The organism is Dyadobacter endophyticus, from assembly GCF_014641595.1.
Classification (GTDB): domain Bacteria; phylum Bacteroidota; class Bacteroidia; order Cytophagales; family Spirosomataceae; genus Dyadobacter; species Dyadobacter endophyticus.
Window position 1 is genome coordinate 1,384,117 of sequence record NZ_BMIA01000001.1, and the last position, 57,671, is coordinate 1,441,787.

Here is a 57,671-nt window from a genome sequence, read left to right on the forward strand (position 1 = left end):
CGAGAACGCACAGAAATCGGCAGACGCTAATAAGCAGGCCGCAGACAGACTCGGGGAACAATCCCAGGACCGCAAGCTCGCCCGCAGGGCCAACAACAGCGCTGGTTCAGCCAGGTCGGATGCTAAGAAAGCCCGCAAGGCCGGTTACAGTCTGGAAAAACTCGATAAGGATATTAACTCACTGAAAGCGAGCATCCAAGATGATGAACAGAAACTGGTCGATATGCGGCCCTCTATACACCCGGAACCGATGTATTGACATTAGAATATTGTACGACTTTATCGACCCAATAACATGAACGAACCCATATCAGATAGCAAATATTTTGACGGACAATTTGTCTATGCAAAGGTGAATCCCGGGCAAAAGCTGATTATCAGACGCTATTATAAGAGAATTTATTATTGCCGGGCGGTAGATGGTTCAGAAAAGGAATATGCCTTTTTTGAAAAGGAAATTTCACCCGATTCTTAAAAGAATGAACTTTTGAGCGGCCATAATACGCGCTGGATTATTTCATGCATGTTCGTGAATTTCGATCAACGTTTGTTTCCATTGACCAAAGAAGTAGTTCCGCCTGCAAGAAATTCTCTGGATAGCGCGTGCATCTCCGTCGAGGTGACTTTAAGAAAAGACAGGTAGTCTGCAAGTGAATAGAAGTTTTGATCCAAAGCCCTTTTTCGAGTTTTATGTGACAAGGTGTCAAATCTGCAACCCGAAAAATCAAATGCAGTGTTTTCTCGTATCACATCGAAAATCATCTCCATAGTTACTTTTTCGTTTTGATCCAGTAGAATTTTGCGGTTCTGTATCACATAATCTTCTATGATTTGTGGCATCAAACCGGGTTCTGCAATGAAATCAACACAATCGGCAGTGGGGGCCGGGTGAATAGTTTCTTGCTTTCGTGCAATTACAATTCCCCCAGCTTTCCGGATCGCCCTTATTCCGTCAAGACCATCTTCTCCAATTTCAAAAAGAACAACCCCGATCGCTTTTTCGCCCTGATCAGCCGCAAGGGAGCAAAAAAAATTGTCGGTGTTTTGATGCAGCCCAAGGTCTTGGGCTTTTTCGGTGATCCATAACCTTCCCTTCCGGATAGTCATGGATCTGTCATCGGGAATAATGTAGACATGGTCTGTTTCCACGAGCACCCCATTTTGTGCCTCATGAATAGCCAGATGCAAATGTTTGGCGAGTATTTCGGCCAGTCTTGTCCGGAAATCGGATGGCAATTGCTGAATAATGACATAGGCGACGCCAGCGAGCGGCTTCTCAACAAAGAAAGATGCAATTTCGTCGATGCTGGTTTCGGAAGCGCCGATTGAGATGATATGGTGGTGCGCGTTCATATGGCAGTAGTAGGGGCTAATCTTCTGATTCGTTTGGCGTAGTTAATCCACAGAATTTATTCTGCCATCAGCCCGCCACACTTTGGTTTCGTAGCAGATGGTAGCAACACAAGGGCTGGTTGTCCCAGTGACGGGCGCAGCATCTTGCGGACGGGGCGTTGCCGCCAGCGGGATATGGCCTTCACTGGTAAATAACCCTGAGGTGGTGTCCAGTCCTATCCAGCCGGCGCCGGGGATGAACACTTCTGCCCACGCGTGCAAATCCACGGAAACCGGAAGGCCATTTTCATTGGATTGTACCAGGTATCCGGAAACAAAACGGCTGGCCAATCCCAGGTGCCGCGTTACCTGCACCAGCAGCCAGGCGGAGTCCCGGCAAGATCCGCTACCGTATTCTAATGTCTGTTCAGATGTCCAAACGCCTTGCTGTTCCCTTTTCAGATAGGTAATGCAGGTGTAGATCCTGTTATTGAGTAATACAAGGAATCCAAGAATGTCACTGGCGGATAAATCCAGTTGCGCGATAAATCCCGTAAGGGTAGGTCCCTGGTCTGTAACTTCCAGGTAGGAGAGAAGGTCTTGTTGAAGTGTGGACGGATATTTGAATGGAAAGCTTTGCGCGTAGTCGTCAATGCGGACGTTAAATGGGTCATAGGGAGTCAGTAGCGCATTTATTCGGACTGTCAAAGCCATCGACTCCATGGGACCGTCAAAATCCACGCGCGCTATAAAGTTTCCGAACACATCCTGTTGCCAATGGGTGACGTTGTTATCCGGTTGGATCTGTAGTGAATAAGATTCGATTTTCGCTGAGGAATGGGCCGTCGGCTTAAGTCTTAATTGATGAGGCGAGAGAAAAACGCTTCTGTCGTAGGTGTATACAGTTTTATGGAGTATGCTTATTGATGTCATAGCAACCTATTAGTGAAGATCAGGAGTAGAGTGACTGCTGCGGCCCGCAGGTATTTCGCCTTAACAGAAATTGCTAGAAGGACGAGAACAAGAAGAGTGCATTGAAGTTAAACAATTCCTTCGTTAAAACGGGGCATTCCGAACTTTTTCAGGACAGCGATGTGGGACATGAACGCCTTCATAAAGGTCTTATGCTCCATGTAGTTCAGTCCGAATTCCTTGGCCGTTTTTTTGACGATAGGCGCGATCCCCGGGTAATGGATGTGGCATATTTTGGGAAAAAGATGATGCTCGATCTGAAAGTTCAAACCGCCTATATACCAGCTCAGCCATTTGTTTCGCGGTGAGAAATTGACAGTAGTCTCCATTTGGTGCACTGCCCAGTCTTTTTCTATAATGCCGTCTGGGTTGGGCAATGGATACTGGGTTCCTTCCACCGAGTGGGCCAGCTGAAAGATTACCGTCAGCATCAGGCCGGCAAAGAAATGCATGAGCAAAAAGCCGGCCAGGATAAAACTGAATGGAATGTTAAATGCGAGCGTGGGCAGAGCGAAGAATATGCCGAAGTAAACCAGCTTCATCACGATCATCCCGGCAAGCATTTGCCGGTTTTGGCGTTTTGTCTGACGGTTCAGCCCTGATTTAATAAAATGAACATACTGAATAAAATCTTTTAGCAACACCCAGTACAAGGTCAGAATCCCGTAAAAAAAGAATGCGTACACCCATTGGAACCGGTGAAAGGACTTTACCGTTTCGTGTGGCGATAACTTGATCACCCCCCGGTCCTTAATATCCTCGTCCAGATTGGCCACATTCGTGTAGGTATGGTGCAGCACATTGTGTTGCCATTTCCAATTGGATACTCCCGCGCCTGCGAGGCAAATCGTAAATCCCAGCCATTTATTTACCGCCGGATTTTTAGAAAATGCACCGTGGTTGGCGTCATGCATCACGCTCATACCAATTCCCGAAATTGCGCCACCCATCAGAAGCCAGAGGAGCATACTGATCCAAAAATCAGGTGCCAGCAACATTATTGCAACGAAAGGCAGCACATAGGAAGCCAATAAAATGGTGGTTTTCAAAGCCATCCTCTTGTTGGCATACCTCGATTTATGATTTTCTGTGAAATATTGCTCAACCCTCTTTTTAAGTGTGGGGAAGAAAAGGGTTTTGTCGATAGCGACAAACTTGATTTTTGTGTCTGCATTCATGGCCTTCCAGTTAAGTCCTTGTAGTAAAATGACTTTGGAAGATACAGGGACGCTAAATCTGCTCTGGCATAGGCCGTTTAATATAAAACGTTGAAAATCAATATTTATTGTAGAAAATAATCAAAGAAATTGGAGACCGTCATCAACGCTTTTCGAGATTTATTAATCGTTTTTATGTGTTGGTGAAAAGGTGATTGCTATGCTAATTGCAGCTACCTTTATCTATGAATATCCACCTGGCTCTTCGCCGTCCGACGTTTGCAATTTTTGATACCCACCCGGTAATGCGCATGGGCCTGGCGATTCTTCTCAGGGAAAATTTTGAGGAAGCACAGATTGTAGAATCAAAGGATATGCGGGATTACAATCAGCAAGCAGGGCGACCGGAGCCTGATCTGGTTATTTACGTGTTGCATGCCGATTTTGAAGAGGAGGGGTACCCATCAATTTCAGAAATCAGACAGAAGTATTCCGGTTCGCGCGTGATCGTGTATGGGCCTGAAATGCAACCGGAGGTAATCATCGATTACTTTAAGAAGGGGGTTAACGGTTACCTGTCCAAATATGCGGATATATCGGAAATGTTAGTTTGTATTAGGTCCGTCATGAGCGGGAAGCGATATCTGGGCGCTGAGCATATGGCGTTTATATTCGAATACCTGGTTGCGAGCCATACCCCGCAAAAAAGTTGGGACCTGCTGACTCGAAGGCAGAAGGAAGTTGCCGATTACCTGGTTCAAGGAATGTCGACATCGTCCATCGCTGAGAAAACAGGCCTGCATCTTTCTACGATCAGCACATTCAAAGCCGCCATTTTTGCGAAACTGGGTATCGACAATGTTCTGGCTCTTAAAGAGATTCTGGTAATGAACGAAAACTAAACAGCATGAAACTATCCCAGCAAATTGCCAATAAGGTTTATCCGATCATGGAAGGAAACAGGCATCTTAGTTCAGAGAGGCTTAATCTCGCATTGGTGCAGGAATTAGAAGCATTGACTGCCAAGCCAATTGATCTTCTGACGAAATTATTGGAATGCAGTGGGCCCAATAGTGGCAATAAGCACATTTTTGATGAAGTGAGGCGTTACCTCGATAGTCTGCGTTGAATAAGTTGTTGGAAAAATGTAAGAGAAATCTCGCCGCGAGACAGGCCAGCCAAGGCGATGCCAAAATGGAAGCCAGCTATGAGGGATCAAAAGATTCCAGTACGCGTGAAATATAATTTGCCGCTTATTTTTCGCCCTTAACCGGATATTCACGGGCTTCAATCGCCTTAGTTATTGCTGAATAAAGTTTCGGATGCTTTTCCGTCAAGTTGCAAAGTGTTTACCTTTTTCAGCCAATTTTTAACCTTCTCTTGCGTGATCGCCTCCCACAAAACGGAGGGCGCGCGCGAGCAGGGGCACTTAAATTAATAGTCTACACGGAATATCAATGGTTATGCCAAATAAGTCTATCTTAGCATATGAAAATCAAAATATTAGTAAAAACAGATCTCCCGCCGCCAAGCTCGACATTGAAATTCAGGATTAAAAATACAACCAACTGGCGCGTTGGCTTTACCGACGGCGAAACCGGCGATTTTGTTCAGGTAGTGGATGGAATCACTTACAGCTATTCCTGGAACCAGATCGATGAATATTATTTAACTGTGCCTGTGTTACCGTAGCAGTGCCCATCACTTGAAACCCATTCATTTGAGGCATCTCAATATCCAGAAAAACCAAGTCGGGCCGGTAGTCAAGTACAGTCTGTACACTATCACGGCTTTTGGTGTAAGTCGCCACGACTTTCACCTGTGGACAGTGTTGCGAGAGTATCTACTACCCTAATCTGGGTTTGAATATTGTATAGTTAATTCATAATCGAAATACGCTCGGCTGTGATTCTCACGCCATAAGCAGGCGAACCAACCCGTTGCTAAAAAAGGGGATGAATGGTTAGTTGCAGGCTGCCAGCCTGACTCCACAGGCCATCGTGATTGCTGCGCCGAATTCACAGCGTGTAGCTCCCAGGGGGGCCATTGGTGAAATTCGCCAATGGATCGTTTCCCACGTTAACCCATTTGTCGTTGAATCCTATTAATTGGTAGGCCTATTGGTTTCGTTCTGGCTTAGACGCGCCCTGTCTCGTCGACGGCTTTGGACCGAAATGAAATTGGTTTTCCGCCATCCCCGTTTTAGCTTCCGGTGTGTGTGTAGTGAAAGCAATATATTCTGAAGAATATATATAAATTATATTGTATTATTCAATGTATCCGATATTATATATTGCATTATGTGATTTTTTCAATATTTTCAACTCATTAGCCGCATATTTAATACAATGACGTCATGCAGACCCGGCAGGGGGGCTGTTGCTATCAGACTATGTACATACAATCTGATCATTTAAAATGAATATCCAACTAAAATCACTCCATTACTATGAAGAGAAACTTACAAAAATGCAAATTCGTAGCCAAGCCTGCGATGCTCCTTCTGCTCATTTTTGGGTTACCGTTTACAATGCAGGCCCAGAGTAAAAAGATTACCGGTAAAGTGTTTTCCGCGTCCACTTCGGAGGTCTTTCCCGGTGTTAACATTATTTTGAAAGGAAATACAAACAAAGGCACTATTACGGATAATCAGGGTATGTTCTCGATCGATGCTGTGCCGGGTGATGTCCTGGTGTTCAGCTTTATAGGCTTTAAGACCAAGGAAGTTAAGATAGGTTCTGAGGCAACGTTAAGTGTTCCGCTGGAAGATGGCGGCACAGAGTTAAATGAATTAATAGTGACCGGGTCCAGAAACACCGGGCGAACCATTCTGGAAACGCCCGTCCCTGTGGATGTCATTTCCATCAAGGATATCATGGCAGACCTTCCCCAGATCGATTTGGCCCAAATGCTGGCTTTCGTTGCACCAAGTTTTAACGCGGTCAGATCCCAGGGCGGTGACCTTGACTCCCATGTAGATCCTGTTCAGCTCCGCAACATGGCCCCCAACCAGATACTGGTCCTGGTGAATGGAAAACGAAGGCACACTTCTGCGCTGCTTATTACCGGAACGGCTGTCGGCAGCCCGTCCACGTCCGTTGATTTGATGACCATTCCGGCTTCCGCCATTGACCGGGTTGAAATTTTACGCGATGGCGCTGCTGCTCAATATGGTTCGGACGCAGTGGCCGGCGTAGTCAATATTATTCTCAAAAAAGGGACAGATAAGCTGACAGGCAGCTTTACCGGCGGAGGCTATGCCAATACCGGCGGTAAGGCAGGGGAACTGACAAAGGATGGTAAGCCAGACGGATTTAATTATCAGTTTGATGCCAATTACGGCTTCAAAATTGGTGATAAAGGTTACTTTAACCTGTCTGGGCAAATTACACAAAAACGCCCGACCCTAAGACCTTTTGTGAATGACTGGGGATTTTTTGATAATACCTACCTGAATAACCTGCGGACCGATAAAAACGGAAATCCGGTCATCACCAATCCTGAGCTCGTTGCTGCACAGACCTCGGGCAACACGGCGGCAATTGCTTCGCTGACCACAGAACCGGGATTAATGGCTGCACGGGGCCTGACCAAAGCTGATTTTGCGGTTTATGCGGGTATGCCCGCCATTACCCTCGGCAGTACTTTTTACAATGCAGGTTATCAATTGAATCCAAACACTACGCTGTACAGTTTTGGAGGGGCGTCTTACAAATACCTTAAGGGATTCTCATGCTATTTCCGCCGTCCCGCACAAACTGACCGTTTCAATTACCTGCTATATCCCAATGGCTTCCGTCCACAGATGACTTCCAATACTTCGGATCTTTCCAATACAACCGGTATTAAGAGTAAGTTGGGGGAATTCAATGTTGATTTTAGCAACACATTTGGCCGGAACCGGATGCGCATAGGAATGGTCAATACCATGAATGCTTCACTGGGTTCCAATTCACCGGTCAACATGTATTTGGGTACGCACCAGTTTACTCAAAATTCTACTAACCTTGATTTTTCGCGCTATTTCAAAGATATGCTGCGCGGTCTTAACATTGCCTTTGGCGTTGAAATGCGTATAGAAAACTACAAAATCATGAAAGGTCAGGAAGAGGCTTATACCTATGGAGATGCAGGTGTGCTTACCGTAGGTAAAGCTGGTTTGCTTGTCGGACCCGATGGTAAACCTTTGGAAGATGCCAGCAGCACCCCGATCGTAGACGCAAATGGAAATCCGATCAGTGTTAGTGCGGGCCAGCAGGTTACTGTTAAATCCTTGTCTTCAAACTGCCAGTGTTTTGCCGGATTCGGGCCGAAAAACGAAAGGGATGAGTACCGCACCACCATGGCCGCTTACCTTGATGCCGAACTTGAAGTGACTAAAAACCTGCTGATCGCCGGAGCTTTTCGTGTGGAAAATTATTCAGATTTTGGTGGCGTTACGATTGGCAAATTGGCTGCGAGGTATTCCATTGCCAAAACGCTTTCATTGCGGGCTTCGATTGCTTCCGGATTTCGCGCGCCATCCCTTCAAGAGTTGAATTATACCCATACTGCTACGGCATTTGTGCCGGACGCAAACGGTATTCCGCAACCGCTTGATGTGACAACCTACCCAACCAACAGCACTGCTGCCAGGGTTTTAGGAATTCAGGGCCTTAAGCAGGAAAAATCGAGAACCTATGGTTTCGGCCTTACCTATCAGCCGGCCCATGGATTTGAAGTAACCTTAGACGCTTATCAGATTGATGTAGATAACCGTATTTTCAGGACCAGCTACTTCAATGCTTCCGAGGTAGGCAATAATTACGACGAGGTCATCGGTGGGGGAGAAGCCCAGTTTTTTGTGAATGGTGCAGACGTACGTTCCAAGGGAATTGAAGCAGTCGGAAACTATACCCTGACCCTGGCCCGTGGGAAAAGCTTCATTTTTAGCCTTGCAGCTATTTTTAGCAAAAACACCATCCTGAACAGAAAAGTACTTGATCTGAATGTTGCTAACCTTACCGAAGACCAGATCGTGTCCAAATACCTGGACCGGGCCACCATTGGTCAGTTCGAAACCGGAACACCAAGAAAAAAACTAATCGGCTCGGTTACCTATCGCGTCAATAAATTTCATGCTATGGTGAGAGGAACATACTTTGGAACGGTTACCTCCCGGTCAACTACCTCCGATGCCGAAGGTAACTTTTATGATCAGAAGTTTTCTGCGCAATCTATTTTCGATGCCAGTGTTGGCTACGATCTGACCAAGAATCTGAAATTGTCCATCGGCGGCAGTAACGTTTTTAACAAATACCCTGATATTTTACGCCCTGAAAATCAAGGTTTTTACCTCTACGACAACAATCAGCAAGGTTCCAACGGATCTTACTACTACGGCCGTGTTTCTTTCAACTTTTAATGATCATCCAGACATGAAAACATATATCAGCAAAGTTACCCCGATGTTATCGCTGGTCATCACGATGACTCTATTTGCGTTACTTAGTTCATGTGAACAACAGGACTACCCGCCCAATTTAAGTACAGCACCGGGTGGCGGCACGGTGTCGACGTATAAGGCCTATACGTTAGCTGCCGCGAATACGGAGAATATTTATGGGCGCGTCGTCTTTTACAAGTACAACAAAACGATCACCTTAGTACAGATGGGTCTTTATAACGGAGTAAAAGGTAGCTCTTATACAGCCGCCATTTTTCCCGGAAAGGTGACGGCGGCGCCCGGCACGGCCCTTAAGGTGCTCGACACAGTCGCCGGTGCTACGGGGGCGTTCGCGACCAGTAAGTATTTTAGCATTAATGAGGAGGGATTTTTCGACAAACTTGACGCCTACAATGCTAACGTAACGGTTAAATTAGGTACGGTGGTCGTTGCCGCAGGTAATATAGGCGCTAACGCAGCACCGGTAGCGGAGTCCGAATAAAAATAAGTTTAGGTAAACAAAGTCCGGGAAGATGTTTAAACAGCTTCCCGGATACTACAATTAGTTTTTTTGTCGGGCGTGCGTTTTCCGGCGTGATTGTTACAAATCAATGGTTATTTGCCAAACTCGAACCGAGGGCTAATGCCACAGCAGGCTACCTTGCTGAGGCATTAGTTAAGTAATGTAGATCTTTCCTTTTGGAAATCCGGGCGATGAAACAAAAAAATCCCCGCACTGCAAAGCAGGCAGGGATTGGGTCAAGGGATGGGATAGTGTTAATAACCTGTCGGTGGGGAACCTGCTGAAAGAGGCCAGCCCGGATTCTGGTAAATCGGCGAGGTAGTGGCATCCGCTGCTGTACCAGTCACGATGAAGTGTTGGGCGGCAATCGGGCTGAGGTAATGCGCCATGGCCCAACGGGTACCTTTGTACGAGTCGGCATTGCTTCTGATCTCGTGCGGACGAAGGTAGTTGCTCAAATCCGGGTCCGAAACAACGGCACTGTTGTTGGTAGCCCCGTAAGTAAGCTGCGCAGCCTTGAACCATTCTTTCATGGGTCCCCAGAGTTTGAAACCTTCCACATGGTAAGGTGTGTTAATCATCTGATCCATGGCACGCCATCTTTTCAGGTCCATGAAACGCAATCCTTCCGCCATCAGCTCGTTGCGGCGCTCGCGACGAATGTTGTACAGCGTTGCCGAAACGAGCCGGTTGCCCGAGTAAGCGCCCCAGTCATTGGTTTCTTTGGTCATCTGGGTTGCGGCGATCGTTTTGTCGATATCCGTACTCACTTTGGCACGTGCCCTGATTTGCTGCCAGTAGGTAGTTGCATCGCCGTCCAAAGCGCCTGTTTTCTCATAACATGCTTCCATGTAGTTCAGGTAGGCTTCTACTGCCCGGAAAGTGATCGATCCGGTGTACCCTGCCCCGTTTCCGCAATGCGCGGCGTCGTATGTGAGTCCCTTGCGGATCGTGTAGCCGGTGGAATATTTTTTCTCGTAGCTCGATTCCCAGATTTGCGGCGTCGGCTCGATTTCCGTGGCATGCGTACCCTGGGCGAGGTTCAGCAGCACGTTCTTCTGTCCGGGCTCTTTCAGAAACAGGTTCAGGCGGCCATCGCGTCCTTCGCGAACGGTGCTGATGAAGTCGTCCCCCTTGTAGCCACTGCCGGCTGCGTAGATAGGGAGGCCGTTGGCCATCAAAAAGCTCTCCACCATGCTCCGGGTCAGTCCATTGGCATAGTTACCTGCTTGCGCATTCACAGGCACATTGTGCGTAACGAGCGTGCGGTTATACTGGCGCCAAAGCAGTACTTCGCTGTATTGCGACATATTTTCGGCGCTGAACATGTTAAAATAGGGGTTCTCGTTGTTAGCCGAGAGAATAATGCCGGTGTTATTTACCAATGGCACTTTAGAAGCCACCTCTTTGGCTGCGGCCATAGCCTGGGTCAGGAAGTAGTCAATCTCGCCGTCTATGCTTCCGGATGGGAACTGGTAGCTGGCATTGTATTCCTTCGCAGCTCCGGGCCAGTCGGTTCCTTTGGGTACAAATGCGGTTCCTTTGAAATATTTGAGCCAGGTACCTTCAAAAAGCGCTACGCGCGATTTGAGCAGGTAAGCCACATTGCGCGAAAGCCGGTTGGTTCCTCCGACGGGCGCAGAAGGTTGCATCATGAGCGCGGCCGAATCAAGGTCGGAGATGATGAATCGGGCCACCTCGTTACGTGGGTTGCGGACGCTGGCGGCTGTGAGGGTTTCCTGGTTGTCGGGCAGCGTGGTGCGGAGGATCGGGAAGTCGCCCAGTGCCTGCAATTTTTTGAAATATTCAAAAGCACGCAGGAAATACACCTCCCCGATATAGTGACGGATGTTGGCTTCATTACCCGTGATTTCCGCATTTTTCAAACGTGGTACAGCCGTTTGGAGGAAGTAATTGACCTGGAAAATATTTGCGAAGTTCCAGTCGCCGGCGGTGGAAGGCACACGCCACAATCCCGGCATATACTTGTTGTCCAGCGCCGGAATAGCCATATCGTCGGTGTTACCGTCGTAGCCGAACGTGCCGAACGACCAGTTGGCGTGGGATGGGAGAATGTCCGGGTAACGTCCTACGGCATAAGCCGCAAGCTGGGACTCTTCGCGCAGGTAATCGTCAGGGGTAATGTTGGACAGCGGTGACTGGTCCAGGTAATCGTTGCAGGACGCAGCCATCAGTCCACAGACGATCGCCAATGCCGTGCTTAGTTTTTTATACATTGTTCTGTTCATTGTGACTGATTTAGAAGGTTAAACTAAGACCCGCGGCGTATACTTTCGACAATGGATAAACACTTCCGCCTGAGCCTCCGTCGATGGTTTCCGGGTCAAACATTTTGGCTGTTTTCGTTCCTGTGAGTACGTTTTCGCCCGAGATGTAGAAACGGAGCTTCTGGATCGCCAGCTTTTTGGTGAGCGCCGACGGCAGGGTATAACCGAGCTGAATGTTTTTCAGACGGATGTATGAAGCGTCCTGCAAATAGCCGGTTTGGGTCTGCTGGTTTTTGCCGCTGCCGAAAATGGGGCGTGGATAATAAGAGTCCACATTGGCACCCAGCGGGTGGTTAGGATCGGCACGGTAGTAGTCTTCGTGCTCCACCAGGCCCGTCGAGAACCAGATGTTGCTGGTTGCGCCCCAGAAGAAGTAGCTTCCCTGCCAAAAATCGCGTTTCATCACACCTTGTACGAAGCCCCGGAAATCGAAGCCTTTCCAGTCAAGGTTGATGTCCACGCCGAATGTGTAGCGGGGCGTACTGTTACCGATCAGACGCTTGTCGCCGGGGTTAGCCAGGGTGTTGGCACCTTCATTGATCACGCCGTCGCCATTCAGGTCGGCATACATGATATCTCCCGCCGCCCATTGCGAGCCGAATGCACTTTGACCGCCGTTAGGCAGGCTGGCCAGGTGTCGGTCCATTTCTTCCTGGGACCGTGCAATGCCGACGGTCTGGTATCCCCAGATATCGTTCATTTTTTGTCCTTCGCGGTACCTGGCCAGGTCGTTGGTAGGGTTGGGGTATCTCGTAATGGTGGTTTGGTAATCCGAAAGCAGGAAACGCACATTGTAGCCCAGGTCATTTTTCAGGCGGTCATTCCAGGCGATCTCAAATTCCCAGCCGTTGGTTTTCAAGTCGGTATTGTTGGTATTGGGAACAGCGGTTCCGAGAATGTCTGGCAATGTAGGTGCAGGGCCGACCATATTGACTGTTTTTCGCGAAAACCAGTCGAATGATCCGGTCAGGCGGTTGCCCAGCAGGCCAAAATCAAGCCCCAGGTCGTAGCTTTTGATCGTTTCCCAGGTCAGTGTCGAGCTGATCAGGCCGGGAGCGCCTGCCGTATTCGGGCGTGCACCGCCGATCAACCAGGCGCCATTGGCGGTACCGATGGGCTGCGTCACGTAGGTAGGATAGAAGTCTGTCGATCCATCCGCGGCTTTCTGGTTGCCCAGCTGGCCATATGATCCCCTGAATTTCAGGTTGTTGACAATCGAAATGTTGTCGGCAAAGAAGCTTTCGCGCGCCACATTCCATCCCACGGATACGGAGGGGAACAGCGTCCAGCGTTGCGCAGCACGGTATCGCGACGAGCCGTCGTAGCGCAGGTTTCCTTCGATGAGGTATTTGCCGTCGTAATCATAGTTAAGGCGTCCGAAAAAGCCGGCTGTTGCCCAGCGGTGGTAAGCGCCGCTCACGGCAGGGGCTACCACGAGTCCATTCGCATCGGTTCCGTTGGTCGTGTTGATCGTCGGTAGTTCAGGCACCATAATGCCGTTGCGGGTGGCGCTCAGGTTGCGGAACTTGGTGAGCTCGGTCTGGAAGCCGCCCATTACCTTGAAGAAATGCTTTTGGCCCAATGTCAGATTGTACTCCGAATACAGGTTGGCATTGAAATAGTTTTCCTTGTTGGCATACTCATACACCTCCGAATTGCGGCTGTACAACATCGGGTTACCGGCCACATCGTAGTTGTAAGTACGCTGCACATCCCAGTGACGGAAGTCGTTGCGGGTGCGGTAATTGATCTCTCCGAAAGTTTTCCATCCTTTCACCGGTTCGAGCACCAGTTGGAGTTGCTGATAAAGAAAATCGGTCTGGTTGCGGTCTTTACCGCCTTTGTCCATTCCCAACGCCGGCGAAGGCGAGCTGAACAGGTTGCCATTCGGGTCGTAAAGCGGCAATGTCGGCCAACCCTGACGTCCCAGGTTGTCATAGAAACCGTTGGTTAGCTGGGAAGGACGGTTATAATCTTCGCGGATAAAACGCGTCGAGTAATTTACCGACAGCTCATCGGTTAGTTTGGTGTTGATTTTCGCGGTGGCGCCGTAACGGGTAAAATCATCCTGGTTGAAGCGCATGAGTCCTTGCTGTCCCATGTAGTTACCCGAGAGATAAACCTGCGTTTTGTCATTTCCGCCGCTCAGGCTGAAATTGTGCTCTTGCGAGAGCGTGCGTTTGCGGAACATGGCCTCGTACCAGTCCACATTGGCATTACCGGAAGCATAGCCATCCGCCCAAACTGACGGGTTGGTAGGGCTTGGAATGGTGGTAGTGCTAATGCTAATGATGCCATTCTGATAGTCTTTGATGCGCTGCAAATGCTCGGCATTGAAGTGGGGCGCGCTGCCGCCGTTCTGGCCCGCGTCGTTGAAGTACAATGCGAAAGTGTAGGAATCCATCATTTTCGGCATCAGCACGGGCGTCGTCGATCGCAGGCTATTGTTGTAGTTGATCGACAGTTTGCCGGACTTTCCTCTTTTGGTCGTCACCAAAATCACCCCGAATGCAGCCCGAGAGCCGTACACGGCAGCAGCGGCGGCATCCTTCAATACCGAAATGCTTTCGATATCCTGGGGGTTAATGGCATTGAGCGAGCCTTCCATCCCGTCCACCATTATCAGCGGGCTCGACGATGAGTTTCCGATGGTTCCGGTGCCACGGATGTTGATGCTCGGGTTGCTTTCCAGCGAGCCGTTGTTTTGCGAGATGTTCAAGCCCGTTACAAGGCCTTGCAATGCCTGCGTCGCATTGCGGACGGGGCGGTTTTCGATCGCCTTCGCATCCAGGGTGGCTACGGCGCCGGTCAGGTTGACCTTTTTCTGGGTACCAAAACCTACCACTACTACTTCTTCCAGATTGCTGCTCTGGCTGTTCAGCGTGACGTCGAGGCTAAGCGTGCCCTTTGAAGCCGCCTGGCGCTCCGCCAGATTGATCTCGGCAGGTTCATAACCGATAAAAGTAAAAACCAGGATAGCGTCGGGGGCTACATTTAGCTTGTAGTCGCCGTTGGCGTCGGAAATGGTCCCGGTGGAGGTAGCCTTCGCCAAAATGCTGACACCGGGCAGTGGGCCCTGGGCGTCGCGGACTTTGCCGGAAACCGAGACGGTCTGCGCGTAAGCGGCAGCGGCGGTTAAGAGGAAAATGAAAAGGGCGCAGGACAAAAACCTGCGCAGATCAAGTAGCTTTTTTTTCATCATGGAGATGGGATTAATGTGAGGCGTTTTGAGGCTGGGTGTGAGGATAGGGCTTGTTTCTTGTCATATTTACACTTTTTAAATTGGTGGCAAGGTTCCATCTTTTTCGATTGCTGTTAACTTTGTGTTACGGAGCAATTCTTGCTTTTAGACAATTTGTGCCCCTACGCCAGGAAGTCACAACTAATCATAAGAATAATTCAAATTTAGGTTCTGTGTGGCGTAGCGAGAGGGTGTTTTTCGTCAATTACAGGGTGTTTTTCAGAATGCGTGTAAATATTCTGTTAGCAAAGTACAATTAGTAATGTCTTAGGCCTAACACGGTTTTCAGACGGATACCCTGGTATATTTCTTGGAATGGAAAGAAGTAATATGATAGCTAAGGTGGCGCGGCGGGGCGCCTGGCTGATGGTTTTTATGGCCGCATGGGCGGCTGTAAATGCGCAGCGTGCAACGGAAAATTTCAAGTTCGATCACCTGACGGTCAACGACGGACTGGCGCACAGCGACGCCATGGCGGTTACCCAAGACAGGCAGGGATTTGTGTGGGTAGGGACCAACAATGGAATCAACCGGTACGATGGCTACCAGCTGAGCACGTATAACCTTCCGGCCGTGAATGCGGCGGGCACGTCCGCCAACCGGGTACAGGTCATGCATGTGGATGGGGCGGGCAGGATTTGGGCGGGTACCGAAGGTTCGGGCATTTACTTTTATCAGGCGGATAAAGATGAGTTTGTCAGCATTCAGGAAGCGTTTTCGGACCAGGTGGGAGCCAGCTACCGTCGGTTGGTTTGCCAAACCAGCATTCGCTCCATGGCCAGCGACCGGATCGGCAACCTTTGGGTGGCCACGGCCGATTTTGGTGTGGTAAAGGTTTGCTTCGACGATTCCCGCCGCATTGCGGCTGTCTCGCAAATTCCGCTCACCTCCGCGCGCGCATACCATGCATTGAACGTGCTGCCCGACACGTCCGGGCATATCTGGATCGGCACAATGGGCAGGGGTCTTTGGGTGCTGGCGCCCGGCGCAAGGAGTGCGGTAGCGGTAGCCACGCTTTCCGAACCGGACATCCGCGCCACTTACCAGGATGAGTCCGGGCGCGTCTGGATCGCCTCCGACCAGTATCTATACCAATGCAAGAGAACGGGCCATGCGATTACCTTCGAGCGTATGCCTTACAATTTTCATGGCATTCAATGCATTTCCAGCGATTCTTACCGCCGCCTGTGGATCGGGACCAACTTCGGTTTGGTGATGCTCCGGCATGTTCCCGACGATCTGCAGTCCCTTTCGGCCACCGATTTTAAGGTTTTTTTGCCGGATGAAAATGCGGTGGGCAGTATCAACTCGTCGCGCGTGCACCAGGTCGCGCAGGACTCGTTCGGCAATCTCTGGCTGGCGGCATCGTCGGGCGGGCTCAACCGGCTTCATCTGAACCCGAAGCCTTTCGGGCACCTGTACCGGCAGAAGGGCGTTACCTCGCTCGCCAATAACTATGTCAATGCCATTGCGAAAGACGAATATTCGGGGCTTATCTGGCTCGGTACGCGTAATGGACTTTCCATTTATGATCCGGCGACGGCCAAATACCAAAATCTGATGCACCGCTCGGCGGGCGGGAGCAACAGCGGCGTGGATGTATCGGCCATATTGATTACCGACCGTTATGCCTGGGTCAGCACTCGGTATGCAGGTCTGCACCTGGTCGATCGCCAGAATGGTTTTAAAATTATCCGTACACTCAAAACGGACCCTTACCCATCCTCTTATGTGAGCATCGAACGGCTGGCGGAAGACGCGAAGCATCGCGTGTGGGCGTCGGGCGTCGGCGCAGGATTATTCCTATACAATTCCGATGGCGCGCTCATTGCCAATTTCAATAAAAATAATAGCCTCATACCCACTGATGAATGCAGTTACGTGATCTGCGAGCCTGGTTCGGACGTGATCTGGGTTAGCACAAGGAATGCGGGCGTGTTGCAGCTCCGGCTCGACGGGAACAAACTCGTGATCCTGGCACATTTCAAGCACGAGCCGGGAAATGGCAACAGCCTCAAAGTCAACTATGCCTGGCCATTGCTCAGAGATCAGGATGGTTCGGTATGGGTCGGGACCATCGGTAGAGGCCTGCATTGTATTCGGCGAAAGGGCGGCAAAACAGTGGTCGAGCGTTACGACGGACAAGTAGCGGCTAACGACATCGAGAGTATTTTGAAGGACAGTGAGGGGAATTTATGGCTTGGTTCGGACGGTCTTTACAAATTCAATCCCGCCACTCGTGGCGTGTGGCATTACCGGGTAGGGGACGGGCTGCAAAGCAATTCGTTCAAAATCGGCTCTGCGTTTAATGCAAAGGATCGCACGATGTATTTCGGCGGGACCAACGGCGTCACTTTCTTCGACCCTGAGGATATCGCATCTAATCCGACTCCTCCGGTTGTGAGGATTACAGGCCTGAGCGTGCTGAACAAAGGTACCGGGGGCGGAGAGCAAATGGGTACTTCCATGGTGCGGCGGCCATTCAACAGTCCGGAAGGTGCGGAGATCAGGGCGTCTGAGAATGAATTTTCCATTGGATTCGTAGGGCTGAGCTACCTCACACCGGAAAAGCAACGGTATGCATTCATGCTCGAAAATTTTCATAGCGATTGGGTGTACCTGCCCACCAACCAGCGGATTGTAAGCTTTGCCAATTTGCCGGCGGGGGAATATGTATTTAAGGTAAGGGCCAGCAATGGCGACGGCGTCTGGTCGGCAGAGCCTGCTACATTGAGGATCCGGATTCTTCCGCCCTGGTACCTATCGTGGTGGGCATATGGTATTTACCTGGTGATGGCCGTTGGGGCGCTGTTGCTTTACAAGTGGGTTGCCACCAGCCGGATCAAGTTGAAGAACAAACTGGAAATACAGCAATTGCAGGTTGAGAAGGAAAAGGAAATCGCAGCAATGCGGACGCAGTTCTTTACCAGCGTTTCCCACGAGTTTCGAACGCCATTGACCCTCATCCTGGGACCGATGGAGGAGTTTATCGCATCCATGAGCGGCTCTGAGTCCATGAAAGAAAAAGTGACGCTCATGCACCGCCAAACCCGCAAACTATTGGATTTGGTCAATCAGCTGCTCAGTTTCAAGAAGGCGGAATCCGGTTACGTGAGCCTGGCGGCCAGCGAGCAGGAAGCGACCGGGTTTATTACGGAGATTTACCAGATTTTCGCCGCCAAGGCCCGTGAATGCAGTATAGATTATGTTTTTGAGGTACCCGACCACCCGGTGTCCCTGTTTTTTGACCCCCATAAACTGGAAATCATTCTGACTAACCTGCTATCCAACGCATTCAAATATACGCCGCCCAACGGCAGGGTGAAGTTGCAGGTTTCCTTATATGGACAGCCGGAAAGGGATGCGGTGTGGAGCGGGAGGGAGATCGTAGATAATTATCTGGAAATGACCGTTTCGGACTCTGGTTCGGGAATTGCAGGCGGCGAGTTGGATAAGATTTTTGATCCCTACTACCAGGCCGCCCATACGGGGCCGGATATGGTCGGAACTGGAATCGGCCTGGCGCTCGTCAAAGAACTCGCGCAGGCACACCATGGCGAAGTTACCGTCCTCAGTGAGGTGGGCAAAGGTTCAGCATTCACCGTGAAACTGCCCTTTGGAAGTGCACACCTTACCGACGCCGAAATCGCCCATGAGCGGCCTGCCGAGCCGCTAAATACCCGTCAGGAACCGGACATAGCGGCAGGGCCGGCGTCAATGGCAGGGCAGGGCGGGAAGCTGCTGGTCGTAGAAGACAATGAGGACCTCGCGGAATATCTGAAAGGGGTTTTTCAGGGACATTATCAGGTTACGCTAGTAGGCGACGGAGCGTCGGCCTGGGAACTGATGGAGGATTTGCAGCCCGACCTCGTACTCAGCGATATCATGATGCCCGGACTGAATGGTTTGCAGCTTTGCGAAAAAATCAAACACAATCCCAAAACCGCCCACATTCCTGTTGTGCTCCTGACTGCCCGGGCCGCCGCCGTGCAGGAACTGGAAGGGCTGAGCACCGGTGCCGACGACTATGTTGTCAAGCCGTTCAATGTGCAGTTGCTATCGGCCAAAATCCGCACGTTGCTCCGGAACCGGGACATTTCGAGGGACTTCTACCAGCGTCAGATCCTGCTTCAACCCGCCAGCATCGCGATACCCGACGAGGAGCGGCTTTTCCTGGAAAAGGCCATGAAGATCGTCGAGACGAATCTAACTAACCCGGAATTTAATGTACAGGCGCTGGTGAGCCAAATGGCCATGAGTCAGTCGGTATTTTACCGGCGGATTAAAAGCCTGACGGGCCAGTCGGTGATCGAGTTCATCAAAGACATTCGCCTGAAACGCGCGGCGCAGCTGTTGAAAAGCCCGCATATGCGCATTTCGGAGGTGGCATTCCTAGTCGGTATCGAAGACCCGAAGAACTTTCGTGTGTCATTTCAGAAACTGTACGGAAGCAGTCCGTCTCGTTACGCGAAGCTGCATGGGGAAAGTTCGCAGGAAGCGAAGGGTGGCTACCCCGACCATGCTGCGGCGGAGAAGGATGAATGGGATTGACCAAAAGCCACCTCCAAGGTGCCGATTCTTACCGCCGATTATCTGTCGCCCAATCCACTTACGTACCCGTTTGATGCGTCTTTCATCTGGATACAGACTTCGGCGATTTCTTTCAAAGGAGTTGTGTCCCCAAAAAGCTGGCCCGGAAACTGGACGGCGATTCGCCTGTCTTGGTCATAAATAGCCTGCTGAAATAGGCCGGGTCGTCGTAACCAAGATTGTAGGCGATTTCCTTTGCTGTGAGGGAAGTATGCGCCAGCAGGCGTTTCGCTTCCAGGATAATGCGGTTTTTAATCACCTCATTAGGCTGCGGCAGCCGCAGGCGGTTGAATTTATGTGTGATGGTTTTGGGCGCCATGCATAGGAAATCCGCGTAATCGGCGACGGTGTGTTTGGATTTATAATGCTCTTCCACGAGCCGGGTGAATTTGCGAAAAAATTCCAGATCACTTTGCTGATCAGTCACATCATGGGTCAAATGTTGCTTTTTCCATGAGCGCGTGGCGCGAATGAGCAATTGTTTGAGATACGTCCTGACCATTTCTTCCAGCGAACTGTCGTTGAGATTGAATTCCTGGATCACTTCCTTGAATAAACCTCCGAGGAAAGCGTTTTCGGCCTCCGACAGCTCCACTTTGGGCATATTCCTGATGTTATTAAACAGCAGTCCATCACACGCAACCTCCTGATCATGAATCTGAATGCAGTAAAAATCACGGTTGTAGAAGATGAAATAACCGCTTTCCTCGCCAGCTGCTTCTAATTGAAGAAATTGATTGGGACTGATAAAAAACAGTGTGGGTTGCTGCGTCTCGTAACAGGCAAAATCTACCCTCAACTTATAGCCGGCGGGCAGATACAGGATTTTGATGTATTCCTTGTAAGCAGGCCCATTGATCGCATCCGTTTGCTCCTGACTCACATGCAGCAATCCCAACGTCTTTAAATTGTTGTTGAAAACGGTTGTACTCATGGCTGTATACGCTTTTTAGATTGCAGGATTCTTATTGTTTAAAATAGGTAAAAACCTGTGAAGCGATGATTTGCTTCACAGGTGAAATCGTTTAATTAGTTTCTGGCAAATTTTTCTAGTTCGGAGTTGAATTTATCCATTTCTTCCAAAAACAACCCGTGTCCGGCTTTCTCAAATTTCACGATATAAGAACCTTTGATGGCTTTGTTGAGTTGTTCGGCCTGAGCGAAGTCACACAATTTGTCATTCACACCATGGAATATCGCAACCGGCATTTTGATTTTCCCAAGCACAGGACGAAGATCCAGGTTACCTAATGCTGTAATAGCCTGAGTAGTAGCGTAAGGTGATGCATTCAGGTTGATGCTTTCCAACCATTTGATTGATTCCGGTGAAAGTCCGCCTTCCTGGCCTTCAAATGCTTTTCCAAAGCCTGCTATAAGTTGCTCCCGATTGGTTTTGGTTTGTTTGATAAGATCCGCTGCGCCTTGATCCGTGATGCCGTAAGGATGGCCTTCACGTTGTTTCCATGATGGTCCTGTTGCACCGAATACGACCAACTTCTTGATATGCGCACCATTATATTTCGTTACAAAGTGAAGGGTTACCGCGCTTCCCATTGAGAATCCGCCTAACGTTGCGTTTTCGATTTTCAGTTTTTCAAGAACCACTTTGATGTCATCGGAGAAAGTGTCGAAGTCATATTTTCCGTAAGGTCTGTCTGATTTCCCAAAGCCGCGAAGGGAAATACCGATGACCCTGAACCCTTTCTCCACCAGATATTGGTATTGATATTCGTACATTTCATTGTTCAGCGGCCATCCGTGGATGAGCACGACAGGCTGGCCTTCGCCGAGGTCGATCACGTGCAGCTTTACATTTTTCTCAACTTCAATGTATTCTTCTCGTCCCAGTGATGCGGGCTTGCGTGTTTGTGCGAAAAGGAATTGGCTTTGGATAAAAGTGAATAGGAATGCGATGGTCAAGGCAATGGTTTTCATCTGAGTAATAAGTTTGAATTTCTAAGTTAATCTGCTAACCGTTAGCAGATTGTCGCTGTGTTTTGACATTACAAAGGTGGCAGGTAAAACGGCCCGGAAGAATGGATAAAAGGCAATGCGCCTTGTACATTTTTCCCGACAGGTGAAATTATGGCTTGTAGAAAGTCGAAAGTTGATCCAATCGCTGGCTGACCAGCGCATTTTTCATGGGTTCAAACCGCGCCAGCTCCACATTATTTTTGGTAACGACGATATAAAATGGCTGATTTAACTTATTGGTGAGGTGGTAAATAGTGGCGAGCTCGGCGATATCCTCGGACCACGCCGCCATTGCATATAAAGAAGGAAACGGCGTTTTCGAGAGCTGGCTATAAACATCAGGCGCCAGGCTGATCGGCACTGGTTTTCCGCTTCGGAAACGGGTTTGTTCCAGCAGAGAATCAATGTATGGATCGGCAGGCTTATTCATCAGTCGCCAAATGTCTTTTGTAAAAGGCGTGGGTTCCACGATTGCATTTGCATCCTCGGGATGCGGGGTAATCCCGGTCACTACGTCGACGATGTGCGTGGCCTCGTGTAACAGCACATAAATGATCCCGTCCATCTTGCCTCCTTCTACGCGCACGCTATAATTGGAGTCTGCCCCCTGCTTGAAACAGGTATTTTCTTTCCATGTTGCCCACTGAGATATGTCCTCGTCCAATAAGCTGGCCCGAAAGGTAATGTTGAACATTTTCGTTTTACCAGATGTGTCAACCGGTGAGGTTAATGCCGTGTTCGGCATGTTATCCATGAAGCTGATGCTTTGCAGATGTTGTTTCAAAATGCGCTGATGCAGTGGCGGCAATAGTGTAAAAGCATGATTTACTTTCTCTTTTTCAGTTGGTGTCAATGTATGGTTAACCGGCTTCATGCCAGCCTCGCGGAAACTTTTGAAAACACTTTCAGGTGCAATTTGTATCCGTTGAGAAGGATCTTTTTGAAGAGAGGAATCTAACTTTTGTGCAAAAGTAAAAGTTGAGTAAAACAGCATGAAGAAAGCTGCCATTGACAATTTGAACCCCAATTTTCTGATCATAAATGCTTTCAATATTTGAGCTGTAAAAGATTCGCAGGAAGGCATTTCGGATCGCCTCAACGCATTCCTGCGAATTGGAATACTAAACTATTAATCCGTAATCTTCAACGAACCAATAGAAGAACCATCCAGTTCAAGGTGATAATTCATCACGGCCGGACTGCCTGGAAATGTGCCGCTTACTTCTACGGTAAGTTTTCCTTTTGAGCCGGTTTGCGTAAAATCGACGGGCGTCAACTGCATGTTATACTTTTCAGTCGCCGCTTGTATCCACTCTTTAATTTCCTCTCTACCCGAATAGGACGATCCTTCATCGGAAACGGTTGCGTGCTCTGTAAAGTAACTGGCAAATGCTGTGCTGTCCGATTCGTTTTGCGCTTTAATAAAGCCTTCTATATTTTCAGGAAGTTTCATAATCATGAATGTTTATGTTAATTAAAAATTGGTTTTTGTATTGAAATGAAATTGTAAATGCTTGCTTAAATCGTAGGAATTGTGCCACCGTCAATCACATATTCACTACCGGTCAGGTACGCCGCCCGGGGTGAAACCAGGAAGCCCACGAGCTCAGCCACTTCTTCGGGCCAAGCCGCTCTGCCGAATGGAATGCCGCCTAATGCATCCATTACACTGTTTGCGGCTTCTTCCGCAGTGCCACCTGAACTTCTGGCGATACGTTCCATCATCCTGGTCGATGCATCGGTCATAATCCAGCCCGGCGACACGGTGAGCACGCGCACGCCTTTCGGTGCAACTTCATTCGATAAGCTTTTACTATAATTGGCCAAAGCTGCTTTCGCTGCCGCGTAGGGCAATGTGGAGTCATATAGGGGTAATTTCGCCTGGATGGATGCGATGTGAATAATTACGCCTTCGTGGCGCTCGATCATGCCGGGCAAAAAGCCACGGTCCAGTCGCACAGGCGCTAGTAGATTGGTTTGAAAAGATCCTTCCCAATCACTGTCGGAAAGCACAGCAAAACCACCGCCCGGCGTTTCGGAGCCACCCATATTATTGATCAGGATGTCCAGGTGGCCGAATTTTTCAAGTATCTCGTTGACCACCTTCTGGGTCCCGTCCGGCTTGCTTAAATCTGCGGCTATAAAATGAGTGCCGTTGTTTTCGTCCTCCGGCTTGTTTCTAGCGGTAATGATCACCGTTGCGCCCGCTTTCAAAAGACGGTCGGCGATGGCCTTCCCGGCTCCTTTGCTTCCGCCTGTTACCAGGGCGATTTTATCTTTCAGTTCGTTTTCAAAATTAAAGTCCATGACCTTGTTGATTTGTTTAGGACAAATTTCAGCACAATGCATATTGCTGACAAGTACGGATTTACGATTCAGATAGGGATAAATTTATCCCTATTGAACCGGCAAATGCATATGTTTATATTTGCAGTATGTACGAAAGAAAGACAATGCCCGACCTGAATTGCGGGCTCGACCTGATTGGTGAAGTGCTTTATGGCAAATGGAAAATGCGGCTTTTGTGGTTTATCAACGAAGGTTTTCAACGCCCCAGCGAGCTGCAACGGAAAATTCCGGGAGCGTCCCGCCGGGTGTTGAACGTGCAATTAAAAGAGCTTGAAAACCACGAGCTGGTTGGAAAGGTGATCTATCCCGTTGTCCCACCCAAAGTCGAGTATTATCTCACCGATTTCGGAAAGTCACTCATTCCCGTCATCGGCGCCATCGGGCAGTGGGGCGACCAGCATGACCAGCGCTTGCGGACACTTATCGAAAAGAACATTCAGTCTTAGCAACCACATTTTCCTGACAAGCTTTTTCCAGAATTTGCTCCATTTCCGCAAGCAGGCCAGGAATTGGCGTATCGCTCGTATTAGTCAGGCAAAGTGAACCATTGGTTGTCAATGCGCCGATCGTCTGTTCCCTTCCCTTCCCTGACCGCACCATCGGACCATACAGGGCTTCCAGCTTCAACGGTCCGAAATTAGTTTTATACCTGACCCTGACCAGGTTAGTGACCATAATGTGATGGTTAAATGCCTGTTTCAATGCGTCCAGCATTTGCTGCATATCATTATGGCCGAAGACAATGTCCCGGAAAAAAGACAAATAGCCTGTCGTATATTCAACGGAATTGGTCCCGCCGAGTCCGGCCTTGGCAAGTCTGGCCAAATCCCAGAAGGATAAGTGCCGCTGCTGTTCGAAAAATACGGACTGCGTGGTAATGTTCAGGCCGAAGTTATCGTCCAGATTGAGGGCACCTCTGGTACAAATGGGGGAAACCAATTCCATTCTGGTATCGTCCCATTCCGGCCGCATTTTCCTGGAAGCCATTAATACGGCGGCACAAATGGCGCCATGAACGCTTGTATTTTCGCGTCGGGCACATTCAAGAAGACGATGGGTCGAATTTTCAGAAAAGCGGTGGGACGAAACCAACGGGTTAACCACATCCGTTTTTGTTTTCAGTTCGAGCACTGTTTCGACCGTCTGTGCAGGCAGGTCTTCCGGCAAGTTGAGGGTTTCGTCATTCGACACCTGCGGCTCCATTAATCCAAGCTCGTTTCCGGTAACGGCGAGCAAAATGTCGCGGGTTAAATAGCTTAATGATGTGCCATCGGCCACGGTGTGGTTTGCAGCCAGGATCAGGATAGTGCTATCTGTTTTTTGAACCAAAACAACCCTTAATAGCGGGCCTTCCCCCGTATTAAACCTTAGGGAAAGCTCCTTTTCAACCTCCTGCTCCCAGCGGTAATTCTGCTCCACATGGACCACGCGGAGCGGAATAGGTAGGTTTTCGACATGTTGCAATGTGGGCCGGGATAATTCATCCAGCACAACCCTTGCCGAAAGGTTCGGGTGGCGTTGTTGCGCAGTATCAATGGCCTTCCTCCATTTTTCAACGGGCTGTGTTCCGGAGATGTCTGCGGCCAGGGCGAAGTCTTTGGAATCAATTTGGTCCAGCAGCCAAAACGTTTTTTCGAACGCACCTAACGTGCGGTTCTGTTGTCTTTTCATTTTGCATTGAGTTAAGATGGCAGGAGCGGCATAGAACCGCGTCCCTTAAACTGAATGCAAAATTGGCAGGCTGGAATATGGGAGAGAATGGACAAAAGTTGATAGGGCAGGTACATTTCGCCAATTCTTACTTCTCCAATATTAGCGTTGGGAATACTTCCCGGCCGGGCGCTAAGTCCAATGATTAATCCAGTACTTTTGTTCGGTTTAAAATGATGTTCTTGATAAATGAGCGATTTTTGTCTCCCCATTCGTTCATCTGTCTCAAAAGAGGCATCAATGTTTCTCCGCGCTCGGTAAGGTGGTATTCGACCTTAGGCGGTAGCTGATGATAGATTTTCTTTTCAATCACTTCGAATTCTTCCAATTCCTTCAACTGCAGATTTAAAACCCGTTTGGTTGACTGTGGGATCGCACGGTGTAATTGGCTTGGGCGGTTGATGCCTTCCGATATAGCAAACAATAAATTTGGTTTCCACTTTCCACCCAGGATTTCTCTTGTCATCGCCAGGCCACATTCGAGCGGCAGGGGTATCTTTTTTTCGTACATCTTCTTTTTTGTCTATATACAAAAGTAAGCATAGATGCAGAAGGGGTATATAGGGGATAAAATTATCCCCGGAGGAACATTTTCCCTCTTATTGCCTGCCTTCCTTACTGATGTCAACTTTGCAAGCAAAAAGAACAATGCAAAATCATTCAAAAATAAGGGTTGGAATTGTTGGCCTGCAAGCGGGCAGGAGTTGGGCTGCCGTTGCCCATCTGCCCGCTCTGGATCAATTGACTGACCAATATGAAATAGTAGGTGTCGTGAATTCTAGTCCGGAGAGTTCGCGCGCTGCTGCCGAAGCCTGCCGGGTTCCATTGGCTTTTGGCAGCATTGAAGAAATGGCTTCATCGGATGAAGTGGATTTGATTGTGGTGACAGTCCGGGTTCCACTGCACTACGATGCTGTCAAGACCATACTTTCACATGGAAAGCATGTTTATTGCGAGTGGCCACTTGGGCGCACCCTGGCAGAAGCAGAAGAATTAGCGGCAATGGCACGTGGAAGGCCACTGGTTGCTGTTGCAGGGACGCAAGCCCGCGTTTCTGTGGCCTTGCGTAGAGTAGCCGATCTGATTAACAATGATCTTATCGGTTCTATCCTGTCGAGCAGCATACGGGGGTGGGCAGCTCCCTGGGGGGATACGATCAGCGATACAAAAAATGAGGAATATTTACGAAAAGAGCAGAGTGGGGCTGATCTGTTGACAATTCCGTTCGCTCATACACTTGCAGCAGCCTGCGATGTCTTAGGAGATATCAAACATTTGTCCGCAGTAGTTCACACACGATATCCAAAAGTGAAAGCGCTTGACACCGGCAAGGTTATAGATGCTGACGCTCCCGATTTCATCTCGGTAATTGCAAACCTCAGTAACAATGCCCCGCTTTCAATTCATTTCCAGGGTGGTCATCCGGAATATGGCGATCCGTTTATTTGGGAAATAGAAGGGTCAAGGGGTAAAATTGTCCTTACGGCCCAAATCGGGCACACCCAAATGGCAGAGTTTGAAATTACCCATTATACTTCGTCAAGCCAGCAGCCAGCGCTGATCAACATAGCTGATACAGATAATCCCTTTGGACCTCATACTAACGTCAGAGAAATATACAACAGAATCGCTAACGACATTTTTCATGGAACCAGTTCAGCCCCTTCGTTTGACGACGCAGTCATCTTGCACAAATTGATTGATGACATTCGTCTTTCTTCCAACCGAAGGCAATGGGTAATTCCATCAACGCATAGCAGAAATCTGCCCGAGGTATAATACCAACGACATTATCTGTTAAGTCGACCCGCTATCAACCCACTGGAAATAGCCCGACATTTTGCGGATATATACGTTAGTTTCAAAAAAGGTGAACTGTATGCTCAGTCGCCTGAATTCGGTCGGAGAACAGGCATATCTTCGCCTTTAAGCAAGATGCAGGACTCGCGGGTGAGCAGTTTCTATCCAAACCCGATCGTTCGAGTATATATTCCTGCGAGAGTATGCCAGTATTCCTTAGCCACTTTGAAGAGGAATTGCTGAACACTTATGAGATTAAAAATGAGCGGCATTCTTTAAACATGCAGTAATACAACAAATTGAAACTATATTTATAAAGGAAGAAATCAGTCTGTAACCAGTATGCCTGCCAGTACGTCTAACAGCAGCCCCATTAACACGCCAGTAGTGTTGTCCTACTTTTCCCAAAGCGGAGATCCGAACGATCCTTATCTGGATTTTTTACAGGACGAGTACCGGGCCATCACCGATTCGTGGGAAAAGTATCAGCAAACAGCTTCACCAAAAAGCATTAATGTACTGTATCCGGCGCGTGGCGCAGCGGATGCGAGGCAAATCGACGACGATATCCGCGCGTTCAAGCACCGGATCATCCTTTTTCATTTCAGCGGGCACGCTGGTTCGCAGCACTTACTTTTCAAAGATGGCTCCGCTTATGCCAAAGGACTGGCCGGATTGCTCGGTGAAGCGCAAAACCTGAAAGTGGTTTTTTTGAACGGCTGCGCGACCCACGATCAGGTTAACCTCCTGTTTGAGAAAAACGTGAAGGCCGTGATCGCTACCCGGGGAAAGGTCAATGACGGCGTTGCCAAAGACTTTTCGGAAAACTTTTATGAAGCCGTCTCTTCAACCGATTACACGATCCGGGAGGCATTCGAACATGCGGTCAACACCATGATCAAGGACGGACGAATCGCGCCGGAAACTTCAACGGCATTGATCAGCTGGCGTGGCATTGTCAAAGAAAGCAGCGAGGATAAGGATCGGTGGGAGTTGTTTGCCAGGGAAGGCTTTTCAGAGCTCGACAGCAAGGACTGGTGGAAAATAGGCGTCATCACACCCGGAAGGAAAGAATTGATATCGGGCGGCTCACTCTGGGACCGTGGACAAATTTGGCTTTCGGCTCTGCTCTTCGCGCTTGGGTTGGCCATTATCGCATACGGCATTTTCTTTCAAAATGATATCAAGGTCGCTGGCATCGGTGTTGCTTCCTGTTGTGTTGGAATCTTTGGTTTTAAAAATCAGCAGCGGTACGTAACAGCCGAATTAAACCCCGAGCTGGTCGACGATTCCATGCGCAAAAAACTCCGGCTCTTATAATCCCCTCCAAATCCTATGGGCACTCTTCAAGAATTTGAACACGCGCAAAGCCGCCTAAGTCAGGAAATTACCTCCCTCAAAAAGCAAAGCGTACTGGCGCTGGCATTGGCCGTCGTTTTCATTATCTCGACCATCGTCTTAATGATCCAGGTGAAGCACGCGAACCAACAACTTAAAGTTTCCGAAGAAAGGCTTAAAGTAATGAACGACAGCATCCAGGATCTTAACAAACAATTGAATACCTGGCGGGTTTCGTTGATCACCAAAAAGCCGGAGAAACCTAAGGGAGGTGCCAATCCATCCAGACCACATATTTCGGCAGGTCATGAGATTGCGGCACCGGTTGTGGTAGCAGAGCCGCCCAAACCCTTTCTTGGCCTGATCGTTTACATCCACGACCGCAAGGGCAGCCAGGTTTCGGATACATTGAAAGCAGCGCTGCTCGCAAAAGGAGCGATCGTGCCGTCCATTCAGCATATTGGAAATTCGATGAAGTTTGGCAACGCAGTTAAATACTTTCATCCTAATGAAAATCAGACTGCGGAAACCCTGAAAAGTCAGCTTGACCAAATTCTTGGCAGAAAGGAAATTCAGGCCAGGGTTCCGGTCCGCTACCTGGCCAACGACAAAGTACCCATTGGCCAATTCGAAGTCTGGATCGATAAATGAATTCATGCAGGTTTAGCAACGAAGGACAGAATACATGAAAAACTAGATGCATCAATGTTGCACTTATTGGTTTTGATTTATATTTGCAACATAGTTGCAAATATAAATCTTAGTTATGAACCAAAAGAAGATGCCGGTAACGGTGCTCAGCGGATTTTTGGGCGCGGGAAAAACCACTTTACTCAACCATGTCCTGCATAATAAGCAGGGACTGAAAGTAGCTGTGATCGTCAATGATATGAGCGAGGTAAATATCGATGCGCGATTGGTGAAGGATCAAAATACACTAAGCCGAACCGAGGAACGACTGGTGGAAATGTCCAACGGATGCATATGCTGTACGCTGCGGGAAGACCTGATGATCGAAGTGGAAAAGCTTGCCCGTGAGAATCGCTTCGATTATCTGCTGATCGAAAGTACGGGCATTTCTGAGCCCGTCCCCATTGCCCAGACTTTCTCATTCGTGGATGAGCAGAGCGGTATCGATTTGTCGAGATGGGCCACGATCGACTGCATGGTGACAGTCGTGGACGCTTTTAATTTTGCAAAGGATTTCGGCTCGCTCGACACTGTTTTCAGCAGGAGGCTCAACGATGACGAGTCCGACAGGCGCACGATCGTCAATTTGCTCACCGACCAGATCGAATTTGCCGACGTAATCATCCTGAACAAAGCCGACCTTGTGTCTGTCGACCAGCTAAGGGAACTTCGCGCCATTATGGCCGCATTAAATCCGGCGGCAAAAGTGATAGAAAGTTCGTTTTCAAATGTAGAAATCGGCCGTGTGGTCAATACCGGTTTATTTAATTACGAAAAGGCCGAGCAATCGGCCGGGTGGATCCAGGAGCTGAATAAACTTGAACACGGCCGCCATGTTCCTGAAACAGAAGAATATGGGATAAGCTCAATGGTATTCCGGGATACACGGCCGCTGCATCCGAAACGCTTCTGGAACTACATTCAGCAGAACTGGCCTGCGGGCATTATCCGCAGCAAAGGGTTATTCTGGGTTGCTTCACGCCCGGCCGACGCGCTCAATTGGAGTCAGGCGGGCGGATCGGTAAGGGCTGAGTCGGCAGGTGTTTGGTGGGCTAGCATGCCGGCAGCCCAGCGCCTGTGCTACCAGGCGTATACAGAAAACCGTGATACGATCGATTCACGGTGGGGCAGGTTCGGGGACCGGGTCAATGAGCTCGTTTTGATTGGCCAGGATCTGGACCCGGGTCAAATTCTCCAAGAATTGCAACAATGCCTGTGCACCGAAGGCGAAATCCGGCTCATGGAAACCGGCGGGCAGTTCGAAGATCCGTTCCCGGTTTTGTGATAAGAGCCTGAATACCATTTTGGCGGGCAGTTGCAGCAGGGCCGGTCCCGCCGCATTGCGGAACGGGACCGGCTGTAAGTCAGAATTTAAATGTGAGTGTCAGCGTTACGTTTCTGGGAGCACCTGGAAACAACCGAAGGTAATTTTGGGCACCCAGCCAATAGATTTTATCCAGCAGGTTCCCGGCATTCAATGCCAGCTGTATGTTGCTTCTGGCCGGCGTGTAGTACAGCGCGGCGTCGACGATTGTGTAAGCAGGCACCAGAAAGTCTCTTGTAAACCAGGGCACCTTGTTTGACTGGTACTGAACCCCCAACCCGATTCCAAGGTCTTTCAGGGCAGACGATCCCCCAAAATTGTAGCGTGTCCAGAGGTTGGCACTGTGTTTGGGCGTGTTTTGTTTGCGGGCACCTACGAGGCTCTCGTCCCGGTCGCGCCTAATTTCTGCGTCGATAAAGCTGTATGAAGCGTTTACCTGCCATTGCGGGATAATGTATCCGGCAAGGTCCCATTCGATTCCGCGGCTCCGCTCTTCTCCGCGCGTAACCAGTCTGTCGGGGTTGGCAGGATCGTTGGCATTCATGAGAATGTTCTTCTGGATGATTTCATAAAATGCGACATTAAACCGCATGTGACTGTGAAACAGGTCGGTTTTAAGCCCCACTTCTTTCAGATTGCTGCGCAGGGGATCGAACTGGCTGCCGGCTTGCAGGCTGCCGGTTTGCGGCATGAGCGTCACGGTATTGGATTGCGGTTGGAAACCTTCCAGGTAGGTGCCGTACACATTCATTGCCTTGTTTACAGTGAATGTAATCCCGATCCTGGGCAGCAGGGCGGTCTTTTTTACTTTCAGGGTGTTTGGCGCTTCGTAATTGGTAATGTCTTCAAACCATTCGTTGCGCAGGCCAAGCAACATCGTCAGTTTACCGAGTTGCATTTGTTCCTGTATATAAACCGCATTCGTCGTCGTCAACGCGGCAGGAAGCGCTGTACGCACATTCAGGTGGTAGTCCTCCACGTTGCGGATCGTGTACTGGGGGTTTTGAAGGTCAAAATGGCTGACATTCGGTTTGGGAAGCGTTTTGCCATTGACTGTTATGGTCTGATAGTTTGCCGCATTTGCCGGCACAAAGGAACCGGCTACCGTACCGTCCTTCAACAAGAATCCCCGTGCAGCATTTTGCCCGCCGCCTTTGAGCTTGTGCCAACTGCTTAAATCATACCCGGCCAGGAGTTTGTGGTTCAGCTTGCCGGTATTGAAGTTGAAATTGAAATAAGCATTCAAATTGTCGATGTTCCAGTATTGTTGCCGTTGCACAAACTGCATGGCCGCGAGGCTGGTAACCGGTTGGTTTGCGATGTCCGGCGCAAAAGCATTGGTGGTACGGTGTTCCTGTAAATCCTCCGTCCACGACTGTTTCATATACGAAGCGTTGAAACCGATATTGGGCGAGAACTTATGTGCGAGGCTGCCGGTGATAATGACTTCTTTGGAGTTGAAATGATCATTTGGTGCGCCCAGGTTTAGGCTGGTCGGCGTGCTGTTCAGTTTGGTTTCACCCGCTATCGCCCCGAAAATCGGTTGGCCGCGGTCGAGGGTGCCGGCCATGTTGCTGTAAATTAATTCAGCATTGATGGCAGTTTTTTCATTGGGAATGTAGCTCAGTGAGGGCGAGACCAGCACAGCTTTGTTACCCACCAGATCCCTGAACGAGCGGGCCTGCTGGTAGGCCCCATTTACCCTGTAAAGCAGCGATTTCGACTCATTCAGCGGGCCGGTGAAGTCTAATGTGCCGCGGAAAGTACTGAAACTACCCGCACTCAAACTAGCCTCTTTGCGTGCTGCGGCAAGCGGTTTCTTGGTTACGAGATTGATACTACCGCCTGGATCAACGGAGGAGAAAGTAGCACTGGCAGGCCCTTTAATCACTTCCACGCGTTCGATGTTAGCCGTGAGCGGTTGGAGGAAGTAATACTGGCGCGTGCGCATGCCATTAATGATCTGGCCTTCCTCGTTCTGGCTGATCCCCCGTATCGTGTACTGGTTATAATAGCTGGAAGGAATTACGCCGCTGGCTATTTTGACAGCATCTCCCAGCAGAAAAGCCTGGCGGTCGGCCATCAGTTCTTTGGTTATGGAGGTGATCGACTGCGGCACATCTTTGTTCAGGGCAGAGATCCGCGTCGCCGAAAAGGAATAGTCGCCGGTGTAGTCCTTGGCAACGCGACCGGTTACCTCCACGGTTTGAAGCTGGGTAGCTTCTGGCATCAGCTCAATGCTTAAAAAGGCATTGCCGCCATTGAGCCGCGCTGTTTTGTAGCCCATGGCAGTGATTTGTATCAGGCCCTTTCCCGGCAGAGAGAATAGGCCGGCTGAGTCGGTCACGGTGCCGCTTTCGCCCATCGTGACCGTCGCCCCCGGAATTTTCGTGCCGGTAGCGGCGTCAGACACCGAGCCGGTAACGGTTTGCGCTTGCACAGAAATGGCAGCCAATAAGAAAAAGAGAATAAAGGTTTTTACCATAAAAAGGAGATTTGAGGTGCCCGGTACAAAATCTCAGACGGTTTTTAAGTACAAATTTTCCAGTTCATTGGCAGAGATCGAATCCGCATGAATGATCGATTGCAGGTTTCCTTCCTTCATGATGCCAATGCGGCTGGCGACCTGCTTTGCCCTGAAAATATCGTGAGTGGCCATCAGGATCGTCGTTCCGTTAGTCGCCAGGGTTTTGATGATCTCCGAAAATTCATTGGAGGCTTTCGGGTCCAGACCGCTCGTAGGTTCGTCAAGCAGCAGTACTTTGGCTTTTTTTGCCACGGCGATCGCTATGCCGACTTTTTGCCGCATTCCTTTGGAATACCCCGCTAGTCTTTGGTCATATGCACTGGATTGCAGTCCGGCCTTTGCGAGCAGTTGTTCCAGTTCTTTTTTGGAATAGTCAAACCCTGCCAGCGATGAGAAATATTCCAGGTTTTCGATGCCGGTTAGGTTTGAATACAGCATGACAGTCTCGGGAATATAAGCCAATCGCTTTTTGCTCTCTTGAAGGTTTTCAGTGACGGATATGCCATCGATGAACGCGGTGCCTTCGGTAGGCTGGATAAAACCTAAAAACAAATTGATGGTTGTCGTTTTCCCGGCTCCATTCTGGCCCAGGAGCGCAAATATTTCACCCGGCGCGATGGTCAGGTTCAGGTCGTTCAGGGCCGTATATGCCCCGTAACGTTTGGTAAGGTTTCTCGCTTCAAGCATTTTGTATGTATTCTGTTTGGGTAAAATTCCTTTTAAACAATATTATCGAAACCATAAGCGCTGATACCGTCCATGCCAGTATTGCGATAAACCCGCCCGCTAGTTCCTCAGGCACGTACCCAGTCGGGCGGTACGCGGGATACCCTGCCCAGTCAATGCTTTCGGTGGGGGTTTCTTCAAAAATGAAGGGGTAGAAATATTCGCGGATTTGCTTGTGATGTGCTTTCACAGATTGCAGATAGCGAATATGACTGCTCAGGTCCGAGTTAGCGATCTTATTCATGGTTTGTTGCGCGGCGATCACCGGATTGAACCGGGCGATGTTTTCGGACAAGGTCTGTCTTTGTGATAATTTGTTAAAAAGGCTTTCGGATGAATTTGCGGATTCCAAATCACCCGAAAACTGCATCGCATAGTACCAGCCCGGGGAAAATTTGTCGCCGGGAACAGGGTGTTTGCGGTACTGCGGATACGCCGCATAAAACTTTTCCATGGTCGGTTTTTTGGGCTCGTCCCACTTGGCGTGGTAACCTTCCCGTTGGCGAATGGCCGTTTCAGCGGCCTCCGGGACGGGGATCGTATTGTTGATCACGATATTGGCAAGGCCGGGAAAGAGTATCGCGAGAAAAATCCATATGCATACAAGCGTAGTCGCATTGAAAGACGAGCTCTTCCCGAAGGCGATCACCAGCACCGAAAGCACAAACCAGAACAATACATATAGCAACACAACGGTCAGCAACTCGAATGTCGGAACCGAAAGCGGCAGTTGGAGCGCAAGCACTGCCGCTGTAAATACGACAAGGGCCGTCGCCAGAATCATCACCAGCCGCACGAGCAGTTTCCCGGCGATCGCAGCGCCGGTGCTTTCGGAGGTCGTTCGCACGATTTTCCAGACGCCATTTTCCTGTTCTTCGGAGATCGCATTATAAGTGAATGCGATGATCAGGAGCGGGAACAGGAAAATAAACACAAACGAGGCATCGAGGTTCCCCACCAGCAGGGTAAGTGGGTTGGTCAGTTCCGAATCATATAGCTGCCCTTCAATAGCCAGCATCTTGACTTTCAGCATCTGAGGATTCACATCCCGCTGCCCGATCGAAAATTTCGCCCAGGGCGAGGCGGGGTTTGTCGTGTAGAAAAAAGGATAATATGCCGTCGTGCCAACAGGCTTGCCCGTGCCATGCGCGACGATCTGGGTCAGATGATGCTCCTGTACTTTAGGCACATTTTCGATACTGCGCTGCTGACGGCCGATTACCTGGCTTCCGTGAAAGAATCCATAAAAACCAAATAGCAGCAGGCTGATGGCCCCGATGAGAATCGTCCTGCCCAGCAGGAAGTTTTTTATTTCAAGAAACAACACCTTTCGGTTAGTGATCATAGTTGATACTCGCGTTTGGAGGAGATGTAGGTTAATGCGCCCAGGCCCGTAGCAATCCATAGGATCAGGGACAAGAGGCTCAAAGCGCTGGTCGCCAGATTTTTTGATACTGGCACTGGTTTGTAGTTAAAGTCAGGCTGCTGTTGCCAGTTGGCGGCACTTACCCGCTGTTTGTTATCGTTTTGGTACTTAATCCGCGTTAAATGGATCTGGTTTAGTAACCTCGTTTTCTCGAACCGGTACTGCTCCGTTTGTTTTTGAAAAGCCGTAAAAGTGTCGAAATCGGTGCCGGACAGGCTCATCGAAATGTTCCGGATCGCCAGGTAGGGATCTATAAAGCCCAGGGCGGAAGACACGGCGTTTTGGGATTTGTATATACCTATCAGGCGGTCAAAATGTTTGTTGAAAATACCCGACGATATGTTTTCGCCTTCCTGCATCACGAGCGCGCCATAGTTCACAGGCAGTGCCGATATCGAATCCACACCATATCTCTTCAGTGTTTTGGCTTTCAATCCGGCAAAATGTGGGTCATTGGGATTGTGGCTGTCACCTTGCTGGCTTACGTCCTCGTGGATTGCGTTTTCAAAGGCGATTTTGTCGGGAGCCCTGTACAGCGCGCTTCCAAGTGTCTGGCCGCCTTTGGGTATCACAATGAAAAACAGGATCCACATCAGTACCAATAACACTAATGCATTCTTGGGCGATTTACTGACTGCCGAAACGCCAACGACCAACAGGTTAATCACCAGGAAATAGACGGCGTAAAGTGTCACTATCAATAATATACGCAGAAGTGTTTCTGCCTCAAAGCTGTCTGCGATAAGCAGGTTACCCGCAACCAGACCGGCAAGCAGAACAGGCAGAAACAACGCCCACGTAACCGCCGTAAGTCCAGCAGCTTTACCCAAAAGAACATCCAGGTAAGACGCCCGCTGGCACAGCAGGAGTTTGAGAACGCCATTCGGTTTAAGTCCTGCAACCGTCTGGAAGCCTACGAAAATAATGAAAAGCGGCACAAGGAGCTGCAACACGAACGCCATACTCAGTTCCCCAAAACGCAGCATGCCGTTGGAGAAGCCGGCTTCGCTCATGTTTACCGTGTTTTGCCGGTGTGCTTCCAGAAATACGGAATTCCCCACATAACTATCCAGCCCGAAATCAAAAAAGCTCAGGGGCGATTTTTCCCTAAAAACCAGGTAGCCGTAATGCGCAACCCTGTGAGGATGGCGGTCGGGTTGGTTCATCCATTGGTCGTGGACTTCCTGGTGGGCCGATCGCTGTTGCTGGTTGAACCTGCTCACATATTGCCAGCCTGTAACGGCCGACAGCAGCGATACGGTAAAGAGTACTCCAAACAATGCCAGGGGAGTCCTGCTTCGGAAGGTGGTTGCCCATTCGTGCCGGGCAATGATCTTGATAAAATTGAAATGTATCATACAAAGGGATTTCGGCTACGTGGCTCAATGGAGTGATTTGCGGCAGTCACTCCGGTTGCAACGTCTCATATTGAGCTTATTCGCAACGTTGTTGCAAATAAAAGAACAAAAATGTTTTGATGCAACATTGTTGCATCAAAACAGATTGAATTTATCCGGTTGCAGTATGATGGTGGGAAGGCGATGCAAGCGGTTGAATGGAGCTCATTGCGCCGTTATTCAGCATCATAATTTTCCAATCTGTCGGGTCTACTTCACATCTTTCAAGGTCTGTTCCTTCTTCAACACTTGCGTGGGTGCATCGCCTTTGCCTTCCGCCGGTTTGCCTTTGAAGGCCTTTTTGAGCATGGTAGGGGGATATATTCCAACCGCGATTGCAGCACCATGAACTGGGGTTTACCGACGAGCGTAGTTTGCAGTGGTTTTCACGTCAGCACTCGTAGACGAGGGTTTTTAAACTTCCTTGTGTAAGCATCTTTGATCTGGTAAGCCTCCCCGCACGGACGAGATCTGCGCAATTACTACTTCAATCTTACAGCAAGATTTGCATTGACAGCCCTGGTAATTTGTAAACAAACCGTTGTGGCAACGATCAGTAAGGAAATGATCGTTGCGGCGAGGAATGGCTGAAACGAAATATCGACCCGGTAAGCAAATGTTTGCAACCATTTGGAGGCTACCACAAGGGAGCTTGGCCAAGCTATTGCATTGGCTATAAGTATAATATAAAAAAATGGAGTACCCAGCGTTAACATGAGGTTCCTGCCTCGTGCACCGAATACTTTCCTGACGGCAATTTCCTTCATTCTGAGATGAATTGCTTGCGCTGCCGAGGCAAAGAAACCCAGGGAGGCGATAACCAGGGCCAAAATCGAAAAGTATGTTAATATCGATTGCAGCTGCTCCTGTTTCGCATAGAGTTTACCATACAGCTCATCGAGGAAGTGGTAGTTGAAATTATCTCTATCCAATTTGTTAATGCTACTCCATTGACGACCAAGCGTAGCGAGTACAGCCGGTATTGCATTGCCTTCGACGCTGATTATAATTTGCGTTTTAGGTACTCCAAGCGGGTCATTCATTAAATATACGGTGGGTTGAACGTACGACTCGAAACCGGATGATTTTACGTCTTTGGTCACGCCGATGATCCTGTAATCGCCGCCGCGGCCTTTGATCATTGTGCCGATAGGATTAACCAGGCCCATCTCCTTAGCCGCAGTTTCGTTGATAACTGCATTGGCAGAGTCTACCGGGAATGACGAGGAGAAAGTTTGCCCCTGTTTGATTCTGATGTTCAAAGTCTCAAAATAGCGGTAGCCAACCGCAACAGTCTGCATAGCATATGTCCTGTTTTGAGCCACATATTCATGGGAAGCTGGCATGATCCCTCCTGGAACATGGGAGGCTACGGTAACATCTTTCACACCAGGAACCGCTTTTATCCGTGCATCAACGGTTTCGAAACTTGCCGGTGTGTTGTAAATCGCCAAATTGTCAATATATAAAACCTGCTTCGCCTGAAAGCCCGGGTCTTCTGATTTCATGAAACTGACCTGCTGATTGATGATGATCAGCACGATGACAAAGCCGATGGCAAATGTAAATTGCAGCACTGGAATCAAGCCTTTCGTCCAGGAGAACTGTCCGCCTTTTTCGAACTGATTTCCCCTTAATACCTCCGCAGGCTTAAAGCCGGCCATAACCAAAGCAGGATAAGCGCCGGCCAATAACGTTAATCCTACTACGGCAAGCAGAAACTGCATGGCTATTTTGCCGTTTATTCCGGAAATGGACAGGTTAACATCCAGCAGTTGATTAAAATAAGGTAAACCCAATGCTACGATCCCAAGCGAGATAATGGAGGCAACGACGCATTGGAGAAAAATCTCTGCGAGGAACTGAAAGATAATCTGTTGTCTTCCAATGCCACTCACTTTCTTGATACCTACTTCTTTGGAGCGCCTGTTGGCCTGGGAAACATACAAATTTGTGAAGTTTACACCCGTGACAATCAATATAATCAGAGCAAGAACGACAAGGCCCTTTACAATTTGATCATTGACGTCAGAACCGTAATGAGGCTTCAAATGCAGATTTTTGAGTGGGTCTAAAAAGATCATGAGCGCATTCGACATGGCCAGCGCTTCCCTGGCTACCAAGCTGGTGTCTGCCAAAGCGGCTTCTCTGTAAATCTTGTCAATTTTTTTTGAAAGCAGGCCAATATCTGTACCTGGCTTTACTAACAGGAAAGTCCGGTAAATCTGGTTGGCGTAGCTTTGGTCCTTGCCCTGCGTGATATCCTCGCTGAACCCGATGCAGTCGAAACGGAAATTAGTGTTACCCGGTGCATCATCGGTAACCCCGGCAATGGTCATCGGCATCCCACTCCTGGACATCATCATCACCGTTTTATTTTGGATATCGCTTTCGCCGGGAAAAAGTGCCTCGGCAGTCCGCCTGGAAAGCAAAACGGTAGGTGCGGTGTTGTTGGGAGTCAGATGAAAGCCCTTGGGTTTAATGCCAAGCATACCGGCCAATGAATAGTCGGCACCCACCCAATTTTTAATTAAGAACCGTCCTGAAAGAGTAAAGAAAGGTAACTGAAACAATGCGGTATTCATACGGCCCGTTTCTTCAACTTCCGGACACCCATCTTTAATAGCCGCAGCCAGTTTCCCCGGCGTGTAAGGGGAAGCTCCGTTAGGCATTTCGCGCTCTACCAGAAAAATCCGGTCGATGTTACGGTTCCACTGATCATAGCCGGTTTCATGGGCAACGTACAGCGAAACGAAAGTGAATGTTGCCAAACCGAGCGCGAGCCCTGCAATATTCAGGAAGTTATATCCTTTGGATTTAAGAAAAGCCCGTAGTGCAATTTTGAGATGAAGCATCTTCACAGGTATTTAGTGGATGGAAGCGATTATCCTGCATAAGGGCGCTTGCCTCACTAATATACTTGTATTTACTAATATATTTAAATTTATTATATAATAGGTCGACCCCCACTCAGACCGAAGCGACTTCACCGGGTTGCCAGCGCGGCTTTCCAGAATTGGTGAATGACCGTCAGGCAACATATGAATAATGTCGGGCCAAACCCGGTTTTTTGGCAAGAAATGTATGAGTTAAGTGCTTGTTAATCAATATTTTTTACGTGGAATGCTCGCTGGCTACACGTGTTAACTGCAAAATCTGAGTTTCGTTCTCCGGATCACGTCTTTCAAATACACTGCATAAAAGCCGAAATTCATTTTCGACGCATACACCTCCGGCGTCCTGCCCGTAAAATCAATCACGCTTGCAAGCGGATGAAGGTTTTGTTGGTGGTAAAACGCATCGTGTTGGCTCACGGTGTCAATCCTCAAAATGTCATCCATGTTCCTGGTGATTTGTTAATGCAAATTTACCGGTAATTGAATGCCGACCACGTCTGTAAAGTAGAATCTGTAAAAATGGTAGGTAAACCTGTAAACTGTATAAGTACAGATTATCAGCGGCGTATGACCTTTGTGCAGGGATAATTTTGTCTCTTGTCCTCATTAAGTAGTACAAACTGATAGGTAGGCGATCGTGAATTGCTCTTCGATTGGAGGGTCGGGGCAGTATTAACTAGCTAAAAATTATGGGTACATTCATCAAAAACATTTTCATTGTTCTGTCAGCCTCAATCCTGATCTGGATGGCCGGTTGCAGCATTAAAAATCAACAGAGAATCATGTCAGAGCAAACGAATTCTTCCATTTTTCCCAAGGGCGAGCCGCTACCCGCTTCCTATTTTACCGGCAATGCATTTGTGTATCCCCTGGCTTCCAGAGACAAAAACAACGAGTTCGCGCTCGGTAGTGTGACGTTCGAACCGGGTGCCCGCACGCACTGGCATACGCACCCAAAGGGGCAGGTGCTTATTGCGACGGAAGGGGACGGTTTTTATCAACAGAAAGGTAAGCCTGCCCAAGCCCTGAAAAAAGGAGATGTCGTAAATATCCCGGAAGATACCGAGCACTGGCATGGGGCGTCAGCGACCAGCAAATTTGTGCATATCGCGATCACTAATTACAAGGATGAGCAAAATGTCGTCTGGCTTGCGGCAGTGACAGATCAGGAATATGCGACTGTCAATCAAAAATAATGGGAGCTAAGATCGATCCCGGATTTTCGAAATGGATTGTAACGGTGATAATTCTGCTAACCGTAATGGATGTAAACGCACAAAACAACGGCACTGAGGCTCAGTCGCTAGACGCCCGGCGGCAAAGCATAGCGGCGATTTCCACGGTGAATTCACTCGAATTGATCGATATTGACGCGATTGCATTTGGAGCGAAGTCCGATGTGCTGCAATTGAAAAAATCGTGATCGAAATAGACTGCAAAATCATGAGAAAACTGAAATTGGTAGCATTCATCGCGCAATCCGTTGTGTTGGCTGCCCCTATTCTTTTTACCGGCTGCAAAAAGGACCAGGAGAACGACAGGACGTGGTCGGTTTACAAAGCAGATGCGGGTAGCTCTAACTACTCACCACTGGATCAGATTAATGTTTCAAATGTGGCGCAGTTAAAGTCTGCCTGGACATTTACCATAAAAGACAACGCAGCAGGTACCAGAGCTAGCCAGTCCAATCCGATTATAGTTGATGGTGTTTTATATACCACTTCCGCCAGCCAGCATGCATACGCCATCAATGCGGAAACAGGTGCGCAGCTTTGGTCTTTTGACCCTTTTAATGGTGGCGAAAGCGGCGGAGAAGTAAACCGGGGGCTCACGTATTGGGAAAGAGGCACGGACAAAAGGATATTGTTTACTGCAAACAATAATCTCTTTGCATTGGATGCGACTAACGATAAACTGATCAGCTCTTTTGGAACTTCGGGTAAAGTAGACATGCGGGTCGGCCTGCGCGATACTTCCAAGGACATTTACGTTTCGTCCACTTCTCCTGGGATCATTTATTGAGCCACATGATACAACTATTACTATGTGGATTATTCAAAGCGAAGGCTCCATAACCTTCCTGCGATGCTCTTGTCCCCATTTGTGCATTGCAATAATCACTTCCGACAGCGTATCGCTATATGGCGTGAGCGCATACTCGACCGTAACAGGCTTAGTATTGCACACGGTTCGTGTTACCAGCCCGTTCATCTCCAGTTCCTGCAATTCCTTGGATAATATCCGTGGGGATATATCGGCTTCCCGGGATAGTTCCCGGAATCTCATCTTGCCATCCCTGAGTATGGAGATCAACACGAGTTTCCATTTGCCACCTACCACGTCTAGGGTGTCCTGAATAGATAGTTTCACTTTGGGGCAGACGCTTTCATCCCCTACAATGCAATTATGCTTTTTCATAGTATCCTTTTTGTAACTGGTATCCTTTTTGTAACAGATAACAAAGGTATACTATCCTACCCATAATTTTGCTTCCATAACAAAAACAAGATGCTGACGATGCATGAGGATCCATGCAGATGAAAGCTCATTAACTCGAAAATTGATTATGGAATTATTGGAAAAAGCAGCGTTGGGTAACAAAACGCTTCAAAACAGGATAGTCATGGCACCTATGACACGCAGCCGTGCAAACAGTGAAGGCGTTGTAGGTGACTTAACCAAATTGTACTATACGCAGCGGGCAAATGCAGGACTGATCATTACGGAGGGAATTAATATTTCCCGGCAGGCAATAGGCAGTCCTTTGACACCCGGCATTTACACTCAGGAACAAATTGAGGCCTGGGAAAAAGTAACCCGGTCTGTGCACGAAAGCGGTGGCCTCATTTACGCGCAACTCTGGCACACGGGACGCGTTGGACATTCGGTAGAGCGCAATGGTGTGCTTCCGGTTGCGCCATCGGCAATTGCGATCAAGGGGCAACAGCATTTTACTTTACAGGGAATGAAAGATTTTGAAACTCCTAATGAACTGACGGCGGACGAAATCAGCGAGATCGTACTGGATTATGGTCAGGCTGCTCGGAATGCTATGGCAGCCGGATTTGACGGCGTGGAACTTCATGCGGCATTCGGATACTTGCCCAATCAATTTTTAGCAGAAAGTGCTAATGTTAGAACCGATGCATACGGTGGAAGCATTGAGAACAGGAACCGTTTCGTCGTGGAGGTGATGCAGGAGCTAGTTGATGCCACGGGAAAGGATAAGGTGGGCATCAAGCTATCGCCCACCAACGCTTACAACAATATCGAAAACAGCGATCCCGTGGCGCAATTCACTCCTTTGATTGAGGCATTGAACGAAATGCCATTGGCCTATATTCATCTGATGAATGCCATGTTCCCGTTGGACCAATACCCGCATTATCCTAAGAATGTGATGGAGACATTTGGCTCAATCAGCAAGCATCCGGTCATCGCCAATGGCGGCTACGACAGGGAAACCGGGAAAGCTGAATTAGCGAATGGCATTGCCGAAATGGTTTCTTATGGCGCCCTTTACCTCGCTAACCCGGATTTGCCGAGGCGATTTGAATTAAATTCTGAATTAAATGAACCAGACAGGGCCACAATGTTCGCCGGTGGGGAGAGAGGATATATTGACTATCCGTTTTTACAGAACTGATTCGTTCAGACTCGGTAGAGACCAGTCAAATTAAATGAGATTATAAAACTGCGCAGGATCAATCGATCCTACGCAGTTTTCCCCTGAAACCTACCGGTTGACCTGGTTAAATACCATATCGGCCTTATCACTATGAGCAGCGCGATAAAGATTCTGGGCCATGCCGATAGCCAGTTCGAATTGATCATCCTGCACCGCCAGAAATGTTTCGGAAGCTACTTGCGAAGCAGAGATGCCCTCGACTTCGCGTTCCTTATGTGAGCCGTCGTGCCCGAGCTCGGTATCTACAATGGGTGGCGCTATTTCAAAGACTTTGATCGAAGTGTCTTTTAGTTGATGCCGCGCCGACAGGGTAAAAGAATGAAGGGCTGCCTTGGTAGCACAGTATACCGCTGTCGCTACGACGGGGATGTATGCAAGACCGGAAGTAATGTTGATAATAGCCGCTTCGTGCTGTTTAATCAAATGCGGGACAAACAGATTGGCAAGGTGTATTGGCGAAATGAGATTGGTCGTCACTTCACTGGTTATCGCCTCTATCGTGTTCTGCTGCTTTAGAAAAAAAGTGTTTTGAATTCCTGCATTGTTTACAAGGATATTCAAACCGGGAAAATTAGAAGTGGCCCAATCACGGAGTTCAATCCTGTCGTCAGGGTTACTGATATCGGCAACCTTCGTGTGCAGGTCAGGAAACTTGCTTTTTACTTCTGCCAGCTTATCTGCTCTTCTTCCGCAAATTATCACTGTGTTGCCATTTTCGAGGAATTTTTGAGCCATCGCGAGCCCTATTCCACTTCCGCCCCCGGTAATTAATATGGTATTGTTGCTTGTTTTCATTATGCTATGGTTTGTTGATTTGTTTCGTTTAGCGGTGCGGCCCTTTGATGGAAGCAATAGCTACCTGGACGCCACCGGCTGCCTCTTTGACGAAAATGTGTGCCAAAATTCCTTTTTGCTGCCACTCCGCAACCACGGCAAACTCGCCCTTTAAAACCTCTTCGATGTTTTCAACCTTGCCTAAGGTCGTGTTGACCATTATTGTGTTCATAAATTTTCCTTTTTGATGGCAAAGCTACGGTTGGACCACCATGCCATGTTAAGCGCATTTGCACCAATGCTTATAAATTTCAAACCAATTCGACTTCCTTCCTTGCCGAACTTAAGAAATGATTAAAAGCATCCGTCAACTTATTGCAGGTGCAGTAGCCGCTCTGCATTTTTGTAACCAATATTATTTTATCATCCTCGGATATAGCAGCATTTTCCAGAAAACCACGTGTGTTTTTATCAATCAGGAAGGGATAATCGCCCGAATCCACATGCCCCCCGTAACCGGCAGAAGCAAACATCGCAGCGGCAACAGCAGACCAGTCGGTACTTTGATAGTAATAGCCTGCAACCTGTTCAGAGATGATGGCAGGATGCATATCTATTTACCTAGAAAATTCAAACCGTTTCCCGGAAATCGTTTCCCGGAAACCGTTTCCCGATAGATGGTCGGGCTATGGCCTGTGATCTTTTTGAATACACCGTCGAAATGGGAGTGGTATTCGAAACCCAGACAATGTGATATTTCTGAAATACTCCAATCCGTATGTTGTAGAAGAATCCTAGCTTCGGTGATGATCCTCTCGTTGATGATCTTTAAAATGGTCTTTCCGGTCTCCTTCTTTAGCATACGGTTGAGGTAGTTGGGATGGACACCCAGCTCCCCTGCGAAGTCCGTCGGTTTTGTGAGTTGAATAGACTTTCTTTTATTTTCAACCGGAAATTGTGTGTCCAGCATGCCCAGAAACAGAGCGGAAATCCGCTGTGACGCTGTTTTATATGCTGCCAGTTCAGTGTTGCCTTCAGCGGCCCTCGACTTTAGTGCCTCATGGACCAGAATGCAGATAAAGCTTCTGATCATTTCCTGTCTTTTCGCATAATCGCCGCCATTTTCCTCCAAAATCCTTTTGAAAATGAAGTTGACATTGGTGATCTGTGTTTCGTCTTTTAATTCGTATACTGGAATGTTCCCAATGTTGAACACAGACAGCGAACCGACATTATCAAAGTATTCGGCGCCTTTCAGGAAATCTTCGGTAAACAGGCAGCCGTACCCAATTTGATTATCAGACACGATTTCCCACGAATAGGGCGTGTTGATGTTGCCAAAAAACAGGCATGTTCCCGAAAGGTTTACGCTTTTATCGGCAAAATAAACCCTGCTTTCCCCGGTGACCAGACAGATCCTGTATAGGTCTTTCCTGCCAAAGGACGGGACATAGTTGCACAGGTTCTCGATTTGGAATGCTTTGAAGTCATTTGATTTCATCCATCGTGTTTTTAAGGATCAAATTACCTTATCCGGAGTTACTTCCCTGATGGTATAAATGGCATTGGCAGCACGTGGGAAGCCAATGTAGGGAGCCGGTCGGCTTCTGTGATGGCGCCCTGGACATTGAGTGCAGCATTGGTGTGTGCAGTACGTTGTGGTAACGTTTGATTGGTTATCAGAGCAGTGATGGTGACCAGTTCCCGTGTTTTGTCATCCAAATTGCCGATGCAAAATACTTCGCCAAAAACGACGATGTTGCCGGTAATTAATTACTGGAAAGCCTGAAATTAAGAGGCGATTCTCCTACTTGCTGCTTAAAGAGCCGGGTGAAATGAGAAGGGTATTTGAAACCTATTTCGTAGGCAATCTCACTGATCGTTTTATTGCTGCCGAGAACACGCTCTTTTGCGACAGCGACAAGCTTATCCTGAATATGTTCCTGAGCAGATTTTCCAGATTCTTTTTTGACCAGATCGCCGAAATAATTTGGCGACAAATTAAGCTTTTCGGCAAAAAACCGCACTGATGGCAGTCCAACAACTTGCGGGTCGTCCGATTTGAAAAAATCATCCAAAGCGATTTCGAATTTTGTCAGAATGTCCTTATGAATGTTGTCACGTGTTATAAACTGACGGTCATAAAAACGAACACAGTAATTTAAAAATAACTCTATATTGCTGATAACAAGTAATTTACTGTGTTTGTCTATGGCGTGTTCCAACTCAAATTTGATTTTAGAAAAGCTCTCCAAGATAGTGCCTCGCTCGTGTTCAGAAAGGTGAAGCGCTTCATTGACATCATAGGAGAAAAAACCGTAATCTTTGATAGTGCGGCCAAGCGAAGTGCCGCGTATCAGGTCGGGATGGAATAGTAAAACCCATCCGGTCGGCTGGAACATCTTTTCATCGTCGTCAAATCCGAAAACCTGGCCTGGCGCAATAAACAGCAATGTGCCATCCTGATAGTCGTAATGGTTCCGGCCATATTTAAGCTCCTGGCATTTTACTTCTTTCAGGAATATAATATAAAGGTCAGAAACGAAGCGCGCCCCTTTTATGGGGCTGGACTTGGACTGGTCCAGTACACTCACCAATGGATGCAGGGTGCGCTGGCCTCTCTGGGTATTGAATTGAGAAACGCTTTCCAACTTGAAGATTTTGCTCATTGTCTTGTCGTTTTGCTGATTCAAAAGTAATGGATGTTTCTAATCCCGGGACATACTGGGCTGATGATCAGTAATAATGGTAAGCAATGCAGTAAATTATATAAGCCTGCATCCAGCAAATGGGCGGACATTTGCCTCATACTACTTCACTGGCGAACATGAAAGCAAAACAGCTTGCCATTGTATTGACCCCGCTGCTGCTTTCTCACTGGGATTCTGTGGATGCACCCGATTTTGCACTATTCAACGGTGACCCGAAAAGCCTTTATGACAAGGTTGCAAACCCGCAGCGGATAATTGTTTTGGCCCCTGGCCCGCCGCAGTAGCGGTCACTGCACTGGCAATTACCAGGGTAACAGGATTAGAGGCCGGCCCAACTGCCCCAACTGTCAGCGCGGTTGAGTCGGCAGGAGTGTCTTTCAGTGTCAACGGTAATGCGGTTAACCTTGAAATGGACGCCCGCACAACATTGCTGGATACGCTCAGGGAACACCTGCATTTAACCGGCGCAAAAAGGTTGTGCGAATCCGAGTATGCCTTGCTGGAACCATATTTGCAAATATTCATTAAAGGCCACGTTAGTATTATCGGCATAAAATGCTAGGGAACTTCCCGGTTCCTCCCGAAAATTTGATGACAGATAGCTAGCAAATATCCTCGAATTCACAAAAGCACTTTTCAAAGGAGGGGATAAAAAGCAAAAGATAATATAGTCACGGAATATATCTCCTGTTCCGTGACTTACGGGGTGTATATATCTGCCACCCTTATCAATGCCTCTGATTATCCGATCGCTACATGAGACTAAATACTCTCCACAGAATCAACAGAAGATTTAAGCTGATCAGAATTTTTATCGAAATCGTGAGTGATTTCGAAGATGAATAGTGGCTTTTTACAAGACAAAATGTAGCCAGAGAACCTATTAATATAAATATTAAGGTCAGTAATCTGGCATTTCCCGAGGGAATACTGTACTTGTTTAAATACTGGGTCTGCGCCTGCTGAAACGAGTTTACCGGATCAGTGGACACAGCTATCCAGGTCGCTGTGTCATATACCACCATCGCGGATAGCAATAAACCGGCAGCTAACCAAAGAAAAGGCGATTGTTGTTTCATTAATAACATGGTGCAGGTTTACAGCTGAGAAGCAAAACCAGCTGGGTGTACAACTTTGACATAGCATGTCTGCTCCCAACAATAAATCGAAGTCATCCGGCAATGGCCTGAATAGTTACCGTAACATCCACAATCACCAGCTTCAAGCGGGACCCTGAGTGTCGTCGACTTTTCACAATATTTTACATCAAGAAGGCTTTCCAGTTCCAAGAGCATGAAGTTCTCATGATTATATGCTTTCAATAGGTCGACAATGATGTTGGCTTTTTGCTTTGTTAACTTGTTCGCATTCCCAGACAAATATGCAATGGCCATCGTTTTCCGTATCTGAACCGTCCGTTCCCGTTCTAAATCTTTTATTGTGTTCATTAAAACGAACACATATTTACCAAGCGTTCTTATGCCTTTCTTTTTGAGCTGGTCGCTAAGCTGATCTGGTGTAGATGAATTGGGGAAATACTGTCAATCGGCGCTTTTAACCCAAGGTAGGAAGTTGCTGTGTAAAAAGCAATTATCGGTGACATAAGAACCTGATGCTCGCCTGGAAGGCATCAGGCTATGTTCCTACAACATCAGTACGTTCACCCAAGACAAATCAAAACTGACTAGGAGGAGGTCATAATTTGTCGCCATGACTGACCAAACCAAGACCTCTCAATTGTGTAGAGAACCGATCAGTAGCAAAATTATAACAAACAATATCGGTTCTTTTACCTGATCTTATCAATTTTGCTATCTAGGCCCTCCAATGCAGGTTACCGAAAAGGTTACCGAATGTTTAGGCTCGATTTGAGTGAGAGTGATGTGGTAGAGTCTCGGCGAAGCTCGGGCATCGCCCTTTAACCATACGGTTATTTGTGTTACAGGCTTGAGGGGAAAGGTTTTTCCGTGGAAAAAATATCGTTTCCATCTCAGGTGGCATACAGTAGGAGCGGTATCTTAAGAATCGGATGTCATAGCATGGGGTTGCACAATAAATATGCTGGCAGTGTTTTCAAATAGGCATGCTGACAGACGGACGGATATATGTGTTTCGATAACTTTGACAGATAATCTTTAGGCAGTATTTATAAGCAAGCAGTGAAAAATAAGAAAGCAGATATTCCAAGATATAGCTTGGACAGGTTTAGGCCGGTACACCGGCAAGACGGTCCCGCTACGCCGTTTGGGTATAACCAGATTGGGAAAGTTAAAATCATTGAGGGCTTTGAGCTTTATTCGAGTGACGGGCTGATCGGCTCGATGGGCCCATTGAAGTCGGCGTTTTACAGGATCAGCATTACGGTCTGCGGCACGCTGGATATGAGCATCGGACTGGAAACTTACAAGCATCAGCCACGGACATTATCCTTTACCTTTCCCAACCAAATCTTTTCAAAAAGCAATATCAGCCGGGACGCTTTTGGTTATTATATCCTCTTCGATCCCGATTTTCTAAACGATATCCTACCCGCCGTGAAAGTGGTGGAGGAATTTCCGTTTTACGATACGACGGGGACACCTGTATTCCAGATCAGTGATCAGGAGCTCAGCAGCATAACTGACCTTATCATCCGCATGGATAGTGAATTGCAGCAGCATAGAACCGGCCGCGAGAAAGCCTTGAAAATGTATTTATACCTGCTGCTGTTGGAAGCTAAAAGAAGCTACGAAAGACAGGGGCTTGATGTCAGCCCGCCTACCAGCGATCACCATGCGCTGGTCATACGTTTCAGGAAACTGGTGAGCGTCCATTATCTTACCAAAAGGAAGGTTTCCGATTACGCGCAGCTGCTTTCGGTTACCCCTAACTATCTGAACAGGGTCATTAAGGACACCACCGGCAGTACCGCTTCTGCCAGCATTAAAGAGATGTTATTACAGGAAGCCAGATCGCTGCTTCGCTATACGGATCAGACCATCAGCGAAATTGCTTACAAACTCGATTTCAGCGACCCCGCATCTTTCAACCGTTTTTTCAGGACGCTGACCGCCGAAACCCCGCTGACATACCGGAACAGGCACCATTAAGACTACACAAAGCATGATCCTGTCTATAAACCTGCCTTAGAACTGCGCCACCTTTGCAGCAGAAAAACTAAAGGCAGATTATGAACACATCCCAATTTCAAAACAAAAAAGTCATTGTTGCCGGTGGCACTTCAGGCATTGGCCTGGTCACTGCACAACTATTTGCCAATGCCGGTGCGGCAGTAACCGTAACAGGGCGCAACGCAGAAAAATTAAAAAGCAGTCAGCAATCGGGCCTGAATGCAGCGCAGGTCGACAGCTCAGACACTGGAAGCCTGGAAGCTTTTTTCAAGAGCCATGGCACGACCGATCATCTTGTTATTGCTCTTGGTGGAGGCAAGGGCCTCGGTAATTTCGCAGACCTTTCTTTGCAGGATCTCCGTGAGGGCTTTGAGCAGAAATACTGGGCGCACCTGGCGACGATCAAAGCAGCGCTTCCTTACATGGGCCCTAACGGCAGCATTACTTTGGTGACAGCTATTACCGGCAGTGCCAAAATGCCGGGTACATCCGGCATTGGCGCAATGAATGGTGCGCTGGAAATTATGGTGCCGATCCTGGCCAAAGAATTCAAACAGCTGCGGATCAACGCCGTTTCGCCCGGCGTTGTGGATACTGTGTGGTGGGATTTTCTCACATCAGAAACCAAACAGGAAACCTTCGACTATTATGCTTCCCAAATCCCTGTGGGGCGCATTGCACAACCGGGCGATGTAGCCAGTGTCGTCCTGTTCCTGGCGGGCAACGGATACATGACCGGCAAAGTAATCGGCTGTGATGGCGGATTAGCCTAAACAAAGTCGGGATCAGAAATAGCATCGGAAAGGATGCTATTTTTTTGACATCACAGCGCATAATCGCAGTGCAATGGTAAAGGTGCCAATAGCACCAACATCCGCCGATCATTCACTACCAATGGCTCTTCCCCTGATCGGTCTGTTTTAGTAAAGTTACAAATTGGGTCTGTTAGGACTTCCAAAACAAATCAATCAATTTTCTCCATTCGAAGTAATCGGAAAGCTCTCCGTTCATCAAAATAATCAGCCCTTTTTTGAAAATGGGTCGTAAAGCATGCAGGTGGATATACCGGGGCCATCATGCACACACCTGAATACATCAAAATATACGGGAGGATAGTATCGAATACGGACTTTTATTTTAATAATTGGGCCGTGTCGGCATTATTGCGCTGGGAGATACTCCACACATCCACTTTAGGGCGTTGATTCCTGGCATAAAAAGGTACATACCACCCTTTAATGTATTGAAAGTGGGCATTCCAATAAAGCGTTTTGGTAAAGGATCGCTAGGCATCGTAAAAGTTCCTTTGCCTTCGTTTAGTCCTATCATAGGATCTCTTTCATTTTTGAGGCTAACAAAGTTTCCGTTGTTTACCCATTCTTTTTGCAAAAATTCAAGGGTCTCCATTGCTTTTGCGCTGAAGGCAATGAAGTAAAGCCCACGTTCAACACCGTCGTCTTTGGTGCTGCCTTCCGCCAGCGGAACACCATAGCCTACACCTTTCCGTATAATGCGGTGCAGGTTCACGTCCGACATTACAGCCATTTTCGTATCTCTGGGATTCATCCGGCGCATATGGCTTGAGTAGGGGACTATTTTGCCATTTTGGTCACTGGCAAAATCGAAATCATTATTCTTTGCTGTATCTGCCCCTAGTGCAGGATTATCTTTAAACGGACACATGTTGAGCGGGGCGCCGCTTCGCCATCTGCCTACCATTTTGGCGGCAATCATTTCCTGTTCGTCCTTTGTCTTTGCCTGATCCCTCAGATATTTATTGAAGACAGCTACGTGGCTGTGGTACTTCCTGAAGATTACAAATGTTCCGTTCTTTGCCAGTACTAAAGGTTGCGGCATGGGATATTTATTTCCGGTCTCATTGGCATATCCCAAAATAAATTCACCTGCCTTTATGGGACGTTCTTTTTTGTTCAGACGTTCGGCCCCGCTTCCTTCAATTTCAGGGTTGCTGATGCCGTCTCGAAATCCAAAATGATTAAAATTGCCTTCTATCGGCGTATCAAAATCTGCTTGTATGCGAAGCTTTATTCCAGCATGATTTGATAATATCCGCAGTGCTACTTGTTTCTTTGCATCAAGCTCTGCCTTGCTTTTGGCAACGATAGAAACGGCAATATGATTACCGCTATCTTTAAACGCGGCCTCCCATTTTTCGGGAGCATTTTCATTAATATCCATTAGTTTTTGGCCACGGGCGGCCATACCTTCTTTAAAAGCATCGGGAAAGCTTTGCAGCGTGGCGGCAGGAAGCTCCAGCTTTTTTAAACCCTCGTAAGTAAAAGCTACCGAAAGCCAGGCATCATCGCTATCCCACCAGTTCTGTGCAGAAGTGATATAGGGCAACAGCTCCTTTAAAAATACCTTGCCCGATGGGCCATCCTGTATTTCGAGAAATACATTTACGCCATGATAGGGCAAAGGCCGTTCTCTGAGAATGATGGCCTGTATGTCGTGCAACTCGATTTTTTCGGCGGTGCGCTTAAACAAATTTTTTAAGAACATAAGACTGCTTTAAATCTCTACAATTCCAAAAGTTTGTTCAGACCTGCCCCTATTTTTTCCAAACGTGTTGTATCGGCAACTGTAAGGATCGGATGGCTTACAAACCACGCCGATGCTGTTATTTGCTTACTCAAAATAAATGCTTTTACAGAAGGCGATTTTATGCCTGGCCAGCCCTCAATATTCCCAAAAATCAGATCCATCATCTCCGGTATTTTGGTTGCAAAGTCATTGATATAGGTATCCCAATCGCCGTCATAGCAAGTGCAGAAAAGCAGCTTGGTGTCGTTTTCTAAAAACACAAAACGCATATCATGGAGCGTGCCTACTTTTCTGGCGCCTGTAAGGTTGCCTTTTAACGTTTCAAAAATCAGCCGCAGGTTTCGGGCTCCATCGGGTTTCAAATCTGTGATAATAGTCAATTCAGAGAGTTCGCCACTACGCAAACCGGCATCCCCAGCACTAATTACTTCGTGTACTTTGTCCAGCGGTTCACCCAGCGTGGCCAGATACAGTTTTAATTTTAAAGCTGCATCCTGCGTGAGTTGTCTAATGTTCATTTCTTTTAATTTTAGGAATTAAGACTTTTCTCTACCAGTTTGCTTATTGTTTTACCCAATAAAAAGTTTTTGAAAATACACCTTTGTGCGCTACAATTTTCAGGTTGCTACCTTCGAGATAAATTTCGCAATTGCCCTTTTGACCGCTTTCATGATTTTCAACTGTGCCCTTCCACTCATTTTTTTCAAAACGTACATTATAGAGTGTGGGACGACCTTTAGGGTCAATACCGGTAAATTTTCCGTTGCCATTGGAAATGGTGATAATGACGCCTTCCTCGGTTTTCCATTTACCTGTGAAGTCCTCCTTTGCTGACTGGGCAAAGCTCAGGGATGTAATAGTCAGCCCTACGAGCAGGGAAAATAGCTTTTTCATTCTATGCTTGTTTTATGAAATACTATGGCAAATGTATGCCGATAGGCCCAGGCTGTTTTTAATGTATCTTAAAAAATTATTGCAGCTTCTGCTTATGGAACTTGTAAAATTGGTCTCCATTGACAAACTGAATAATCAATACGCGAGTTTTACTGCCGGCAAGTAGGGTGAAAATTGTCCCAAGCGATGTTATTTGCCTGAGCGGAAATGTTTTTAAGATTAATCCCTGAATTTGGCGGCCCGGATAACACTCAACGTTTGCTGGGTAATGCCCAGGTAGGATGCGATATGACCCAAAGGCGCGCGCAATAAAATATCGGGGTGTTTTTCTATCAGTGCCTTATAGCGGTCCTGGGCCGATTGAAACTGCATGGCATATAGCCGTTCGGAAAAGACGTCTATAACGTCTATCAGCAGTAGCCGGATCAATTTTTCAAATCCCGGCACTTTCTCGAACATGGGTTCCAAATCTTTATACTGAGCTATCCTGATATGTGAATTCTCCAATGCTTCCCAACCGTAGGGCGACGGCCTGTCGTAGAAAATGCTTTCCAATGGAACGCTGAATCTGTTTTCAGCAAAGAAAAGATGGGTGATGTCTTTCCCGTCTTTCAGGTAGTAGGTCCTTATCAGCCCTTTCTCAATAAAACAGACTTTCTGAGAACGATTGTCTGGTTGAAGAAAAATTTCGCCTTTTTTTATATCCTGGTGCTTAAATACCGGCTCAATACTCTGAGCAAGCCCGGCAGGCAGGCTTAGGTGTTGCTGAAAATAGCCGAGCAGTTCCATTCGCGTATGTTTCGACAAATATACCTGTCAAGAAGCATGCTGGTAGTAAGCAATCGGGATTTTTTCATGAGTTGCCCATGAGCATCGGGCCTGGATCCGCCATTTTTTAATCCATCTTAAAAGATATCACACGAAAGTGCCAAAAATTTGCCTTTCGAAAAGGCTGAATTTCCAGATCACTCAATCGTGTAAATCTTATGAGTCCGAAAAGATACTTATACTCCATTCAAAAACTTTCGCTCCTTTTGTGTGCTATTTATTTGCCGTCCCTTAAAACTAACGGTCAGCGCATCGATCAGTCGGGCTTCACCGCCAGTGTCGGAACCTATTTTCCGGTCCAACACGGCATGCAGCTTGGATGGATATTTACAAAAAAGCAGGTCTTGGAGACTTATGTCCAAATAGGCATTCCTCCAAGGGCCTATATCAGGCCCTTGGTTGAAGTATCTGTTTCACAGGACAAGCAGGCAAGAGATTATCTGAAAGCAAACTTGCAAGGCAGGATTGGCTATGGCGCGGGGTTCAAATGGCATTACAGGCGTTTTGATTTCGACATTGCATACAACCGTTTGACTTACCGGATTCATAGAAAGTCCTCAAAGGAGCTCGTCAATAATTTGGCTTACGATGATCCCGGTCTTAAAGTAGCATTAGGTCTTCTTTCTGATTGGGTCCCTGCTTTTGACGAACTATACAGCGATTACCTGATTACACCCGTCGCAAATGCCCATCAAGTATCGCTATCGGGTGGTTACCGGTTCCCCCTCTATAAATCAGTTTGGATGGGCATGGGTGCCGGGGTATCTACAACCATGCAAACGAGCGTCCACATTCAATCCGACCGTTCAAGGCAATCCGCAGAAATTTTGCTGGATGCAGTCACACCGAATTTGACCAAAAAGTTGGAAAGTCTCATCAACTGGCACATGATCCCGACCGTCAATTTGCAACTCGTTTACCGTTTCCCGCGGCCACCACGCACGTGAGAAATGAAAGCTGCAGCGTGGCTCGTGACTCTGGTAATGAAACCTGTTATTCAACAGCATATACTTGATTGTGCATCTCACTCAGCAGCATAATATTAAGCCTCCCATGTACATAGTGTATTTTCGGACACAAATCTTTCCAATACGGAAACAGTCCACCCGACACGAAACCATATTTTGTCACCCGGCTTAATTCCATGCCGCTCCGATCTTTGAAATTCATAATACCAGCTTTGTTATTGATATAACCCAGCCTGCTGATTGTGACCAATTTTGTTTCATCGAACAACAACAAAAACGGATCACAATATGAAAACGCAAAAAACATGGTTTATCACTGGGGCTTCACGGGGCTTCGGGTTGGAAATTACAAAAGCAGTGCTCGCAGCGGGCGATAAAGTGGTTGCTACGGTGCGTGGTAAGGTGGCGGAGTTTGAGGCTGGATTTAATGGTAATCCTGATTTGCTCGTGGTGACGATGGACGTAACCAATGAGCAACAAGTGTCTGGCGCGGTGTCGGCAGCGATCGCAGAGTTTGGAAGGATAGATGTACTGGTCAACAATGCAGGTTACGGCTTGCTGGCTGGCGTGGAGGAAGCTTCAAACGAGGAGGTCAGGCAGAATTATGAGGTGAATGTGTTCGGAACTTTGAATGTGATCCGCGCGGTGCTGCCGTCGATGCGGGCCAGACGGTCGGGTCATATTATCAACATTTCGTCGGTTGGTGGGTTAGGCGCTTACATTGGCTGGGGGCTTTATGGCTCGACGAAGTTCGCCGTGGAAGGCATTACCGAGGCATTGGCGATGGAAGTGGCGCCGCTGGGCATTCAAGCAACAGTAGTGGCTCCCGGATTTTTTCGCACCAATTTCCTGGATGAATCGTCACTTTTCAGCAGCGCGCAGATCATCCCCGATTATGCCGAAACCGTCGGCGTCATGCGTGACTTCGCGGCCAAAGTGAGCTACAAGCAGCCTGGTGATCCGGCCAAGCTGGCTCAGGCCTTCATCACGCTGGCGAACGCGAAAAATCCGCCCGTGCATTTGCCACTCGGAAACGACACGCTCGATAGGTTTCGCTCTAAAACAGCCGCATTTGAAAAGGATATAGAAAACTGGTATGACGTCATCACCGGCACTGACCACGATGATGTTCACGCCCAAGCAGCCGTGCAGGCCTAGCAGCCGATTTCGCCCAATTTATTTACATACTTAAACCTTTTGAGATCATGAAAACTTCATTCAAACCAGCAGTACTTTCTATTTTACTGTTCGCATTCAGTATGGCTGCAAATGCACAGCATACCCACGATACCGGCTTCAAAATGCCGCCGCTCAATCCTAAAAGCGAGCTCGCCGGCATCAGTGGCAATCATGTCGGAATTCGCGTGCCCGATTATGCGGCGGCGATTAAATGGTATACCGAAAAGCTCGATTTTAGAGTAATTAAAGAGTGGGACTATGCCGACGAAAAGCTCGCCTACCTGGCTCCGGCAAACACGAATGGCTTCTGGCTGGAAATTCTCGCCGGCGGAAAGCTCAATGCAAACGAGAAATTCGATGACCTGGGTAAAAGTCTGGAAAATGGCGGTTACCATCACCTCTGTTTTCACGTATCCGATGTAAACAAGACGTTGGCCGAACTTAAAAAGCGCGGCGTGACGGTGGTAGGACAGCCTTTTTACCTCGAAGCAATCACCCGCAATCTCGCATTTGTTCAGGACCCCTGGGGAAATATGATTGAATTGGCTGAGGTCGTGAAAAAGTAAAGTACACAAGCGTCCGTAGCTGCCATGCTCCGTACTTGTGCGGGGCATTTTTTATTGGACAGAAAATTCTAATTTATACCAAACATTAACACATGTCCGACATTTCAAGAGACCTGGCCAAGATTCTCGCTTTCAGTAATGCGATCGCTTCGGCGACGGATAAATATGTGCTGGGGGCGATCATCGGCGAGCAACTTAACGACCTCTTCGGCATTTATGAATACTGCATTTATATCAATTCACGTGACGGGAGGTGGAGCTGGCCCTACATTTTTGACGTCGATACGCAGATTGCCCGACAGCCTGAATTTCAAAGCTGGATCGATGCGCCTAACGACCTCAACGACGACCTGCACCGATATGTCAAAAGCGCGCAGGATGTCATTCTGCTCGATTTGGAAGGGTACCTGAGTCTGCCTGGTACGGCGCAGTACCGGCAGATGCTGGAATCGATCGGTGTGAAGGGTTGGGGATGCCATACCATTCGGCTGGCCGATGAGCAGGTGGCTTTTTTGACATTTCATCACACCCAGATCGAGGAGATGAAACCGCGGCTGGGACTGTTTAAAAGCATTTGCTCGCAGCTTGGCATTACCGCGTCCAATCTGCTAAGCCGTGATGAGCTCGAACAACGTGAAAGGGAGAAGACGATCCTGCTTTCACTGAGCACCGAGATCGCCTCATTGAAAATCCGCGACGATC

The 57,671-nt window shown here is 48.2% G+C and carries 54 protein-coding genes (2 of these 54 only partly in view); 23 read left to right on the plus strand and 31 right to left on the minus strand.

The genetic code is table 11. The annotated features are described in order from the left end of the window. A protein-coding gene (locus IEY24_RS05655; protein ID WP_188929511.1) for a hypothetical protein crosses the window boundary here: on the plus strand, positions 1-259 show its 3' portion. 209 nt of this gene lie to the left of the window's left edge; only the last 259 of its 468 coding nucleotides appear in the window; its start codon lies beyond the left edge, outside the window; it ends in the stop codon at positions 257-259. 281 nt (positions 260-540) lie between these two features. On the opposite strand, the gene IEY24_RS05660 is transcribed toward IEY24_RS05655, so the two are convergent. From IEY24_RS05660 to IEY24_RS05670, 3 genes are all read right to left on the minus strand, one after another. Beyond that, positions 541-1,353: a chemotaxis protein CheB gene (locus tag IEY24_RS05660; protein ID WP_188929513.1), complete on the minus strand. Its 813-nt coding sequence runs from the start codon at positions 1,351-1,353 to the stop codon at positions 541-543. A 42-nt stretch (positions 1,354-1,395) separates the two neighbouring features. Continuing rightward, positions 1,396-2,265, minus strand: a complete 870-nt coding sequence (locus IEY24_RS05665) for a transglutaminase family protein (protein ID WP_188929515.1) — start codon at positions 2,263-2,265, stop codon at positions 1,396-1,398. A 107-nt stretch (positions 2,266-2,372) separates the two neighbouring features. Further along, positions 2,373-3,482, minus strand: coding sequence for a fatty acid desaturase family protein (locus IEY24_RS05670; protein ID WP_188929517.1), 1,110 nt, complete (start codon positions 3,480-3,482; stop codon positions 2,373-2,375). A gap of 224 nt (positions 3,483-3,706) precedes the next feature. Here IEY24_RS05670 and IEY24_RS05675 point away from each other — a divergent pair, with 224 nt between their 5' ends. The 3 genes from IEY24_RS05675 to IEY24_RS05685 all read left to right on the plus strand — a co-directional run bounded on the left by IEY24_RS05675 (position 3,707) and on the right by IEY24_RS05685 (position 5,153). Continuing rightward, positions 3,707-4,363 (plus strand): response regulator transcription factor, encoded by a 657-nt coding sequence (locus IEY24_RS05675; RefSeq protein ID WP_188929519.1) that lies wholly within the window; start codon positions 3,707-3,709, stop codon positions 4,361-4,363. Positions 4,364-4,368: 5 nt separating this feature from the next. Beyond that, complete coding sequence (locus IEY24_RS05680) at positions 4,369-4,590, plus strand: hypothetical protein (protein ID WP_188929521.1); 222 nt, start codon at positions 4,369-4,371, stop codon at positions 4,588-4,590. A gap of 359 nt (positions 4,591-4,949) precedes the next feature. Then, positions 4,950-5,153 (plus strand): hypothetical protein, encoded by a 204-nt coding sequence (locus IEY24_RS05685; protein ID WP_188932353.1) that lies wholly within the window; start codon positions 4,950-4,952, stop codon positions 5,151-5,153. Here the strand turns inward: IEY24_RS05685 and IEY24_RS33065 are convergent. Both IEY24_RS33065 and IEY24_RS33070 read right to left on the minus strand, forming a co-directional pair. Continuing rightward, positions 5,089-5,280, minus strand: coding sequence for a response regulator (locus IEY24_RS33065; protein WP_188929523.1), 192 nt, complete (start codon positions 5,278-5,280; stop codon positions 5,089-5,091). The genes IEY24_RS05685 and IEY24_RS33065 overlap by 65 nt on opposite strands. A gap of 199 nt (positions 5,281-5,479) precedes the next feature. Next, positions 5,480-5,566 (minus strand): hypothetical protein, encoded by an 87-nt coding sequence (locus tag IEY24_RS33070; RefSeq protein WP_188932178.1) that lies wholly within the window; start codon positions 5,564-5,566, stop codon positions 5,480-5,482. Between the two features lie 344 nt (positions 5,567-5,910). Here IEY24_RS33070 and IEY24_RS05700 point away from each other — a divergent pair, with 344 nt between their 5' ends. Together IEY24_RS05700 and IEY24_RS05705 are read left to right on the plus strand one after the other, a co-directional pair. Further along, the gene (locus IEY24_RS05700; protein WP_188929525.1) at positions 5,911-8,865 is read left to right on the plus strand and encodes a TonB-dependent receptor; all 2,955 of its coding nucleotides are present in this window, start codon (positions 5,911-5,913) and stop codon (positions 8,863-8,865) included. 13 nt (positions 8,866-8,878) lie between these two features. Next, a complete protein-coding gene (locus IEY24_RS05705) occupies positions 8,879-9,388 on the plus strand; it encodes a hypothetical protein (protein WP_188929526.1) in 510 nt (169 codons plus the stop codon). A gap of 275 nt (positions 9,389-9,663) precedes the next feature. On the opposite strand, the gene IEY24_RS05710 is transcribed toward IEY24_RS05705, so the two are convergent. Together IEY24_RS05710 and IEY24_RS05715 are read right to left on the minus strand one after the other, a co-directional pair. Then, a complete protein-coding gene (locus tag IEY24_RS05710) occupies positions 9,664-11,658 on the minus strand; it encodes a RagB/SusD family nutrient uptake outer membrane protein (protein WP_188929528.1) in 1,995 nt (664 codons plus the stop codon). A gap of 10 nt (positions 11,659-11,668) precedes the next feature. After that, positions 11,669-14,899: a SusC/RagA family TonB-linked outer membrane protein gene (locus IEY24_RS05715; RefSeq protein ID WP_229221456.1), complete on the minus strand. Its 3,231-nt coding sequence runs from the start codon at positions 14,897-14,899 to the stop codon at positions 11,669-11,671. Between the two features lie 354 nt (positions 14,900-15,253). On the opposite strand from IEY24_RS05715, the gene IEY24_RS05720 reads away from it, so the two are divergent. Beyond that, positions 15,254-19,489: a hybrid sensor histidine kinase/response regulator transcription factor gene (locus IEY24_RS05720; protein ID WP_188929531.1), complete on the plus strand. Its 4,236-nt coding sequence runs from the start codon at positions 15,254-15,256 to the stop codon at positions 19,487-19,489. A 112-nt stretch (positions 19,490-19,601) separates the two neighbouring features. Here the strand turns inward: IEY24_RS05720 and IEY24_RS05725 are convergent, their stop codons facing one another. The 5 genes from IEY24_RS05725 to IEY24_RS05745 all read right to left on the minus strand — a co-directional run bounded on the left by IEY24_RS05725 (position 19,602) and on the right by IEY24_RS05745 (position 23,809). Continuing rightward, positions 19,602-20,462 carry a helix-turn-helix domain-containing protein gene (locus IEY24_RS05725; RefSeq protein ID WP_188929533.1) on the minus strand — a complete coding sequence of 287 codons (861 nt, stop codon included), beginning with the start codon at positions 20,460-20,462 and terminating at the stop codon, positions 19,602-19,604. A 95-nt stretch (positions 20,463-20,557) separates the two neighbouring features. Then, entirely contained in the window at positions 20,558-21,463 is a 906-nt protein-coding gene (locus IEY24_RS05730) for an alpha/beta fold hydrolase (protein ID WP_188929535.1), read from the minus strand. A 148-nt stretch (positions 21,464-21,611) separates the two neighbouring features. After that, positions 21,612-22,541 (minus strand): hypothetical protein, encoded by a 930-nt coding sequence (locus tag IEY24_RS05735; RefSeq protein ID WP_229221458.1) that lies wholly within the window; start codon positions 22,539-22,541, stop codon positions 21,612-21,614. Between the two features lie 90 nt (positions 22,542-22,631). After that, positions 22,632-22,955, minus strand: a complete 324-nt coding sequence (locus tag IEY24_RS05740; protein WP_188929536.1) for a nuclear transport factor 2 family protein — start codon at positions 22,953-22,955, stop codon at positions 22,632-22,634. 65 nt (positions 22,956-23,020) lie between these two features. Further along, a complete protein-coding gene (locus tag IEY24_RS05745) occupies positions 23,021-23,809 on the minus strand; it encodes an SDR family oxidoreductase (RefSeq protein ID WP_188929538.1) in 789 nt (262 codons plus the stop codon). A gap of 128 nt (positions 23,810-23,937) precedes the next feature. On the opposite strand from IEY24_RS05745, the gene IEY24_RS05750 reads away from it, so the two are divergent. Continuing rightward, entirely contained in the window at positions 23,938-24,297 is a 360-nt protein-coding gene (locus IEY24_RS05750; protein WP_188929540.1) for a winged helix-turn-helix transcriptional regulator, read from the plus strand. Here the strand turns inward: IEY24_RS05750 and IEY24_RS05755 are convergent. Together IEY24_RS05755 and IEY24_RS05760 are read right to left on the minus strand one after the other, a co-directional pair. Then, the gene (locus tag IEY24_RS05755; RefSeq protein ID WP_188929542.1) at positions 24,272-25,522 is read right to left on the minus strand and encodes a phthiocerol/phthiodiolone dimycocerosyl transferase family protein; all 1,251 of its coding nucleotides are present in this window, start codon (positions 25,520-25,522) and stop codon (positions 24,272-24,274) included. The genes IEY24_RS05750 and IEY24_RS05755 overlap by 26 nt on opposite strands. Positions 25,523-25,706: 184 nt before the next feature. After that, positions 25,707-26,072 (minus strand): winged helix-turn-helix transcriptional regulator, encoded by a 366-nt coding sequence (locus IEY24_RS05760; RefSeq protein ID WP_188929544.1) that lies wholly within the window; start codon positions 26,070-26,072, stop codon positions 25,707-25,709. 119 nt (positions 26,073-26,191) lie between these two features. Between IEY24_RS05760 and IEY24_RS05765 the strand changes: the two genes are divergently transcribed. From IEY24_RS05765 to IEY24_RS05780, 4 genes are all read left to right on the plus strand, one after another. After that, complete coding sequence (locus IEY24_RS05765) at positions 26,192-27,340, plus strand: Gfo/Idh/MocA family protein (RefSeq protein ID WP_188929546.1); 1,149 nt, start codon at positions 26,192-26,194, stop codon at positions 27,338-27,340. A gap of 363 nt (positions 27,341-27,703) precedes the next feature. Continuing rightward, a complete protein-coding gene (locus IEY24_RS05770) occupies positions 27,704-28,681 on the plus strand; it encodes a CHAT domain-containing protein (protein WP_188929548.1) in 978 nt (325 codons plus the stop codon). A 15-nt stretch (positions 28,682-28,696) separates the two neighbouring features. Beyond that, a complete protein-coding gene (locus IEY24_RS05775; protein WP_188929551.1) occupies positions 28,697-29,350 on the plus strand; it encodes a hypothetical protein in 654 nt (217 codons plus the stop codon). 115 nt (positions 29,351-29,465) lie between these two features. Then, positions 29,466-30,674 carry a GTP-binding protein gene (locus tag IEY24_RS05780; RefSeq protein WP_188929553.1) on the plus strand — a complete coding sequence of 403 codons (1,209 nt, stop codon included), beginning with the start codon at positions 29,466-29,468 and terminating at the stop codon, positions 30,672-30,674. A gap of 79 nt (positions 30,675-30,753) precedes the next feature. Here the strand turns inward: IEY24_RS05780 and IEY24_RS05785 are convergent, their stop codons facing one another. From IEY24_RS05785 to IEY24_RS05810, 6 genes are all read right to left on the minus strand, one after another. Beyond that, on the minus strand, positions 30,754-33,198 hold the full coding sequence (locus tag IEY24_RS05785; RefSeq protein WP_188929555.1) for a TonB-dependent siderophore receptor: 2,445 nt from the start codon (positions 33,196-33,198) through the stop codon (positions 30,754-30,756). Positions 33,199-33,231: 33 nt separating this feature from the next. Further along, a complete protein-coding gene (locus IEY24_RS05790; protein WP_188929557.1) occupies positions 33,232-33,927 on the minus strand; it encodes an ABC transporter ATP-binding protein in 696 nt (231 codons plus the stop codon). Then, a complete protein-coding gene (locus tag IEY24_RS05795) occupies positions 33,920-35,311 on the minus strand; it encodes an ABC transporter permease (RefSeq protein ID WP_188929559.1) in 1,392 nt (463 codons plus the stop codon). Before IEY24_RS05795 ends, IEY24_RS05790 begins: the two co-directional genes overlap by 8 nt. Beyond that, positions 35,308-36,750, minus strand: a complete 1,443-nt coding sequence (locus IEY24_RS05800) for an ABC transporter permease (protein ID WP_188929560.1) — start codon at positions 36,748-36,750, stop codon at positions 35,308-35,310. The genes IEY24_RS05795 and IEY24_RS05800 overlap by 4 nt, the downstream gene beginning before the upstream one ends. A gap of 521 nt (positions 36,751-37,271) precedes the next feature. Continuing rightward, a complete protein-coding gene (locus IEY24_RS05805; protein WP_188929562.1) occupies positions 37,272-39,644 on the minus strand; it encodes an ABC transporter permease in 2,373 nt (790 codons plus the stop codon). A gap of 288 nt (positions 39,645-39,932) precedes the next feature. Further along, positions 39,933-40,130: a hypothetical protein gene (locus IEY24_RS05810; RefSeq protein WP_188929564.1), complete on the minus strand. Its 198-nt coding sequence runs from the start codon at positions 40,128-40,130 to the stop codon at positions 39,933-39,935. Between the two features lie 338 nt (positions 40,131-40,468). Here IEY24_RS05810 and IEY24_RS05815 point away from each other — a divergent pair, with 338 nt between their 5' ends. The 3 genes from IEY24_RS05815 to IEY24_RS05825 are packed head-to-tail and all read left to right on the plus strand — an operon-like array spanning position 40,469 to position 41,708. Further along, positions 40,469-40,882 (plus strand): (R)-mandelonitrile lyase, encoded by a 414-nt coding sequence (locus tag IEY24_RS05815; protein WP_188929566.1) that lies wholly within the window; start codon positions 40,469-40,471, stop codon positions 40,880-40,882. Continuing rightward, a complete protein-coding gene (locus IEY24_RS05820) occupies positions 40,882-41,109 on the plus strand; it encodes a hypothetical protein (RefSeq protein WP_188929568.1) in 228 nt (75 codons plus the stop codon). Before IEY24_RS05815 ends, IEY24_RS05820 begins: the two co-directional genes overlap by 1 nt. 20 nt (positions 41,110-41,129) lie before the next feature. After that, the gene (locus tag IEY24_RS05825) at positions 41,130-41,708 is read left to right on the plus strand and encodes a PQQ-binding-like beta-propeller repeat protein (RefSeq protein WP_188929570.1); all 579 of its coding nucleotides are present in this window, start codon (positions 41,130-41,132) and stop codon (positions 41,706-41,708) included. A gap of 33 nt (positions 41,709-41,741) precedes the next feature. Here IEY24_RS05825 and IEY24_RS05830 read toward each other — a convergent pair whose 3' ends face one another. Further along, entirely contained in the window at positions 41,742-42,104 is a 363-nt protein-coding gene (locus IEY24_RS05830; RefSeq protein ID WP_188929572.1) for a winged helix-turn-helix transcriptional regulator, read from the minus strand. A gap of 148 nt (positions 42,105-42,252) precedes the next feature. On the opposite strand from IEY24_RS05830, the gene IEY24_RS05835 reads away from it, so the two are divergent. After that, a complete protein-coding gene (locus IEY24_RS05835; protein WP_188929574.1) occupies positions 42,253-43,332 on the plus strand; it encodes an alkene reductase in 1,080 nt (359 codons plus the stop codon). 90 nt (positions 43,333-43,422) lie between these two features. Here the strand turns inward: IEY24_RS05835 and IEY24_RS05840 are convergent, their stop codons facing one another. The 6 genes from IEY24_RS05840 to IEY24_RS05865 form a co-directional block, all read right to left on the minus strand. Continuing rightward, the gene (locus IEY24_RS05840; RefSeq protein ID WP_188929576.1) at positions 43,423-44,169 is read right to left on the minus strand and encodes an SDR family oxidoreductase; all 747 of its coding nucleotides are present in this window, start codon (positions 44,167-44,169) and stop codon (positions 43,423-43,425) included. 28 nt (positions 44,170-44,197) lie between these two features. After that, positions 44,198-44,380: a hypothetical protein gene (locus IEY24_RS05845; protein ID WP_188929578.1), complete on the minus strand. Its 183-nt coding sequence runs from the start codon at positions 44,378-44,380 to the stop codon at positions 44,198-44,200. A 79-nt stretch (positions 44,381-44,459) separates the two neighbouring features. Continuing rightward, positions 44,460-44,759, minus strand: a complete 300-nt coding sequence (locus IEY24_RS05850) for a hypothetical protein (RefSeq protein WP_188929579.1) — start codon at positions 44,757-44,759, stop codon at positions 44,460-44,462. A gap of 2 nt (positions 44,760-44,761) precedes the next feature. Next, positions 44,762-45,649, minus strand: coding sequence for a helix-turn-helix domain-containing protein (locus IEY24_RS05855; protein ID WP_188929581.1), 888 nt, complete (start codon positions 45,647-45,649; stop codon positions 44,762-44,764). A 38-nt stretch (positions 45,650-45,687) separates the two neighbouring features. Further along, on the minus strand, positions 45,688-45,918 hold the full coding sequence (locus IEY24_RS33075) for a carboxymuconolactone decarboxylase family protein (RefSeq protein WP_369009290.1): 231 nt from the start codon (positions 45,916-45,918) through the stop codon (positions 45,688-45,690). Continuing rightward, positions 45,918-46,841 (minus strand): helix-turn-helix domain-containing protein, encoded by a 924-nt coding sequence (locus IEY24_RS05865; RefSeq protein WP_308420565.1) that lies wholly within the window; start codon positions 46,839-46,841, stop codon positions 45,918-45,920. Before IEY24_RS05865 ends, IEY24_RS33075 begins: the two co-directional genes overlap by 1 nt. Positions 46,842-46,975: 134 nt before the next feature. Between IEY24_RS05865 and IEY24_RS05870 the strand changes: the two genes are divergently transcribed. From IEY24_RS05870 to IEY24_RS05880, 3 genes are all read left to right on the plus strand, one after another. Further along, entirely contained in the window at positions 46,976-47,143 is a 168-nt protein-coding gene (locus IEY24_RS05870) for a hypothetical protein (protein ID WP_188929583.1), read from the plus strand. Between the two features lie 1,875 nt (positions 47,144-49,018). Continuing rightward, complete coding sequence (locus IEY24_RS05875) at positions 49,019-49,948, plus strand: helix-turn-helix domain-containing protein (RefSeq protein WP_229221460.1); 930 nt, start codon at positions 49,019-49,021, stop codon at positions 49,946-49,948. A gap of 80 nt (positions 49,949-50,028) precedes the next feature. Continuing rightward, complete coding sequence (locus IEY24_RS05880) at positions 50,029-50,742, plus strand: SDR family oxidoreductase (RefSeq protein ID WP_188929585.1); 714 nt, start codon at positions 50,029-50,031, stop codon at positions 50,740-50,742. Between the two features lie 364 nt (positions 50,743-51,106). Here the strand turns inward: IEY24_RS05880 and IEY24_RS05885 are convergent, their stop codons facing one another. From IEY24_RS05885 to IEY24_RS05900, 4 genes are all read right to left on the minus strand, one after another. Further along, on the minus strand, positions 51,107-52,492 hold the full coding sequence (locus IEY24_RS05885) for a Dyp-type peroxidase (protein ID WP_188929586.1): 1,386 nt from the start codon (positions 52,490-52,492) through the stop codon (positions 51,107-51,109). A 17-nt stretch (positions 52,493-52,509) separates the two neighbouring features. Then, positions 52,510-53,052: a hypothetical protein gene (locus IEY24_RS05890; RefSeq protein ID WP_188929588.1), complete on the minus strand. Its 543-nt coding sequence runs from the start codon at positions 53,050-53,052 to the stop codon at positions 52,510-52,512. 43 nt (positions 53,053-53,095) lie between these two features. Then, on the minus strand, positions 53,096-53,428 hold the full coding sequence (locus tag IEY24_RS05895) for a DUF2147 domain-containing protein (RefSeq protein ID WP_188929590.1): 333 nt from the start codon (positions 53,426-53,428) through the stop codon (positions 53,096-53,098). A 219-nt stretch (positions 53,429-53,647) separates the two neighbouring features. Beyond that, entirely contained in the window at positions 53,648-54,217 is a 570-nt protein-coding gene (locus tag IEY24_RS05900; protein WP_188929593.1) for a Crp/Fnr family transcriptional regulator, read from the minus strand. Positions 54,218-54,414: 197 nt separating this feature from the next. Between IEY24_RS05900 and IEY24_RS05905 the strand changes: the two genes are divergently transcribed. From IEY24_RS05905 to IEY24_RS05920, 4 genes are all read left to right on the plus strand, one after another. After that, the gene (locus IEY24_RS05905; RefSeq protein WP_188929595.1) at positions 54,415-55,203 is read left to right on the plus strand and encodes a hypothetical protein; all 789 of its coding nucleotides are present in this window, start codon (positions 54,415-54,417) and stop codon (positions 55,201-55,203) included. Between the two features lie 309 nt (positions 55,204-55,512). After that, a complete protein-coding gene (locus tag IEY24_RS05910; protein ID WP_188929600.1) occupies positions 55,513-56,382 on the plus strand; it encodes an oxidoreductase in 870 nt (289 codons plus the stop codon). Between the two features lie 47 nt (positions 56,383-56,429). Next, positions 56,430-56,969, plus strand: coding sequence for a VOC family protein (locus IEY24_RS05915; protein WP_229221469.1), 540 nt, complete (start codon positions 56,430-56,432; stop codon positions 56,967-56,969). A 92-nt stretch (positions 56,970-57,061) separates the two neighbouring features. Next, a protein-coding gene (locus IEY24_RS05920; protein ID WP_229221480.1) for a sigma-54-dependent Fis family transcriptional regulator crosses the window boundary here: on the plus strand, positions 57,062-57,671 show its 5' end (the start). 1,496 nt of this gene lie beyond the right edge of the window; 610 of the gene's 2,106 nt are visible here — the first part of the coding sequence; the start codon lies at positions 57,062-57,064; its stop codon lies off the right edge, out of view.

Coding starts and splice junctions, on each gene's coding strand:
- IEY24_RS05755 (WP_188929542.1), bottom strand. CDS start 25,522: ATGAAAAGACAACAGAACCGCACGTTAGGTGCGTTCGAAAAAACGTTT.
- IEY24_RS05890 (WP_188929588.1), bottom strand. CDS start 53,052: ATGAACATTAGACAACTCACGCAGGATGCAGCTTTAAAATTAAAACTG.
- IEY24_RS05850 (WP_188929579.1), bottom strand. CDS start 44,759: ATGCATCCTGCCATCATCTCTGAACAGGTTGCAGGCTATTACTATCAA.
- IEY24_RS05745 (WP_188929538.1), bottom strand. CDS start 23,809: ATGGACTTTAATTTTGAAAACGAACTGAAAGATAAAATCGCCCTGGTA.
- IEY24_RS05810 (WP_188929564.1), bottom strand. CDS start 40,130: ATGGATGACATTTTGAGGATTGACACCGTGAGCCAACACGATGCGTTT.
- IEY24_RS05825 (WP_188929570.1), top strand. CDS start 41,130: ATGAGAAAACTGAAATTGGTAGCATTCATCGCGCAATCCGTTGTGTTG.
- IEY24_RS05840 (WP_188929576.1), bottom strand. CDS start 44,169: ATGAAAACAAGCAACAATACCATATTAATTACCGGGGGCGGAAGTGGA.
- IEY24_RS05775 (WP_188929551.1), top strand. CDS start 28,697: ATGGGCACTCTTCAAGAATTTGAACACGCGCAAAGCCGCCTAAGTCAG.
- IEY24_RS05835 (WP_188929574.1), top strand. CDS start 42,253: ATGGAATTATTGGAAAAAGCAGCGTTGGGTAACAAAACGCTTCAAAAC.
- IEY24_RS05720 (WP_188929531.1), top strand. CDS start 15,254: ATGGAAAGAAGTAATATGATAGCTAAGGTGGCGCGGCGGGGCGCCTGG.
- IEY24_RS05885 (WP_188929586.1), bottom strand. CDS start 52,492: ATGTTCTTAAAAAATTTGTTTAAGCGCACCGCCGAAAAAATCGAGTTG.
- IEY24_RS05795 (WP_188929559.1), bottom strand. CDS start 35,311: ATGATCACTAACCGAAAGGTGTTGTTTCTTGAAATAAAAAACTTCCTG.
- IEY24_RS05735 (WP_229221458.1), bottom strand. CDS start 22,541: ATGATCAGAAAATTGGGGTTCAAATTGTCAATGGCAGCTTTCTTCATG.
- IEY24_RS05805 (WP_188929562.1), bottom strand. CDS start 39,644: ATGCTTCATCTCAAAATTGCACTACGGGCTTTTCTTAAATCCAAAGGA.
- IEY24_RS05910 (WP_188929600.1), top strand. CDS start 55,513: ATGAAAACGCAAAAAACATGGTTTATCACTGGGGCTTCACGGGGCTTC.
- IEY24_RS05715 (WP_229221456.1), bottom strand. CDS start 14,899: ATGATGAAAAAAAAGCTACTTGATCTGCGCAGGTTTTTGTCCTGCGCC.
- IEY24_RS05915 (WP_229221469.1), top strand. CDS start 56,430: ATGAAAACTTCATTCAAACCAGCAGTACTTTCTATTTTACTGTTCGCA.
- IEY24_RS05730 (WP_188929535.1), bottom strand. CDS start 21,463: ATGAAAACCATTGCCTTGACCATCGCATTCCTATTCACTTTTATCCAA.
- IEY24_RS05900 (WP_188929593.1), bottom strand. CDS start 54,217: ATGGAACTGCTCGGCTATTTTCAGCAACACCTAAGCCTGCCTGCCGGG.
- IEY24_RS05700 (WP_188929525.1), top strand. CDS start 5,911: ATGAAGAGAAACTTACAAAAATGCAAATTCGTAGCCAAGCCTGCGATG.
- IEY24_RS05685 (WP_188932353.1), top strand. CDS start 4,950: ATGAAAATCAAAATATTAGTAAAAACAGATCTCCCGCCGCCAAGCTCG.
- IEY24_RS05880 (WP_188929585.1), top strand. CDS start 50,029: ATGAACACATCCCAATTTCAAAACAAAAAAGTCATTGTTGCCGGTGGC.
- IEY24_RS05895 (WP_188929590.1), bottom strand. CDS start 53,428: ATGAAAAAGCTATTTTCCCTGCTCGTAGGGCTGACTATTACATCCCTG.
- IEY24_RS05815 (WP_188929566.1), top strand. CDS start 40,469: ATGTCAGAGCAAACGAATTCTTCCATTTTTCCCAAGGGCGAGCCGCTA.
- IEY24_RS05670 (WP_188929517.1), bottom strand. CDS start 3,482: ATGAATGCAGACACAAAAATCAAGTTTGTCGCTATCGACAAAACCCTT.
- IEY24_RS05855 (WP_188929581.1), bottom strand. CDS start 45,649: ATGAAATCAAATGACTTCAAAGCATTCCAAATCGAGAACCTGTGCAAC.
- IEY24_RS05780 (WP_188929553.1), top strand. CDS start 29,466: ATGAACCAAAAGAAGATGCCGGTAACGGTGCTCAGCGGATTTTTGGGC.
- IEY24_RS05725 (WP_188929533.1), bottom strand. CDS start 20,462: ATGAGTACAACCGTTTTCAACAACAATTTAAAGACGTTGGGATTGCTG.
- IEY24_RS05845 (WP_188929578.1), bottom strand. CDS start 44,380: ATGAACACAATAATGGTCAACACGACCTTAGGCAAGGTTGAAAACATC.
- IEY24_RS05740 (WP_188929536.1), bottom strand. CDS start 22,955: ATGAAACTTCCTGAAAATATAGAAGGCTTTATTAAAGCGCAAAACGAA.
- IEY24_RS05660 (WP_188929513.1), bottom strand. CDS start 1,353: ATGAACGCGCACCACCATATCATCTCAATCGGCGCTTCCGAAACCAGC.
- IEY24_RS05905 (WP_188929595.1), top strand. CDS start 54,415: ATGAGTCCGAAAAGATACTTATACTCCATTCAAAAACTTTCGCTCCTT.
- IEY24_RS05820 (WP_188929568.1), top strand. CDS start 40,882: ATGGGAGCTAAGATCGATCCCGGATTTTCGAAATGGATTGTAACGGTG.
- IEY24_RS05770 (WP_188929548.1), top strand. CDS start 27,704: ATGCCTGCCAGTACGTCTAACAGCAGCCCCATTAACACGCCAGTAGTG.
- IEY24_RS05830 (WP_188929572.1), bottom strand. CDS start 42,104: ATGAAAAAGCATAATTGCATTGTAGGGGATGAAAGCGTCTGCCCCAAA.
- IEY24_RS05710 (WP_188929528.1), bottom strand. CDS start 11,658: ATGAACAGAACAATGTATAAAAAACTAAGCACGGCATTGGCGATCGTC.
- IEY24_RS05790 (WP_188929557.1), bottom strand. CDS start 33,927: ATGCTTGAAGCGAGAAACCTTACCAAACGTTACGGGGCATATACGGCC.
- IEY24_RS05675 (WP_188929519.1), top strand. CDS start 3,707: ATGAATATCCACCTGGCTCTTCGCCGTCCGACGTTTGCAATTTTTGAT.
- IEY24_RS05785 (WP_188929555.1), bottom strand. CDS start 33,198: ATGGTAAAAACCTTTATTCTCTTTTTCTTATTGGCTGCCATTTCTGTG.
- IEY24_RS05680 (WP_188929521.1), top strand. CDS start 4,369: ATGAAACTATCCCAGCAAATTGCCAATAAGGTTTATCCGATCATGGAA.
- IEY24_RS05705 (WP_188929526.1), top strand. CDS start 8,879: ATGAAAACATATATCAGCAAAGTTACCCCGATGTTATCGCTGGTCATC.
- IEY24_RS05870 (WP_188929583.1), top strand. CDS start 46,976: ATGAAAGCAAAACAGCTTGCCATTGTATTGACCCCGCTGCTGCTTTCT.
- IEY24_RS05760 (WP_188929544.1), bottom strand. CDS start 26,072: ATGTACGAAAAAAAGATACCCCTGCCGCTCGAATGTGGCCTGGCGATG.
- IEY24_RS05750 (WP_188929540.1), top strand. CDS start 23,938: ATGTACGAAAGAAAGACAATGCCCGACCTGAATTGCGGGCTCGACCTG.
- IEY24_RS05665 (WP_188929515.1), bottom strand. CDS start 2,265: ATGACATCAATAAGCATACTCCATAAAACTGTATACACCTACGACAGA.
- IEY24_RS05800 (WP_188929560.1), bottom strand. CDS start 36,750: ATGATACATTTCAATTTTATCAAGATCATTGCCCGGCACGAATGGGCA.